The organism is Nocardia anocheti (assembly GCF_029675105.1).
Classification (GTDB): domain Bacteria; phylum Actinomycetota; class Actinomycetes; order Mycobacteriales; family Mycobacteriaceae; genus Nocardia.
In genome coordinates, this window is the sequence record NZ_JAQQFV010000011.1 from 115344 (window position 1) to 173014 (window position 57671).

Genomic DNA, 57671 nt, shown 5'->3' on the forward strand with positions numbered 1-57671 from the left:
GGACGTCGTGCTGGTGCGTCCGGAGGACCTGGACGCGGGCGCCATGGAAACGGTGTTCCCGTGGAAGGAGAAGTGGCGCGGCGACGAGCACGAGACGCTGCAGTCGCTGCGTGGCATCCGCAACGCGGTCATGCTGATCCGTCTGCGCACCGCGGACGCGGAGAAGGCGATCAAGCGCAAGGGCCAGGAGAGCTTCAACTTCGGCGACTACTTCGCCTACTCGAAGATCTGCACCCACCTCGGTTGCCCCACCTCGCTGTTCGAGCAGCAGACCAACCGGATCCTGTGCCCGTGCCACCAGTCGCAGTTCTCGGCGACCGAGTGGGGTAAGCCGGTCTTCGGTCCCGCCGCTCGCGCGCTGCCTCAGCTGCCGATCACCGTCAACGCCGAGGGCTTCCTGGTCGCGAACGGCGACTTCATCGAGCCGCTCGGCCCGGCCTTCTGGGAGCGTCGTTCATGAGCACTCTGGTGGCGAACCAAGCCAACGAGATGGACGAGCGGTATCGTGCCGCCGCGTTCGTCAAGCGGTCGATCAACAAGGTCTTCCCGACCCACTGGTCGTTCCTGCTGGGCGAGATCGCGCTGTACGCGTTCATCATCCTGCTGCTGTCGGGTATCTACCTGACGCTGTACTTCGACCCGTCGATGGCGCACGTCACCTACGACGGTGCCTACCAGCCGCTGCGCGGTGTCGGCATGTCGCGGGCGTACGAGACCGCGCTGAACATCTCCTTCGAGGTGCGCGGCGGTCTGTTCGTCCGCCAGATCCACCACTGGGCGGCGCTGCTGTTCGCGGCGTCGATCATCATCCACCTGTTCCGCATCTTCTTCACCGGCGCGTTCCGCAAGCCGCGTGAGGCGAACTGGGTGATCGGCTCGCTGCTGCTCATCCTGGCGATGTTCGAGGGCTTCTTCGGGTACTCGCTGCCCGACGACCTGCTCTCCGGTACCGGTCTGCGCGCCGCGTTCTCCGGCATCGTGATCGGTGTCCCGGTGGCCGGTACCTGGATCCACTGGCTGATGTTCGGTGGCGACTTCCCGGGCGAGATCATCATCCCGCGCCTCTACATCGCGCACGTGCTGCTGCTGCCGGGTATCATCCTGGCGCTGATCGGCGCGCACGTCGCGCTGGTCTGGTACCAGAAGCACACCCAGTTCCCCGGCCCCGGCCGGACCGAGACCAACGTCGTCGGCGCGCGCATCGTGCCGGTGTTCGCCGCGGACCAGGGCGCGTTCTTCGCCTTCACCCTCGGCATCGTCGGCATCATGGGTGGTGTCCTGCAGATCAACCCGATCTGGAACCTGGGTCCGTACAACCCGTCGCAGGTCTCGGCGGGTTCCCAGCCCGACTTCTACATGATGTGGACCGACGGCATGGCGCGTCTGATGCCGCCATGGGAGCTCTACCTGGGTCGATACACGGTTCCGGCGGTGTTCTGGGTCGCGCTGGTCATGGGTCTGGTGTTCACGCTGCTGATCGCCTACCCGTGGATCGAGAAGCGGCTCACCGGCGACACCTCCGCGCACCACAACCTGCTGCAGCGTCCGCGCGACGTGCCGGTGCGTACCGCCATCGGTGCCATGGCCATCGCGTTCTACGTGGTGCTCACGCTCTCGTGTGTCAACGACATCATCGCGCTGAAGTTCGACATCTCGCTGAACGCGACCACCTGGATCGGTCGTATCGGCGTGCTGCTGCTGCCGCCGATCGCGTACTTCGTGACCTACCGGTTCTGCATCGGTCTGCAGCGCAGTGACCGGGCGGTGCTCGAGCACGGCATCGAGACCGGTGTGATCAAGCGACTGCCGCACGGTGAGTACATCGAGGTGCACCAGCCGCTGGGCCCGGTCGACGACCACGGCCACGCGATCCCGCTGGAGTACCAGGGCGCCTCGGTGCCCAAGAAGATGAACAAGCTGGGTTCGGCGGGCAAGCCGGGTCTGGGCAGCTTCCTGCGCCCCGACCCCAAGGCCGAGTCCGACGCCTACTTCGCGAACGAGCACGCCGACGAGCATCGGATGCTCACCGCGCTCGCCGAGGAGCAGGCGCGCGAGCACGGCGGCGACTCGAACGGTCACTGACCGGTCGGTTCCGCGCTGACGAGAGGCCCCGGATCGCTACGGCGATCCGGGGCCTTCGTCGTTCGCGGCTCAGAGACGCGGGGTGCGGCGGTAGGACTCGATGGCGTCGAACTTGGCCAGGTTGTGGCGGGCGTCGGCCAGCGCGTCGTGGGCGTCACCGGGGATGGGCGGCAGGTCCGGGCTGCCGTGCGCGACCCAGTGCTGGCGCAGTTCGTTGGTGTAGCGGGGCATCTCCTTGGGCAAGGCGGTCATGTCGCCCCAGAGCTGGCACAGCGCCACATGGTCGTAGGCGGCCACCCAGGCCCACAGCTCCGGCTGCACGCTCGCGCGCGGCAGGAAGAACTTGTGCAGGTCGTCGCGGATCTGCTCCCTGGTCCGATACAGCGGCGATCCCGCGGGCGGCAACTTCGGCAGCACATGCTTGCGCACCCACGGTCCGGCCCGGCTCGCGTCGAATTCGGTGGACACCGCGTAGTACTCGCGTCCGTCCTCACAGACGACGCCGATCGAGATCAGATCGATCGTCGAACCGTCCTCGATGAATTCCGAATCGTAGAAATATCGCAGGGAGATCGCCTCTTCATGCCGGTGGGAGGCTCGCGACGGTGCGGAGCCCGACCCGGGGTGGGTCGGGAAAACCCTATGTCGCCGCGTTGTCCGCGTTGTACACGGGTAGAGCGCGCAGGCGACATCGATGAACGTATTCTGATCTGGTGACCTGGACCGTCGACGTACCCATTGACCGCCTGCCGGAACTGCCGCCGCTGCCCGCGGAGTTGCGCGCACGGCTCGACGCCGCCCTGGCTCGGCCCGCGCTGCAGCAGCCGTCCTGGGACGCCGACGAGGCCGCCACCATGCGTACGGTGCTGGAGAGCGTGCCGCCGATCTGCCTGCCCGCCGAGGTCGAGGAGCTCAAGACCCAGCTCGCCGCCGTGGCCCGGGGCGAGGCGTTCCTCATGCAGGGCGGTGACTGCGCGGAGACCTTCGCCGACAACACCGAACCGCACATCCGCGGCAATATCCGCACCCTGCTGCAGATGGCCGTGGTACTCACCTACGGCGCCAGTCTGCCGGTGGTGAAGGTGGCCCGCATCGCGGGGCAGTACGCCAAGCCGCGCTCCTCCGACACCGACGCGCTAGGTCTCACCTCCTACCGCGGCGACATGGTCAACTCCCTGGTCGCCGATCAGGCGCTGCGCCGCCACGACCCGTCGCGGCTGGTGCGCGCCTACGCCAACGCCAGCGCCGCGATGAACCTGGTCCGCGCGCTGACCAGTGCGGGCATGGCAGACCTGCACAAGGTGCACGACTGGAACCGCGATTTCGTCGCCCAGTCGCCCGCGGGCGCGCGCTACGAGGCGCTGGCCGAGGAGATCGACCGCGGTCTGCGGTTCATGACCGCCTGTCAGGTCAACGATCCGAGCCTGAAGTCGGCCCGCATCTACGCCTCGCACGAGGCGCTGGTGCTCGACTACGAGCGGGCCATGCTGCGCCTGAGCGAGTCCGAGACCGGCGAGCCGCTGCTCTACGACCTCTCGGCGCACTTCCTGTGGATCGGCGAGCGCACCCGTCAGCTCGACGGCGCCCACATCGCGCTGGCCGAGCTGCTCGCCAACCCGATCGGCCTCAAGATCGGCCCGACCACCACCCCCGACCAGGCGGTGGAGTACGTCGAGCGGCTCGACCCCAACAACGAGCCCGGTCGGCTCACGCTGGTCGCCCGGATGGGCAACGGCAAGGTACGCGACGTGCTGCCCCCGATCATCGAGAAGGTGCAGGCCACCGGCCACCAGGTGATCTGGCAGTGCGACCCCATGCACGGCAACACCCACGAGTCGTCCACCGGCTTCAAGACCCGCCACTTCGACCGCATCGTCGACGAGGTGCAGGGCTTCTTCGAGGTGCACCGCGCCCTGGGCACCCACCCCGGCGGCCTGCACATCGAGCTGACCGGCGAGAACGTCACCGAATGCCTCGGCGGCGCCCAGGACATCTCCGACCTCGACCTCGAGGACCGCTACGAAACGGCCTGCGACCCCCGCCTCAACACCCAGCAGTCCCTGGAACTGTCGTTCCTGGTCGCCGAGATGTTGAGGTGACGGGGGCCCGGTAGGTCAGTGGGCGAGGAGGTCGTCGATCTGGTTGATGGCGCCGGTGGCGCCTTCGACCACGCCCATGTCGAGGACCTGTTGCAGGCCCTCGGCGGTGTCGTAGACGCTGACGTAGATGGCGGTGGTGCGGCCGCCGTCCTCGGCGAAGGTGTAGGTGCTCGTCGAGACGGGCATCGTGGTGACGGGCTCGAGGTTCGCGTCGGCGAAGCCGTCCTCGAAGCTGAAGCCGTGGGGCTCGTCGACCGAGATGACCTTCCAGTACCCGCCGAACTTCTCGCCTTCGGGGGAGGTCATGTAGTAGGTCACCCGGCCGCCGGGGGTGAGCGAGTGCTCGACCACGGTCGCCGGGTAGGTGGGCGGGCCCCAGATCTTCTCCAGCTGACGCGGGTCGGCGTAGATCTGCCAGATCCGGTCGCGCGGAGCCGCGAATTCGGCGGTGATGGTGAGGGTGCGGGTGTCGAGATCGTGGCTGACGTCGGTGACGGGCATGATTCATTCCTCCTGTTGAGGATCGAGGGCGATGAGGTCGTCGATCCGGCCGATACGGCCGCGCCAGATCTGTTCCAGGTCGGTGAGCATGTCGGCGACCGCGCGGACCGCGGCGACGTCACCACTGGCCAGTTGTTCCCGGCCCTGACGTCGCTTGGTCAGCAGTCCGGCACGTTCCAACACGGCCACGTGCTTCTGGACGGCGGCGAAACTCATGTCGTAGTTCTCCGCCAGTGCCGACACCGAATGCTCACCGGCCAGCACACGGCGCACGATATCGCGCCGGGTGCGGTCGGCGAGCGCGTGGAACATGGCGTCTGCCGCGTCCTCGTCGGTGTCGTTCACCCCTCCAATGTACAACCGATTGGTTGTAGGTTGTCAAGGCTTCACGTCAGGGCAGGGCGGTCAGCGTCACCGTGCTGCCCGCCTCGACATTCGAGTTGAAGCCGGGGACCTGGCCGATCACCAGGGAACTGTCGGAATCGGTGAGGGACTTGACCTCCACCTGCAAGCCGAGTTGCTGCAGCTTGGAGCGGGCGCTGCCGACCGACTGACCCATCACATTGGGCACCTTCACCGCGCTGGAGACGATGAGGGTGACGCTGTCGCCGGACTGCAGGGTGGTGCCGACGGCGGGGTCGGTGCCGATCGCCTTGTCGCCCTCCACGCTCTTGTCGTACTGCACCCTGGTCTCGCGCACGGTCAGGCCCGCGGCCGCCAGGGCCTTGGCGGCGTCCTCGGTGGACTTGCCGCGCACATCGGGCACATTGACCGGCTGCGAGCCCTTGCTGCGGTAGACCTTCACCTGCGCGCCCATCGGCAGGATGGTGCCGGGGGCGGGATCGACCTTGGCCAGGGTGCCCTTGGGGGCGGTGCTGGCGGCCTCGCCCGCGTCGATCGGCTGCAACCCGGCGTCGCGGATGGCCTGGTTGATGGTGCTGATCTGGTCGCCGGGGTTGATGTCGGGCACCCGGGGCTTGCCGTTGGAGATGAGCACCGCGACGGTGGAGCTCTTGGTGACCCGTGAGCCCGCCGACGGATCGGTGCCGACGACCCCGCCGACCGGCACGGTGTCGGAGGCCTTCTGTCGCAGCACAGTCTCGAAACCGGCTTCCTGCAGCACCGCGACGGCGCGGTCGGAATCCATGCCCGCGATCGGCGGCACCGCGGTGTAGCGGCCCACGCCGACCCACCAGCCGCCGATGCCGACGAGCAGGGTGAGCGCGGTGACGATGCCGACCCACATCAGCCCGGTGCGCCGCGCGTGGGTCTCGTTCGGCACCAGCGGATGGTGCTGGGCGGGCTGGGCGTACTCGTCGGGGCGCGGCCGCTGCGCGGTGACCACCCGGGTGTGCTGCGGCTGCGCGGCGGGCGCCGGAACCGGGTGCGCGGCAACGGGAGCGGGGGTGAGCGGCGCGTCACCGGGATGGTGCGCGGCGCCGGTGCGGTAGTTCTCGGACAGGTGCTCGGCCGAATCCCGAGGGGCGGGCACCCGATACGGTGGCAGGCTCAGCAGCATGGCGATCGACTGCAGTTGCGCGGCCATCTCGTGGGCGTCGGCGAAGCGCTGGTCGGGATCGCGCGAGGTGGCCTTGGCGACGAGCGCGTCGAACTCCGGCGGCACCCCGCCGATGAACTGGCTCGGCGCGGGCACGTCGTTCTCCACCCGCTGATAGGCCACCGACAGCGAGTTGTCGCCGGTGAAGGGCACCCGGCCGGTGAGCAGTTCGAAGATCAGGATGCCGAAGGAGTACACGTCGCTGCGCGCGTCGGCGGTGCCAGTGGTGACCTGCTCGGGGGACAGGTAGGCGGCGGTGCCCAGGATCACGCTGGCGGAGGTGGTGTTGGCGGCGGCGACGGCGCGGACCAGGCCGAAGTCGGCGATCTTCACCTCGCCCGCGTCGGAGATCAGCACGTTCTCCGGCTTGATGTCGCGGTGCACCAGGCCCGCGTCGTGCGCGGTGCCGATCGCGCGCAGCACCGGCTCGGCCACGGCGCGCACCGCGTGCGGGGGCATCGGGCCGCGTTCGCGCAGCAGCTCGCGTAAGGTGCCGCCCTCGACCAGTTCCATGATCAGGAAGGGGTATTCGCCGTCGATGCCCTGGTCGTAGACGGCCACCAGCGAGGCGTGCTTGAGCTTGGCCACCGCGCGCGCCTCGAACTCGAAGCGGGTGAGGAACTGCGGGTCACCGGCGAACTTCGGGTCCATCACCTTGATCGCCACCGGGCGATCGAGCCGGGTGTCGGTTCCCCGGAACACCATCGACATTCCGCCGCGCGCGATCGGCGCATCGATGCGGTAGCGCCCTTCCAGCATCTGGCCGATCAAGTGATGTCCTCCGGCTTTCCCGGCCGCCCGGTGCGGCCACCACGATCGTAGCCGGGCGGGGGTGGCATGCCAGCGGATGCACGCCAGCCCTCGTTGACTACTGTTGTGCGGGTGAGTGCCTTCCCCTGCAGCGACGATGTGCTGCCCGACACCGAAACCCTCGTCTCGCTCCCCGAGGCCGCCGAGATACTCGGCATCCCGGTGACCGCCGTGCACCAGCTGCTGCGCGACCACCAGGTCCTCGCGGTCCGCCGCGACGGTGTGGCAGGCATTCCGTCCCGCTTCTTCGACGACAACGACGAGATCGTCCGCATGCTCCCCGGCCTGATCACGGTGATGCGCGACGGCAAGTACTCCGACGAGGACATCCTGCGCTGGATCTACACCGAGGACGACTCGCTGCCCGGCCGCCCCGTCGACGCCCTGCACGGCCCGCTGGCCCGCGAGGTCGTCCGCCGCGCCGCCGCCGAACCCTTCTGATCGCCGCGGGGCACTGCCGCGCGGGCCTCGCCCGAGCTACCGGCGGCCGACCGCGGCGGTGAACCCCTTGGCCGCGACCAGGATTCGGCGGCGCGTGGGAACCGTGGCGCGGGCGGCGAAGACCTGGTGGTCGGCGGCTTCGATGCGGTCGAGGATCTCGCCGTAGAGGATGGCCGCGGTCTCGATGGCCGGGCGCACGCGCGGGTCGAGCAGGGCGATGCCCGGGGTCGCGCGGCGGTAGAGGTCGCGGTTGATCGCGATCAGGTGGGCCAGGGCGCGGCGCAGCGGCGGGTCGGTGTGTCCGGTGGCCCGGCAGGCGCGCAGGTGGGCTTCGTCGACGCCGAAGGCGGCCAGTTCGTCGGCGGGCAGGTAGACGCGGTCGCGGTCCAGGTCTTCACCGAGGTCGCGCAGGAAATTGGTGAGCTGGAACGCCTCGCCCAGGGTCGCCGCCGCCGGTTCGGCCCGGTCGAGCGGGACCACCGTGCCCAGGACCGGCAGCAGTTGCAGGCCGATGGCGGCGGCGGACCCGCGCATGTATTCGCGCAGTTCGCTCATGGTGGCGTAGCGGGTGCGGTGGGTGGGGCTGCCGGGGACGTCCATGCGCATGGCGTCGAGGAAGGTCCAGAGGTGGGTGGGCGCGATGGCGTAGCGGCGGATCGTGTCGCCGGTGGCGGTCAGGATCTGGCGCCGCAGGGGGTCGGTGGTGTCGATCGCGGTGCCGTCGATGGCCAGGCGCAGTTGCTTCTCGACCACGTCGAGGTCCTCGGCCGTGGCGACCGGCGGACGCTGGGCGCGGGCGCGTGGATCGAGCACATGGGCGGGGTTCTCGGCGTGGTCGACGATGTCGTCCACCATCCGGGCGAAGGCGTAGAGCGCGTGTACCGCCCGGCGCTGCGGGGGCGTGAGCAGGGCGGTCGCCAGATAGTAGGTGCGGCCGTGGGCGGCGGCGATGCGGCGGCAGCTGGCGTAGGCGGCGTCGAGGTGCCCGGTGGACGGCGCGCGATCCGGTCCGTCCGGTCGCCGGGGACTCATCCGGGGACGGAGGTCGCGGGCTTGCGGCCCGCGGCCCGCGCGCTGGCGGACCGCAGATGCAGCGGATCGACGGTGCGCAGCGACACCGCGGCGACGATGGAGGCGGCGGTGGCCAGGGCCACGTGCCAGAAGTTGTAGAGCCCGTTCGCGCCGTCGGGCTGGAACACCAGCATCAGCCAGGTGCAGATCCCGACCAGCCACATGAGCGTGCGCGTGGACAGGGCGAACGCGGCGGCCAGCGCCAGCGGCCACGAGTAGTACCAGGGCAGCGCGGCGGGGGAGAGCAGCACGATCCCGACGAAGACGATGATGATGCCCATCACGGCCTCACGCTCGCTGTGCCGGAACCGCCACCAGGTGGCGATGAGGATCAGCACCAGGGCGACCTGGCACAGCTTGCGGGTCCACCAGAGCGTGGAATCGAAGTCCAGCGGGGTGATCCAGGTGATGATCTCGGCGAGCAGCGTCGGCAGCGAGAGCCACTGGATGATCTTGTTCGAGCCCTGCAGCGCGGTGACCCAGCCGAAGCCGACTCCGGCGATGGCCGAGGCGGCGGCGAACACCGCCGCGAAGACGGCGAAGCCGATTCCGGCGATCTTGGCGAACACCAGCAGCGGATGGGGCATGTCGGCCGAGGGCCGGGCCGCGTCCGGGTGTTTCTGGTCCTCGGACGGTCCGGTGTCGGCGTCCATGACCGCGCGCCGCTGGGCGGCCCGGCGTTCCTTCTCGTGCAGAATCCAGATCCACACCAGGAACGGCAGCGCGACGGCCGCGGTGGCCTTGATCGCGACGCCGATGGCGACCACGACGATGCCCGCCACGTGATGACGTTCCAGCACCAGCGCGATGCCCGCGCACATCAGGCCGACCATGAGCAGTTCGTTGTGCACGCCGCCGATGAGATGGATCAGCACCAGCGGGTTGAGCACCGCCAGCCACAGCGCCACGGTGGGCTTGCCACCCAGGTGCTTGGTCAGGTGCGGCACCGCCCACATCATCAGGGCCAGGCCGGGCAGCATCACCAGGCGCAGGGCGATGGTGCCCGCGATGATGTTGTCGCCGGTGATCATGGTGATCGCGCGGCCGATGAGGAGGAACACCGGCCCGTAGGGGGCGGTGGTGGTGGTCCAGACCAGGCTCACGTTGTCGAGCAGGATGCCGGGGTTGGCGACCGGGCCCACCTGGTAGGGGTCGAACCCGTCGCGCAGCAGCGCGCCCTGGGCCAGGTAGGAGTAGACATCGCGGCTGAACATCGGCGCCGCGAACAGCAGCGGGGTGGTCCAGATCCCGACGATGGCGCGCAGTTCGTTCAGCGTGACCGTGGTGGCGTCGCCGCGGAGGGTGTTGCGGCCGAGCCGGACCCAGGCGGCGATCATCATCAGCACACCGGCCCAGACCAGGATCGTCGACAGCGCGAAGCCGTGGCCGAAGCGCAGCCAGGACAGGTGCAGGGCCTCGAGCAGCGGATCGCGCTTGCGGACCGCGCCCGCCCCGAAGCCGCCGAAGGTGATCATCACCGCGCCGAAGAAGCCGAGCAGGGCCGCGTGGCCCTCGGGGCTGCGAGCGAAGTCGCCTGCGGTGCGCAGCCATGTCCGGAGACCGGGGTCGGTCCCGGGAGGAAGGTGGCGCTGCGGCTCGAGAGTGCGCATGGTGTCCATGGGGCCTACGGTCGTCTCGGAGGGCGGCATATTCGGTCGGTCCCCCCGGATGGTCGGCGGTCGCAACCGCGAGCTGATAAGTCGGCCGTCAGTTTACGGCTTCAACTCCGAACACTAACCCGGTGGTCGGTACCGGTGCGCGTCCGGCTACCGGTGATTCGCGCCGCGGCCAATTTGCCCGACAGCAGCGTCGTGGGCACGCCGACCCCCGGAGTGGTGCCGCAACCTGCGAGAACGACGTTGTCCACGCCCCTTGGCAGGTTGCGTGGACGGAACGGGCCGGTCTGCCGGAACAGGTGCGCCACGGAGAACGGCGTGCCCGCGATCATGCCCGCGGCGGCCCACGTCGCCGGTGTGTCGAGATGATCGACGGTGAAGTACTCGCTGATTCCGGTGTACCCGCGCTGTTCCAGGGTGTCGAGCAGCTCGCGCAGGTAGGCCGGGCCGACCCGGTCCCAGTCCAGCCGGGCGGCCGTCAGGTTGGGGCAGGGCGCGAGCACCGAGAGCGGTTCGTGCCTGCCGTCGGCGCGCTCGACGAACTGGGTCGCGTCGGTGAGCGCGGGCCGGGTGAGCAGCAGCGAGGGGTCGCTCATGAGTTGCCCGCGGCCCCGCCGGGCCGAGATCTCGGCGAAGGTCCGGGCCCAGGCGGCCCCGAAATCGATGGTGTGATGCGCCTGCACGGGCCAGCGCGCGGCCACCTCGGCGGGCACGGTGCCGTGCGCGACCACGGCCGAGGGCGAGGCGCGCAGCCCGCGCCGGTGCCGCAGGCCGAAGCGGCGCAGCGAGCCCAGGTCGGCGGTGACCACCACGGCGTCGCAGGCGAAGCGGCGCCCGTCGGTGGCGCGCACCGCCTCGGCGTGGCGGTGACCGGGCGTGCCGTCGCGGCGGTCGCCGGTCGCGTAGTCGATCCCGGCGACCTCGGTGCCGAGTTCGAGCCGTCCACCCGCCGCGGTGAGCGCCTCGGCCAGCGCGGCGGTGATGGCGCGCATGCCGCCCTCGGGGAAGTACACGCCCAGGCAGGTGTCCATGTGCGGGATGGCGCCGTAGAGGGCCAGCGCCTTGTCCGGGACCGTGCCCGCGTAGAGCGCCTGGAAGGTGAACAGCCTGGTCAGCCGCTCGTCACGCAGGTACGACCGGACCTTCGGCCCGAGCTTGCCCAGCCCGCCGAGGCGGACCAGGGTGGCCAGCGACGCGCGCGAACGGCGACCGCGCACCAGATCCAGCGGGGAATCGAAGTTCGCGTCCATGAAGTCGTCGTACTCGGCGGCGTAGACGCGGCCCAGCCACTCGCGCAGGCGCCGGTAGCCGCGCGCCTCGGCCGGTCCGCAGGCCCGGGTGACCTCGGCGGCCATGGTCTCGGCGTCGTCGTAGACGCGGATGTCGGTGCCGTCGGCGAAGCGCGCGTGATAGGCCGGGGTCAGCCGGTGGATGCGCAGCCCGACGCTGTCGCGGGTCTGCCCGACCGCGGCCAGTGCCTCGTCGATGAGTTCGGGCACCGTGAGCACCGTGGCTCCGGAGTCGATCTCGTAGTCGGCGAAGCGGTAGCGCCCCACCCGTCCGCCGGGGTGATCGGCCCGTTCCAGCACGGTCACCTCGTGACCGGCACCGCGCAGATGCAGCGCGGCGGCCAGCCCGGCCAGTCCGGCGCCGACCACGACCACATGATTCGCGTGTCCCACAGCGCTTTCCTCTCCGGCTCAGGCGGCGCGGCGGGTGGCGGCCAGTGCCATGTCGTGCAGCAGCCGCTTGGCGGGCCCCGTGGCGGTGCTGGCGGCGACGGCGGCCAGGCCGGTGTCGGTGAGCTCGGTGATGCGGCGTTCCACGTCGTCGACGGCGCCCAACTCGGTGAGCAGCGTGCGCAGCCGGTCGACGGCGGTGTCGTCGAGATCGGTGCCGAGGCCGGTGCGGATCAGGTCGGCGGCGTCGTCGTCGGCGCGGCGCAGGGCCTCGGCGATGAGCACGGTGCGCTTGCCCTCGCGCAGGTCGTCGCCCGAGGGCTTGCCGGTCACCGCGGGGTCGCCGAACACGCCGAGCAGGTCGTCGCGCAGCTGGAAGGCGATGCCCACGTCGGTGCCGTAGGTGCGCAGGGCCGCGATGAGCGCGTCGTCGGCTCCGGCCAGGGCCGCGCCCAGGTGCAGCGGGCGTTCGATGGTGTAGGCGGCGGTCTTGTACCGGTTGATCCGCAGCGCGGCGTCCACCGATTCGTCGCAGCCCGCCTCCCCGTTGATGTCGAGCAGCTGGCCACCGAGCACCTCGGTGCGCATGCTCGCCCACACCGGGGCGAACCGGGCCAGCGCGGCGGGCGCGAGTCCGGCCTGGTGCACCAGGTCGTCGGCCCAGGCCAGGGCCAGATCGCCGATCAGGATGGCGACCGCGCGGCCGTACTCGGCGCCGTCGCCGGGCCAGCCCGCCGCGTGATGACGGTCCTCGAAGGCGACGTGCACCGTCGGGAAGCCGCGACGGGTCCGGGAGGAGTCGATGATGTCGTCGTGCACCAGCGCGCACGCCTGCACCAGTTCCAGCGCCGAGCAGGCGGTGAGTACCGCGGCCGCCTCGGGTCCGGCGGGGTCGCCGCCCGCGCCCAGCCACCCGGTCCACGCGAACCCGGGCCGCGAGCGCTTGCCGCCGCGCAGGACGAACTGCTCGAGCGCGTCGGCGGCGTCGGTGAACACCGGCCCCAGCGGGGCGACGATGTCGCGGCGGGTGGCGAAGAACCCGCTCAGCACCCGCTCGACGGCGGCGACGAACGCGGGCGTGCCCGGTGTGAGCGCGGCGAGGTCGGCCGGGGTGGGCGCGTCGGTGACGAGCCGGGAGAGCGGGGTACCGATTCCGGCGGACAGGATGACCTCCAGGGGCGAGCAGAGCGGGGGACGGACCGGCGATCGCGCGTGTCGGTCGTTGCGTCGAACGATACGCGGGCCGGACGGTCGCGCCCACGGCGCACACGGCGGGGTGCGACCGGTTCCACACCCGCCCCCGCCACTACACTGGACCGGTGACTTTCGACGACGGACGGGGACGTTCGACCCCGGATCGACCCGCCCAGCAGCCGTCGGTCGCCTCGAACACCCCCTCGGTGGCGCAGAGCCTGCGGACCCACGCGGGTCGCGGTGTGCCGTTCTCCGTCGAGTTCAATCCGCCCCGCGACGCGGCCGGTGAGGCGCGGCTGTGGCGGGCGGTGCGCGAGTTCGAGCGCATGCATCCCGCCTTCGTCTCGATGACCTACGGCGCGGGCGGCTCCACCCGCGACCGCACCGTGCGCATCACCGGCGCCCTCGCCGAGGAGACCACGCTGCTGCCGGTCGCGCACCTGACCGCCGTGGGCCACAGCATCGCCGAGCTGCGCTCGCTGGTCGGCTCCTACGCCGACTCCGGCATCCGCAATGTCCTGGTCCTGCGCGGCGACCCGCCCGGTGATCCGCTGGGCGAGTGGAGCAAGCATCCCGAGGGCGTCGAGTACGCCGAGGAACTGGTGCGCATCGTGCGCGACCTCGGTGACTTCCACGTCGGCGTGGCCTCGTTCCCGCAGGGCCACCACCGCTCACCGGATCTCGACCACGACACCCGTCACCTGGCCGCGAAACTGCGTGCGGGCGCGGAGTATTCGATCACCCAGATGTTCTTCGACGTGGAGCACTACCTGCGGTTGCGGGATCGGGTGGTGGCCATGGACCCGATCGAGGGCGCCAAGCCGATCATCCCCGAGCTCATGCCGATCACCTCGCTGCGCACCCTCCAGCGCGCCGAGGAGCTCAGCGGTCGCCCGGTGCCCGCCGACGTCGTCGCCCGGCTGACCCGCGCGGCGGGCACCGGTCCGGAGGAGGACCGCGCCGCCGTGCGCGCCGAGGGCATCCGCGTCGCCACCGAGATGGCCCAGCGCCTGATCGACGAGGGCGCCCCCTGCCTGCACTTCATCACCCTGAACTTCGCCAAGGCCACCAGCGAGGTCCTCACCGCTCTCGGCTACGGCGTCACGGCCGCCCCGATCAGCGCCTGAGCGCGAGTTCGCGCCAGGTCCGCTCCCACTGCCGGGTCATGGCCGGGTAGACGATCAGGTAGCGGAACGGCTTGATCAGGGCCATATAGGCCCGGCCGAGCCCGCCGTTGGGTTTCACCAGCACGGCCATCCGCAGGTGGTAGCCGGTCTCGTCGGGGACCCAGCCCAAGTGCGCGACGCCGTGCATGGTGCTGTTGGCGATCTCGGCGGCGTATTCGTCGTCGAGGCGATAGAGCGGGGTCAGTGGCCCGTCCTCGGCGGTCACCGGGGTGTCGCGCAGATCGGCGGGCAGGCGTGTGCGCAGGGAGGTGACGCGGCCGCCGGTGCCCGCGTCCTCGCGGTCCCAGCCCAGCAGCGCGCCCAGCTTCCAGCGGATGCGGAACAGCACGGCGGTGAGGCCGCGGCCGTCGGTGGTCCGGGCCAGGCTCAGGGCGTCCACCAGCGCGGGGAAGTCCTCGGCGCGGGCGCCGGGGGTGTCGAAGCGCCAGAGGTCCTCGACGGGGAAGTCGGGGGCGATCTCGTGGATGCGCCAGGGGCGTTCGGTGTGGGCCGAGGTGGGGAGTCGCACGGGAACCTCCATCTATACGGTGACGTATAAGACCAGGCTACGCGTGGTTGTACGTCACCGTATAGATCTCGGCGGAGTGAGAAACGACCGATTGACAGGCCTCAGGCGGCGCGCACGGTGCTGTGCGCCCATGCCTCGGCCAGCAGCCGGTGCGATTCCAGGCGGTCGGCGTGGTCGTGGGTGATGGTGGTGACCAGCAGTTCGTCGGCCCCGGTGACCCGTTGCAGGGCCGCGAGACGCTCCACGGCGGTGGCGGGGGAGCCGACGATCTGGGCGGCCAGCCGGTCCTCCACCAGGCGGACCTGGTCGGCGGTCAGGGGCGCGGCGGTGGCGGGATCGAGGTATTCGGCCGCACCGGTGCCGCTGCGCACGCTGTGCACCCAGTGGCCGTAGGTGCTCGCGCGGTGGCGGGCGGTGTCGTCGTCGGGGGCGACGACCACGTCGGCGGAGACGATCACGTGCGGCTGGGCCAGCCGTGCGGAGGGCCGGAAGGCCGCCCGGTACGCCTCGACCGCGTCCAGCGCCGTCCCCGGCGAGACGTGATAGGCCGCCGCGAACGGCAGACCCAGCTCGCCCGCCAGCTTCGCGCTCTCCCCGGCCGAACTGCCGAACAGCCACACCTCGGCGTCGATGCCCTCGCCCGGCACCGCGTGCAGTTCGACACCGTTGGAGGCGACATAGGTCCCGTCCAGCAGGGCCCGGATCTCGGCCACCTGGTCGGCGAACTCCAGCGACTCGGCCCCGGGCTGCTGTAGTGCCTCGCCCGCGGCGACGAACCGCGAACGGTCGGTGATCCGGCGCGGATCGAACGGCGGCGGGACCACCACGCCGTCGCGGATCTCGGTGCGCCCGGTCACCGTGTCCAGCACGGGATGGCCGCCCTTGGCGGTGCTCGCCTCGGCACCGAACTGGGCGCGCCGGTGCCCCGAGCGGCCGAGCCCGATGTCGACCCGGCCGGGCTGGACCGCGTCGACGATGCCGAAGGACTCCACGATCGAGGCCGAGGTGTGCTGACCCACCTGCACCGCGCCGGTGCCCACCCGGATTCGTGAGGTGGCCGCGGCGACCAGCGCGAGCAGGGTCAGCGAGGCGGAACTGGCCACCGAGACGAAGTGGTGCTCGGCCAGCCAGTACCGCCGGTAGCCCCACTCCTCGGCGTGGCGGGCCAGGTCGACCGAATTGCGCACGGCCTGCGCGGCATTCGATCCCGCGCTGATCGGGGACAGGTCCAGGACGGAGAGAGGAACGCTCACTGCTTCGGATCCTTCTCGCCCGCTTCGATCGCCACCCGCAGCCGGTTCTCCGGCGGCGCCACCGGGCAGGTCGCGAAATCGGTGAAGGCGCAGGGCAGATTCACCGCCCGGTTGAAGTCGAGGGTGACCGTGCCGTCGCCCTCGACCGCGCCCAGGGCCAGCGAGCGCGCGGCCGGGTAGGTGGTGACGCCGCTGGTGGCGTCGGTGAACAGCACCCGCAGATCGGTGGGCGTGCCGAAGGCGACCAGCGTCTCGGTGACCGTGCCGATCCGGAACTCGACGGTGCCCGCGGCGGCGTGGTGGTGCTCGAGCCCGTCCACGACGGCCCCGGTGGTGACGACACGCTCGTCGTCGAAGGCGGTGAACCGTCCGGTGACCACCCAGCGCGGGTCCACCGGATAGGCGGCCACACCGGTGAACGCGGCCAGCGACCGCGAAGCGGGATCGTGCACGCGCACCGCGTACTGCCCCGAGCGGCGGATCACCTCGTAGACCTTCTCCTCGTTGAGCACGCTGACGCCCGGCGCGCCCTCGGTCGGGACCACGATCCGCACCCCGGCGATCCGCTCGCCGTCCACGTCGAGCCGGTCGGCGGGCTGGGCGGTGATGAACACCTTGTCGTCGGTGACCCACCAGGTGCCCGGCAGGCCGTCGAGACGTTCGGGCCGGTCGGTGAGCCAGTGCAGGGCGGTGAAACTGAGCCAGCCCAGGGGGTCGCGCAGGGCGTCCTCGCGGGCGTCGTGCCAGCGGTGCCAGTCGTCGGTGAAGGTGGTGGTGGCGGTGTTGTCGACGGTGATGGTCATGACGCGCGTGCTCCTTCGGCGACGGGATGGTGGGGATGACGCAGACCCAGGTGGTCGCGCAGGGTGGTTCCGGAGTAGGCGGTGCGGAAACTGCCACGGTCCTGCAGTTCGGGCACCACCGTGTCGACGAATTCGTCGAGGCCGGTGGGGGTCAGGTGGGGGACGAGGATGAACCCGTCGGCGGCGTCGGACTGCACGTAGCGGTCGATCTGCGCCGCGACCTGGGCGGCGGTGCCGATGAACTGCTGACGCGCGGTGACCTCGATGATGAGCTCGCGGATGCTGAGCTTGTCGGCCTCGGCCTGCTCCCGCCACGCCTTCGCCACGGCGAGCGGATCTTTGGCGTGCCGGACCCGGCCCCGGGTGATCTCGGTCGCGGTGTCGGGCTCGATCTCGGGCAGCGGGCCGTCGGGGTCGTAGCCGGACAGGTCACGGCCCCAGACCTGTTCGAGGAAGGCGATCGCGGTCTGCGGGCTCACCTGCTGGTAGCGGATGGCGCGGGCGCGTTCGTGTGCGTCGGCCTCGGAGTCACCGAGCACGAAGGTGGCGGCGGGGAAGACCAGCAGTTCGTCGTGCGCGCGACCGTATTTCGCGAGCCTGCCCTTGATGTCGGCGTAGAACTTCTGGCCCGCCTCGAGGGTGCCGTGCACGGTGAAGATGGCGTCGGCGGTGCGGGCGCCGAACTCGCGGCCCTCATCGGAATCGCCCGCCTGCAACAGCACCGGGTGTCCCTGCGGGCTCGGCGGCACCACGAACGGCGCCTCGATGTCGAAATGCGTGGTGTGCACGGCGGTGGTGGGGATCTCGCGCGCGAACACGCCCCGCTCCCGGTCGACCACCAGCGAATCGGCGGGCCAGCTGTCCCACAGCGCCCGCGTCGCCGCGACCACCTCGCCCGCGCGCCGGTAGCGCTCACCGTGCTCGAGATAGCCGCCGCGCCGGAAGTTCTCGCCGGTGAACGCGTCGGAGGAGGTGACCACGTTCCAGGCCGCGCGGCCGCCGGAGAGGTGGTCGAGCGCGGCGAACTGCTTGGCCAGCTCGAACGGCTCGTTGTAGGTGCTGTTGATGGTGCCCGCCAGCCCGAGCCGTTCGGTCACCGCGGCGACCGCGTTGAGCACGGTCAGCGTGTCCGGCCTGCCGACCACGTCCAGATCGTGGATACGACCGCGGTGCTCGCGCAGCCGCAGGCCCTCGGCGAGGAAGAAGAAGTCGAACAGCCCGCGCTCGGCGGTGCGCGCCAGATGCTCGAAGGAGGCGAAGTCGACCTGCGACTGCGACGCCGGGTCGGCCCAGACGGTGGTGTTGTTGACGCCGGGGAAATGCGCGGCCAGGTGAACTTGCTTGCGGGGTCGGGCGGTCACAGGGCTGCTCCCGTCGGGGTGGCGTAGCGGTTGGCGGGTCGGGGGAGACCGAGGCGCTCGCGGAACGTGGGCGGTGCGGTGCCCGCGTCCACCGGTGTCGCGGGAGATCCCGCGCCCTCCGATGCGGGCAGCGGGGCGCTGGTGGACGGCGTCGCGGGTGTGGGCTCGTCGGCCGGTGCACGGTCCGCGACGGCCGGGGCGGACAGTGCGGTGAGGGTGGCTGGCACGGCCAGTGGACGCAGGACGACACCGTCCACCACGTCGGCCAACTCGGCGAGCAGCGCGAAGAGGTCAGCGACCGTGCCGACCAGTCGCAGCGCGCCGTCACCCGACCCGGACCCGCCGGTGCGGGCAGCCACGGTCGTGCTCGGCGCCTCGGCAGCGGATGTGGTCTCGATACCGCCTGTCGGAGCGTCGGCCAGGTGCTGGTCGTCGTGGTCGCTCGGCCGGTTGTCGAGTTCGGTCGACGCGTCGGTCGCGGTGGGGAGGTGGAGGTCGAGCCAGGTGTCGAGTTCGGCGACCTCGGCGGCGGCGGTCTCGGTCGAATCGGCCAGGTGGACCGGCAGATCGAGCAGTACGCGCACCGCGTCCGGGTCACGGCCCGCCTCGGTGAGGGCGGTGCGTAGGGCGAGGCGGTGGGCGGCGGCGGTGGAGGTGTCGGGGGCGCTGATCCGGATCAGGTCGGCGCGGTGGACGGCCAGTTCGGTCGAGGGCGCGTCCTCGGCGCGGACCGTGACGATCGACTGGCCCTGCGGGGAGCGCGGGGTGATGGCCGGGCCCTTCACGGCGAAGTTGTCGCCGGTGAAATCGATGTAGTGCAGGCGGTCGCGGTCGATGAAGCGGCCGGTGGACACGTCGCGGATCTCGGCGTCGTCCTCCCAGCTGTCCCACAGCCGCGCCACCACCTCGACCGCCTCGTCGGCCTCGTGCCACAGCGACGCCGTGTCCTGGACGTCCTTGCGGCCGAACGCCTTCGCCTCGATGGGATCGGGGGAGACGGTCACCTCCCAGCCCGCGCGGCCCGCGCTCGCGAAGTCCAGGGCCGCGATCGCCTTGGACACGTGGAACGGTTCGGTGTGGGTCACCGGGACCTGCGGGATCAGACCGATGCGCCGGGTGAGCGGGGCGGTGCGCGCGGCGATGGCGACGGCGTCGAGCCGCCCTCGGGTCACCCCGGCGCCGCCCTCCTGCACGGCGAAGGAGTCCGGCAGGAAGACCGCGTCGACGCCGAGCCGTTCGGCCTCGGTCACCAGCGTGGTCCAGTAGTTCGCGGTGAACAGGTCCTCGGCCCGGGAGTCGGCGCGTCGCCAGGACGCGGGATGCGTGCCGGTGCCCGCGAGTTCGAGACCGAGGAACCAGGTGGGCCCGCTCATCGGAGGTCGTCCTTTCCGTCGACGCCGATCCGGATGCCCGGATCGGGGATCGCCGCGAGCAGCTCGCGGGTGTAGGGATGCTGTGGATCGGTGAACAGGTCGGCGGTGGGTCCGGTCTCGACGATCCGGCCGTGCCGCATGACCGCCACCCGGTCGCTGATCTGGCGCACCACCGCCAGGTCGTGCGAGATGAACAGGTAGCCCAGCGACAGTTCGGTCTGCAGCGCGTCGAGCAGGTCCAGGATCTGGGCCTGCACCGAGGCGTCGAGCGCCGAGACCGGCTCGTCGAGCACCAGCAGATCGGGTCGCAGCGCCAGCGCGCGGGCGATGGCGACCCGCTGACGCTGCCCGCCGGACAGTTCCGCGGGCCTGCGCTCGGCGAAATCGGCGGGCAGCGCGACCTGTTCGAGCAGTTCGCGCACCCGCGCGGGCCGGTCGGCGACGCCGTAGGCGCGCAGCGGTTCGGCGACGATCTCCCCGACCCGCCAGCGCGGGTCCAGCGAGGAGTACGGGTTCTGGTACACCACCTGGAATCGTCGGCGCAGCGCCCGCAGCCTGCCCCGGCGCGCACCGGTGAGGTCGTGGCCGTCGAAGGTCACCGTGCCGCGATCGGGTTCGGTGAGCCGCACCGCGATCCGCGCCGTGGTCGACTTGCCCGACCCGGATTCGCCCACCAGGGCCAGGGTCTCGCCCCGGTCGAGGGAGAACGCGACATCGTCGACGGCGGTGATCCCCCCGGCGTGGAAGCGCTTGCGCAGGTCCCGGACCGACAGCAACGGCGTCTGCGCGCGCGGACGCGGCGGCCGGAAACCGGTGGGGGCCAGCGCGGGCGAGGCGGCCAGCAGCCGCTGGGTGTAGGGGTGCGCGGGCCGCGCGAGCACCTGCGCGGTGGGGCCGGACTCCACCACCTCGCCCTGTTCGAGCACCACGATCCGGTCCGCGCGTTCGGCGGCGACGGCCAGATCGTGGGTGATCAGCAGCACGGCGGTCCCGCGCGCGGCGATCCGCTCGGCCAGCCGGTCGAGCACCTGCCGGGCCACCGTCGCGTCGAGCGCGCTGGTGGGTTCGTCGGCGACGATCAGCTCCGGCCCGCAGGCCAAGGCGATGGCGATGAGCACGCGCTGTCGCTGCCCGCCGGACAGCTCGTGCGGATACTGTTTCGCCCGCACCGAGGGCCGGTCCAGCCCCACTTCCTCGAGCAGCGCGAGCGCGCGCACGGCCGCGCCGCGACGGTCGGCCAGCCGGTGCACCCGCAGCGCCTCGGCCACCTGATCGCCGATCCGCCGGACCGGATTGAGCGACAGGCCCGGGTCCTGCGGGACGAAACCCACCCGGGCGCCGCGCAACCGGCGCAGCGACTTCTCGTCGGCCGGGTCGACCTGCTCGCCCCCGAGTTCGATCCGCCCGTCGGCGATCCGCGCCGCCTCGCCGAGCAGACCGATCACCGCCTGCGCCAACGTCGACTTGCCCGAACCGGACTCACCGACCAGCGCGACGACCTCTCCGCGCGCCACCTCGATCGAGGCCCCGCGCAACGCGGGCACCACCCGGGCACCCGAGCGGTAGTCCACGCGCAGATCCGTCACCCGCAGCACGGGCCGATCCGGCGCCGGGGCCCGCGGCGAGGCCGCCGCGGCCACTGCCGTGTCGCTCATCGGTTCCCGTTCCTTCCCGCGGCGCGGCCCAAGCGCTGGGCCGAGAGCACGACGGCGATGATCACCAGACCGGGCAGCGTGGTGAGCCACCACGCCGAGGCCAGGAAGTTGCGGCCCTCCGAGATCAGCGAACCCCATTCGGGCGTGGGCGGTTTGGTGCCGTAACCCAGGAAGCTGAGCGAGGAGACCGCCAGCACCGCCATGCCGAACTCGACCGCGGCCAGCGCGAGCACCGGCTGGACCGAGTTGGGCAGTACGTGCCGCGTCAGCACGGCGTACCAGCGCACCCCCGAGGCGTGCGCGGCCTCCACATAGGGCGCGTGCCGCACCCGCAGCACCTCCGAACGCAGGACCCGGGCGAAGTTGGCGATCAGCGCGACACCGACGGCGATGGCCACATTGCGGGTGCCGAAGCCGAGCGCGGTCACCAGGGCCAGCGACAGCAGCAGCGCGGGAATCGACAGCAGCACGTCGACCACCCGCATGATCACGGTGTCGACGATCCCGCCCGCCGCGCCCGCCAGCAGCCCCAGCAGCGAGCCCGCCACCAGCGCGATCGCCACGGCCGAGAGGGTGGCGGTGAGGGAGAGCCCGGCGCCGTGCACCATCCGGGTGTAGAGGTCGCGACCGAGGTTGTCGGTGCCGAACCAGTGCGCCGCGCTGGGCGCCTGGAACTTCTCGGCGGGCACGCCGGTCAGCGGATCGCCGGAGGCGAACACCGAGGGTGCCAGCGCCCAGCCGACCGCGACGGCGAGCACCGCGAGCGAGGCGAGCAGTCCCAGTCGCGCGCGGACCCAGCGGGCGGCCTCGGCCACGCGGTGGGTGTCGACGGTGGTCGCGGTGGTGGTGCGGTCGGCCACCGGGGACCGGCGGATCAGGAGGTCAACCATGGTGGCTCCCTTCGGAATCGGCGGGGGACGGGGAGTCAGACACCGTGCACCACCCGCGGGGTCTCGGCGTCGTCCTCGGTGGTGGCTTTCGCCGCGCGGGTGCCGGTGGTGCCGGTGATGCGGGGATCGAGCAGCGGGTAGAGCAGGTCGACCAGCAGGTTCACCGCCACGAAGATCAGCGCGGAGAACAGCACCACGCCCTGCACCACCGGGATGTCCTGGTTGAGCACCGAGGTCTGGGTCAGTCGACCGATGCCGGGCCGGGCGAACACCGACTCCACCACCACCGAACCGGCCAGCATGGTGCCCACCAGCACCCCCGCGATGGTGAACGCGGGCACACTCGCCAGCCGGGCGACGTGCCGCCACTGCACCCACCACCGCGAGGCGCCCTTGGCCAAGGCCACCTCGGTGAACGGCTGACGCCAGGTCTGCGCCAACCCGGCCGCGAGCACCTGCGCGATCACCGCCCCGACCGGCAGTGCCAGGGTGAGCGCGGGCAGCAGCGTGCCGCGCACTCCTGTGCCGCCGAAGGCGGGGAACCAGTGCAGCCGGAAGGAGAACAGCTGCAACAGGATCAGCCCGGTCCAGAAGGTCGGCACCGCCACACCCAGTGGCGGCAGCGCGGCCAGGGTGTTGCGCAGCCACGGGCGGCGCGTGTAGGTGGCCGCGAAGGCCAGCGCCGTGCCACCGACGACGGCGAACAGCAGCGCCAGCGTCGACAGCGCCAACGTCGAGGGCAGCGCGTCGGCCAGCGCCTCGGTCACCGGCTGCCCGGAGGCGATGGAGCGCCCCAGATCACCGGTGACGGCATGCCCCAGCGCCGTGCGGTACTGGTCCCACAGCGGCTGGTCCAGGCCGTAGCGGGCCTGCATCTCCGCGACCGCGGCCTGGTCGACCGGCGTGCCGCTGCTGATGTCGGCCGCCATCGACACCGGGTCCGAGGGCAGCAGGTACAGCACCACGAACGAGACCGTGAACGCCGCCCACAGCACCCAGAGCGCCTGCAACACCCGCGAACCGACGTATCTCGGCAGACCCGAGTGCCGCAGCGCCGCGACCACCCCGCTCATCTCAGTGCCCGCTCAGCCAGGTGTCGAAGAACTGCAGCCGCGCCGAGGCCTCGAAGGTGAGGTCCTGGGTGTGCCCGGCCGCGCCGATCGCCTGGGACAGTTCGACGGTGGGCAGGATGAGCCCGTTGTCGAGCACCTCGCGCTGGGCCTGCTGGATCAGCGCGGCGCGCGCGGCGGTGTCGGTGGTGGCCAGCTGCTGGTCGAGCACCTGGTCCAGGGCCGGAATCGGGCCGCGCGCGTTCAGATTGCGGCCGACCAGGGCGTAGGAGGTGCGCAGGATGTCACCGTCGGCGCGGGTGGAGTTGCCGTAGACCGAGTCGTAGTCCTTGCCGTTCTGCCGCGCGATCGCCTCCGGCGTCGACACCAGATCCAGCTTCAGATCCACGCCCACCTGGCGCAGCTGCTGCTGCACCAGCTCGAGCACGGCCTGGTTGCCCGCGAACACCTGGCTGAAGGTGATCGCGAAGCTCAGCCGCTCACCGTTCTTGGCGCGGATACCGTCGGCGCCGGGCACCCAACCCGCCTGGTCGAGCAGCGATTTCGCCTTCGCGGGGTCGTAGGCCAGCCGCGCGGACTGGTCGAGGTAGGCCGGGGTCGCCGAGGCCAGCGACGAGGTGGCGGGCTTGAACTGTGGGCCCAGAACGGTGTCGACGAGCTGCTGGCGGTCGAGCGCGGGCAGTAGCGCCTGGCGCACCGCCGGGTCGCGCAGCGGACCGCGGGTCACGTTGAACTGCAGCCCGAACGGGGTGCCCGGGTTGGAGGTGGACAGAATCCGGCCGCCGGTCGCCTCGATCTGCGGGGCGTCCTGGGGCAGCGCGTCGCTGATGGCGTCGAGCTGGCCGGAGGACAGGCTGCCGGTGCGCACGCCCGACTCCGGCACCACGGTGAACTCGATGCGGTCCAGGTAGGCCTCGCCCTTGTGCCCGAACACCGCCGAGCCCCAGTTGTATCCGACGCGCTTGGCCAGCGTCGCCGAGATGTCCTGCTTGTATTCGGCGTAGGTGAACGGACCGCTGCCGATGTTGTCGCCCGCGCACCGCGCGTCGGCGGACTTGGCATTGGTGGAGGCGGCAAGGATGCCCAGCTGCGGCGTGGAGGACGCCTGCAGGAACTGCGCGTTGGGCTGGCTGAACTCGACCCGGGCGGTGAGCTTGTCCACGGCGGTGGTGCCCACGTAGTTGGCCAGGTAGCTCACGCCCAGCGGCGCCTCGACGCCGCCGAGCCGGATGATCGCGTCGAAGGTGTCGCGCACCGAGTCGGCGGTCAGCGCAGTGCCGTCGCTGAAGGTGACACCGTCGACCAGGTGGAAGGTGAACACCTTGGCATCGGGGCTGACTTCCCAGCGCTGCGCCAGCCACGGGGTGATCTCCCCGGTGGCGGGGTTCTGGTCGGTCAGCGAGTCGACCACCTGACGGGCCACGTAGATGGTCTGGTTGGTGCCCGACTGGGCGGGATCCGAGCAGGTCGGCGCGCCGGACAGGCCGTAGCGCAGCGTGCCGCCGGGGCGCGGCGGGCCCGCGTCACCGCCGGACCCCGCGGTGTTCTCGCCGCACGCCACCAGGGTGGTGACGGCGGCGAGCGCTCCGGCGAGAGCGGCGATGCGATGGCGAGGACGGATCACAGGTGACTCCAGGGAATGCGTGGCATGAGCTAGACCTCCATCGGACCGGGCAGAAGCACCCACCCGTCGAACGGGTTGGTTGCTGCGACGTCGTCGAGCCAGGTCTCTCGGTCGCTCTGGATGGTTGCGCTCCGACGGCGCGGAGCTGAACCAGCATGTGGCACAGACCGGATGGTTCACAACGGTAGAAATCACCGTGAGCCCAGCGATTGGGCGCGCGGTCCGGGGCAGGCATACTGACGCGGCATCAGGGGGAGGGGAGGGTCGTGTCCCTGGGCCGGATCAGCGCGTTCCCGGAGTAGCGTCGGATCTCCGAGTGCCGACGATGAGGAGTTGCGCCGTGACCGTGCCACGTCGTACCACCGCACTGACCTCGCTGACGGCCTGCGCCGCCCTGCTGCTGGCCGCCCCGACCGCCACCGCGCGACCGGCCACCCCGGCCGTCACCCGCGACGCCCCCGCCACCACCACCGCGGGCCCGGCCGACCTGCTCGGCGCCTACCAGACCGTCGTCGAGACACTGAAAGCCCTCGGCGTGCAACCGTTCCTGTATCCCACGGTCGCGGCGAACTGCGCGGGCGACGGGCTCGGCCTGGTCCCCGCCGTCGCGGGCGCGGTCCCCGGCCCGTGGCCCACCAACGCCGTCCCCGTGCCCGGCCTGGACCTGTCCGCCGTGAAGTCCGGCCAGACCCTGTTCACCTTCCTGCCCTACGGTATGGCCCCCGACACCCCCGCCACCGAGACCGCCGGAATGCAGGTGGCCTGGCTCAATATCAGCACCGGTCGCGGCGGCCTGGCCTCGATGGGCTCCATCGCCGAGATCGTGCGCGCCATGGTGCCCCCGGAGGTCCCCGTCGAACTGCGCCCGCTCGCCGAGAACGCCATCCGCGACTTCTTCTTCGCCGCCATCCCCCTCGGCGGCGTCCGCGCGGTCCCCGTCGACACCGGCCACGGCACCGTCCTCGCCGCCGTCTTCGGCACCACCGACAACGCGGGCAAGTCCTGCTTCTTCTTCCCGACCATCGGCATCACCGAAGTCCCCTGAGCTCCCCTTCGGCACCGCCGGGCGACCACGCGGCGCGCCAGCGCCGGGTAGCGATCGCGCGGTGCCGCCAGGGCAGCGCGACCGCTGGACGGAACCGCTAGGCGCGCAGGGAGATCGACGTGTCCGGGGTGACCAGTGGGCGTTGTTTCCAGCGCAGGTCGCCGGTGCGGTGGCGTCGGTGCGAACGGACCCACAGCGTCAGGTAGCGGCCGACGGCGAAGGGATGGGCCGCGGCGGAGAGGATGTCGGCGCGGGCGGGTCTGCGGCGGGTTTCGGTGCCGCGCGCGAGGATTCGGCCCGCGACGGCCGCCAGGTAGCCCAGTAGACCGAGGCGGCGCGTGCGGCCTCGGCCGAGGAGGGCGGCCAGCGGCGGCACCCAGTAGGCCAGGGCGAGCAGCAGTCCCACGGCGGCACCGGTGTCGACGCGTCCGCCGTAGGCCGACCACAGCCAGCGGGTGTAGCCGTTGGTGAGATCCTCGGTGCCGGAGTACATGCGCGTGCGCGCGGCATGGCTCGCGGTGACCAGCGCGGTGCCGTGTCCGGCCCGGCGCAGGGCCCTGGCCAGGTCGAGATCCTCGGTGGCGCTGGCGGCCACGGCGGCGTGCCCGCCCCCGGCGCGATACGCCTCGGCGTCGACCGCGAGGAACTGCCCGCACGCCACCGCGGTGGACGGACGCAGACTGTGATTGGCCGGACCCACCGGCAGGGTCGAGGCCCACGACCAGGCCAGCAGCGGCTGGAGCAGATGCTCGGTGCGCGAGCCCGATTCCTGCACCGGCCACGCCGACACCAGACCGGCCCCGCGCCCGCGCAATTCGGTGACCGCCGCCGCGATCGCCTGCGGAGCCAGCCGCACATCGGCGTCGACGAAGACCAGCGCGGCCGCGTCGGCGCGGGCCGCCAGTCGCGCGCAGGCGGCGGCCTTGCCGGTCCAGCCGGGGGCGGGGTGGGCGGCCGAGCGCAGCACGGTGAACCGTTCGTCGCCGCCGATCGCGGTGAGCGCGGCCTCGTGGGTGCCGTCGGTGGAGGCGTCGTCGAGGATGAGCACCCGCAGGCGCGGGACACCGGTCTGCGCGCGCAGATCCGCGATCAGCTCGGGCAGGCGGTCGGCCTCGTCGCGCGCGGGGACACACACGGTGACCGGCTCGATCACGCCCGACACCCGCCGCGGCAGGGTGCGCAGGGTGGCCAGGTTGTAGGCGGCGGTGCTCGCGCCCAGCACGGCCAGGCCGGTGCCCAGCCAGGTCAGCGAGCGGCCCGCCGCGCCCATGTCAGCGGCCCAGCCTGCGGGCGGCGATGTCACGCCACATCTCGCTCGGCGAGAACCCGCCGCGCGGGGCGTTGGGCGGGCCGGGGTTGCGGTCGCGGAAGGCCATGCCCGCGATCAGCGCCGCCACGGCCAGGGTGATGCCGCCGACGATGCCCGCCCAGCCCGCGAACGAGCGGGTGTTCGGATCGGCGTACTTCACCTCGGCGCGCAGCGTGGAGACCTCACCGGCGGGCAGTTTCCAGGACACGGTGTTGTCGCCCTCGCGGGTGCCGTTGGTCTTGGCCACGCGGGAGGGGAAGGCGATGGAGAACTGCACGTCGGAACCGTGCGGTGGCACCGATTCCAGGTCGACGCGCCCGTTGAGGCTCACCAGGTCGCCCGAGCGCTGGAACTCCAGGGTGAACATGCCCTGGGTCTGGTCGGAGAGCCCACCCAGCTGGCCGACCTCGCCGAAGGTCAGGTCGTCGAAGAACACCTGGGTGCCGACGTAACCGTCCTGGTTGTAGTTCTCCACCCGCACCTTCGCCGCGACCTGATCCGGCGCCTTCAGCTGCGGCCCCTTGTCGTCGGGCCCGGTCGGCACGACCGCGGCCACGATCCGCCCCGAGACCCGGTCGTTGGACGACACGCCCATCGACACCTGCACGCGCAGGCACCCGGCCAACGCGGGCACCAGCAGGGCCAGCAGGACGGCGACGGCCGCGACGCGCCGGGCGGGCACGCGGGAAGGCGGCGAAGTGGGGGTCAGGTCGGCGACGGGACTCGGCTGCACGGTTGACATCGTGCCAGGCCCGGGCCCGAGAACCCACCCGACGGGGCCGGTGCGTTCCACCGACCCGTGCCGAACAGCGCTTTCGTCCCCGGATCGGCGGCCGATCGCCGGGTCAGGGCCGGTGTTCGCGCATCCGGCGCAGGCCGAGCAGCAGCAGCGGGACGCCCAGCGGCGCCAACCCCACCAAGCCCCACACCGCCGACGCCGGGAGCCCCAGGAACACCGCGTGCGCGAGGGCCGAACCGAGCCAGGTCCAACAGAACACCGCCACCGGCACCGCCACCGAGACCGGCCCGCGTCGCCGGTCCAGCACGCTGAGCAGCACCGCCATGAGCGTCGCGACCAGCGCCCACCCCAGATAGTTGGTGTAGGGGATTTCCGGCAGTCCGGGCAGTCCGGCGTCGGTGACCGCCCAGGTCCACTGCCCGTCGGCCACCATCTGCGGGTCCAGGAACAGATCCCACCCCACCGCCCCGACCACCAACAGCACCGCGCGCCCCACCGTCGACCCGGTGACCAGCCCCGCGACGATCCAGACCGGATACAACCCGCCGGTCCAGGCCAGCGGCACCACCAGCGGCACCTCGGCGATGGCGGGCCCGAGCCGGTCGACGGCATACGAATAGGCCCCGAACGGGAACCCGGTCGCGGTCCCGACGATCTCGGCGGCCAAACCCAGCCCCGACACGATGACGAAGAACCCCAGCGCCCAGCGCACACCGCGTGTGGTCACCGCGTGCAGCAACGCCGTCCCGGCCGAGAGCACCACGACCGCCACGGTGATCCGATCCCGCGTCATCCCCGCGCTGAGCGGATAGGTGATCTGCGTCAGCACCAGCAGCACCGCCGAAACCGCGGGAATCGCACGTCGCGGATCGGCCCGCACCCACTCGCGCACCCCGTCGACGACCCACCCACCCGAGTCGGCGACCCGGTCACGCAGTCGGCCCACTATCGCACCCACCTCGGCCGGGCGTTCATCGTCGGCGGGGCATCGGGAATCGGCGGCGGTCGGCCAGGACGAGGCGAGCCGCGCTGCGTCCGCTCGCGCCGGAGACGCCGCCGCCGGGGTGGGTGGAGGCGCCGGTGAGGTAGAGGCCGGGGGCGTCGGGTACCCGCTGGTTCGACAGTTCCGGCAGCGGCCGCCACAGCATCATCTGGTCCAGCGACATCTCCACGTGCATCACATTGCCGCCGCGCAAGCCCATCTCGCGTTCCAGGTCGACCGGGGTCTGCACGAACCGCTGCCGCACCGAGTTGCCGAAACCCGGTGCGTACCGGTCGACCTCGGCGACGATGCGGTCCGCCTCACGGTCGGCGTGCCGCGCCCAGCTGCTGCCGTCGGCGAGAGCGTAGGGATGCCACTGCGCCCACAGCGAGAGCTGATGCTGGCCCGGCGGCGCGATGGTCGGGTCGACGGCGCTGAAACTCATGGCCAACACCACCGGCCGCGGCGGCAGCGCCCCGCCGAGCGCGGCACCGTGGGCCCGACGCAGCTGATGGCGATCCGAGACCAGGAACTGCAGCCCGCGCGCGGAATCCGATGGGAAGGCGCCCGGATAGTGGGGGAGCCGGTCGGTGGCCAGGCGCACCACCATGCCGATACCGGGGCCGACGCGGATGCGGCGCTGCCAGTCGTCGAGGGTCGCGCCGTCGAACCCGCCCGCGCGCAACAGCTCGAGGGTGGACAGGATGTGCGAGCCCGCGACCACGGTGTCCGCCGTCAGGGTGCGCTCGGCGGTGCTCACCTGCCACCGATCCCCGGCCCGGCGCAGGGCCGTGACGGCCTCGCCGGTGTGCAACTCGCCACCGTCGGAACGCAGCCGCTCGATCAGCGCCGCGCTCAACGCCCCACTTCCCCCCACGGCCCGTCCCGGCGGCAGGGTGTGCATGAGCGCGGCGAAACCGACCATCGGCGCGGTGCCCGGTTCCGACATCGGCGGCCCGGACTGCGCGCCGAACCAGGCCAGTGAGGCCTTGAGGCGTTCATCGTCGAACCAGTAGTCCAGCAGCGCGTCACCGGACTGCAGGAATTCCCGCGACAGCGCGCTACCGCCGTCGCGCGCGTCCAGCCCCCAGAACGAGCGCATCAGCCGCCCAGGCGTGGGCGGCGCGCCGAACGCGCGCATCACCCTGGCACTGCGCTCACCCCACACGCCGACGAAACGTCGGTAGGCGTCGGCGTCGCGCGCACCGCACGCCGCCGCGATCGAGGCGCGGGTCTGGTCGAGATCGCGATGGAACACGATCGGCGCGCGCACCCCGTCCGAGGGCGTGAACCCCCACGGATCGCAGTCGAGATAGCGCAGCCCGAACCGGTCGAGCTCGAGCTCCTCGATGATCCCGGTGTGCCGGATCATGATGTGCGCCGAGGAACCCCGGTCCACCCGATGACCCGGGAACCGCTCGACCGTCGACACGGCACCACCGGGTACCTCGTCGCGTTCGAGCACCACCACGCGCTGTCCCGCCCGCGCCAGATAACAGGCCGCGACCAGCGCGTTGTGCCCCGAACCGACGACGACGGTGGTCTCCGGCGCGCTCATTCCCGGCTACCGGCGGCGGGCAGCGGCAGCCGCCTGCCGAGAATCGCGAACGGCCTGGTGTCGCCCGCGAAGACGAAATTGCGGATCACATCGGTGAATCCGGCCCGCCGGTACAGCCGCCAGGCCCGGTTGGCCTCCTCGGGCACCTCCGGCGTGGAGAGCAGCACCGCCGCCTCGGGCCGGTCGGCCAGCAGCCGTTCCAGCAGCGTGGACCCGATCCCGCGACCCTGCGCGGAGGGGTGCACGTGCAGTTCGGTGAGCTCGAAGTAGTCGGCGAGCAGATCGCGCGCGGCGGCCTCGGGCCAGCCGCAGCGGCGCATCCCGGTGTGCACCTGCTGATGCCACCACTGGCGCGGGGCGCCGCTGTAGCCGTAGGCGATGGCCAGGATCGGTGAGGTGCGCAGGTCGACCGCGCCCGCGTCGTCGGGCAGCAGCGCGGCCACCGCGCGCCACCCGGCGCGGGTGGTGTGCTCGGTCCACATCGGGGCGCGGTGGTGCTCGGTACCACGCGGATAGTCCATGGCGGCGACGTACACCGACAGGGCGTCGTGCAGGCGCGCGCGGAGCGCGGCGACACTGAGGTCGACGACGACGGGTGCGGGGGTGTGATTGGGCTTGACGGCTGTCATGGCTCTCGTCGGTGGCGCGCGGACGCGGAAGTTGTCGGTGGGTGTCCCTATATTCAATCTCAATTCAAACGTTCGAATGCTTGTTCGATCTGTGCGAGGGGTGAAAGGGGCAGCAGATGGCTGGTCGCAAGGATGGTCGGGAGCACGCGGCGCACGACGGTCGCGCGGGTGGACTGCTACGCCAGGCCGACGCCCTGCTCACCGATTCGGCCTGGGAACACGACCCGGGGGAGCGGCTACGCACCGCCTACCTGGCCGCGCTGCGCGGCGCGGGCGCCATGATCGCGCTCACCGGCGCCGACCGGGCCCCACGGGCGCGCTCGCGCAGCGCGTGGGTGTTGCTGAGACGCGCCTCACCGGAGTTCGCGATGTGGGCCGACTACTTCGAGGCGCACTCGCAACTGCGGGCCGCGCTGGAGGCCGGACTGGACCGCGCGATCACCGACACCCAGGCCGACGAGTTCTGCTCACGGGTGGGCGCATTCCTCTACGACGTCGACGATGCGCTGGTCGCCGCGGTCAAGACCCGGTCGCAGCCGAGTCGCGACCGGGACATGACTGCTTAGTTATCACCGAGTAGGTGGTACGGCTTCGATCGAACTCGTATCATGGGGAGCAGATAGCCGCCAAGGTCGGCTACCCGTCGCCTACCCGGAGGCGACCAGCCACGCCTAGTGCCGGGGGAGGTACCGTGCCACTCTCCGAGCACGAGCAGCGTATGCTCGAACAGATCGAGAGCGCTCTCTATGCTGAGGATCCGAAGTTCGCCTCGTCCGTCCGCGGCGGACGACTTCGTTCCACGTCGAGCCGACGGAGGCTCCAGGCCGCGGCGTTGTTCGCCATCGGCCTGGTACTTCTCGTCGCCGGCCTCGCCCTTCCGTTCAAGCCGGGCGGATTCCCGATCATCAGTCTCGTCGGATTCATCGCCATGTTCGGCGCCGGTGTGCTGCTGATGCTCGGCAACTCGCACCGGTCCGCGCATCCCGACCAGTCCGAGGGGCCCGCCAAGAGCGCGGGCGCCAGCGGTGGGTCGTCCGGTCGCGGCGGCCGCCAGCGCAAGTCCGGCGGTTTCTCCGAGCGGATGGAAGACCGCTTCCGTCGAAGGTTCGAGCAGGAGTAGCTCGCCCCCTCGCCGGAGCACAACAGCATCGAAGGCGGCGCCGCACCCGATCGGGTGCGGCGCCGCCTTCGCCTGTTCGTGCCCGGAACCTCGCGACCAGGGCCGCGCCCCCACCTTCCCCACCCCTCCCCACCGCGCCCCGCCGAATTCCCCCACCCCGCCGTATTACCCGCCGGTACCTGCGAAGTTTGCTGGACGTTGTCGGAACCGGGGGTAGCCGACCCGCGCGGGTTCTCCGAACACGCGATAACCCCGAATCTCGGTGATAGCTGGGGTGACCTGCGGAATTGTGTTGGCGGGGAGCGAGATCACCCAGGGTTTCGATTGAAAGTGGGGGAAAGTGGGGTAATGTGGGTCGCGCACTACAGGACATGCCGTATGGCGAGGTGATCCAGTAGGGAGGTGGCCGGGATGTTTCTCGGTACCTACACCCCCCGCCTGGACGACAAAGGGCGACTCACGTTGCCCGCGAAGTTTCGAGACGAACTGGCGGGAGGGTTGATGGTCACGAAGGGTCAAGACCACAGCCTGGCCGTGTATCCGAAAGACGAGTTCACCGCGCTCGCGCGGCGAGCCGCGGCGGCGTCTCGAAGCAACCCGCAGGCAAGGGCTTTCGTTCGAGCGCTGGCCGCGGGTACCGACGAACAACGTCCGGACGCACAGGGCCGGATCACGCTGTCGCCGGACCATCGGCGCTACGCGAATCTCACACGGGAGTGCGTGGTGATCGGTTCGGTCGACTTCCTCGAGATATGGGACAAGCAGGCGTGGGAGTCCTACCTCGACGAGCACGAGGAGGACTACGCGCAAGCCAGAGACGAGTCGCTGGGCGGAATCTTCTAGCCCGGAGCACGCGAGTGCTGCGAGGCCTCTGCCCGGGCGTGGACCCTGACGTACTTCCCCGACGCCAGGTGCCGCGCCTCGGTCAGAGACCTCGACGCATTCGCGAACACCATTCTCATTCGAAAAGCACTGTGTGGCATGGCGACTCGTCTGCGACGCGAGGTCCTATCCCGGGAGGTCGAGGTGAACCATGACACCGAGAACCCCCGTCATGTGCCCGTTCTGCTCGACCGCGCCGACGAGCTGCTCGGCCCCGCGCTGAGCGAGCCGGGCGCGGTCTACCTCGACGCGACCCTCGGCCTCGGTGGGCACGCCGAACATTTCCTGCGCGCCTATCCGTCGGCGCGGCTGGTCGGTCTCGACCGCGACACCACCGCCCTGAAACTGGCCGGGGAGCGCCTGGCGCCCTACGCCGACCGGATCACCCTGGTGCACACCCGCTACGACGGGATCGCCGCGGCGCTGGCCGAGGCGGAGTTACCCGAAATCGGTTCCGTCTCCGCGATTCTCATGGATCTCGGGGTGTCGTCGATGCAGCTGGACGAGGCCGACCGCGGCTTCGCCTACTCGGTGGACGCCCCCCTGGACATGCGGATGGACCCCACCACCGGACCCACCGCGGCCGACGTGCTCAACACCTACAGCCACGGTGATCTCGCCCGGGTGCTCAAGACCTACGGCGACGAACGGTTCGCGGGCAAGATCGCCTCGGAGGTGTTGCGCCGCCGGGCCGTTCGCCCGTTCACCACCAGCGCGGAGCTGGTCGAGCTGCTCTACGACACCATCCCGGCCGCGGCGCGGCGCACCGGCGGGCATCCCGCCAAGCGCACGTTCCAGGCGCTGCGGGTGGAGGTCAACGGCGAGCTCGACTCGCTGCGCGCGGCGCTGCCCGCCGCTCTCGACGCGTTGCGCGTCGGCGGTCGGATCTGCGTCATGTCGTACCAGTCGCTCGAGGATCGGCTGGTCAAGCAGGAGTTCGCACCCCGGATCGTATCCAGGTCCCCGATGGATCTGCCGGTCGAATTGCCCGGCATGGGACCGGAATTCCGGATGCTCACCCGGGGCGCGGAGAAGGCGACGGAGTCCGAGATCGAGGTCAACCCGCGATCGGCGCCGGTGCGGATGCGCGCGGCGGAACGGATCGTGGAGAGATCAGGGAGGACACAGGAGGGGACACGATGAGTGTGCGGACGAGCACCGTCGCCGTGCCGGGGCGTACGGCCCGTCGCGTCGAGGCGGCCGACCGAGTCAAGTCCGGTGCCGCCCAGCGGGCCTACGCCCGCAAGCGCACCAGGGCCCAACTGCTCGACGGGATCGAGCTGCCCGAGCGGGCGTCCACCATGGCCGGGCGGATTCCGTTCGTCGCGGCCATCATCGGACTGCTCGGCTGCGGCCTGGCCCTGACCCTGTTGTTGACCACCCGCGCCGCCGAGGACAGCTACCAGCTCGGTGACGCGCGTGCGGTCAACCGCAAACTCGCCGACGAGCGGGCCGCCCTGGAGCGCGAGGTGGCCGCCGCCGACTCGGCGCCCGTCCTGGCCGCGCGCGCCCGCGAACAGGGCATGATCCCCGCCAAGGACCCGGCGCGGCTGGTGCTGGGCCCGGACGGGGAGATCACCGTCATCGGCACGCCCTCGCCCGCGCAGGGCGCGCCCGCCCCGCCGCTCAACGGTCCGCCGACCACCACCCCGAACCCGGCCGCGCCGAATCCGGCGCAGCCGCAGGGGGAGCGGGTGGTGCCGGTGCAGCCCGGCTCGCTCACCGCGACTCCCGCCGCGCCCGGTAGCGTTCCGGCGCCGGTCCTCGTGGCACCCACCGCCACGCCCGCGGCGCCGGTGACCACCCCCCAGCCGCCCGCCCCGGTCGCCGAAGTGCCCGCCCCCGCCGGGGTTCCGGCCCAAGTGCCCGCGCCCGCCGAGGTGCCCGCCCCGGCGCCCGCCGCGGGTGACACCCCGCTCGAGCCCACGCTGGTGCCCGACCGGGTCGAGGTCGCCGTCGTGCCCGGCGAGCAGGGCGCGCCCTTCGCTCCCGCCGACACCGCGCCGCCCGCACCGGGTGTTGTGGCCGAGGCGCCCGTCGCACCGAGTGAGGCACCCCGGCAGATCGAAACGGAGGGCGGCCCCCGATGAGGCGCAGCGGATCCGCGTCGCAGCCGCGACGCGGGCCGGTCTCGTCGCGTGCCCGTCGCTCCGGCCCGCTCTCGCCCGACCGGCCCGTCCGGTTGCGGCTGGGCATCGGGCGGGTCACCCTGCTGGCCACCCTCGCCGTGGTCGCCCTGCAACTGCTCTACATCCAGAGCCTGGCCGCGCCCGCGCTCTCGGCGCAGGCCGCCTCGCAGCGCACACACAAGGAGACCGAGGCCGCCGTGCGCGGCCCGATCACCGACCGGCACGGCAACCGGCTCGCCTTCACCATCACCGCCAATGCCCTGACCTTCCAGCCGGTTCGGGTGCGCGAGCAGCTCGCCGACGCCAAGAAGACCAAGCCGAGCGCGCCCGACCCGGACCAGCGCCTGAAGGACATCGCGAAGTTCATCCACGACAAGCTCGGTGACGGCGGACCCAAGGAAGCCGAGCTGCTCGACAAACTGCGCAGCGACAAGCCCTTCCACTACCTGGCCCGCAATGTCGACCCGCGTGTCGCCACCGAGATCAAGACCAAGTACCCCGAGGTCGGCACCGAACGCCAGGACCTGCGCGAATACCCCGGTGGCGCACTGGCCGCCAATGTCGTCGGCGCGACCGGCTGGGATGGGCACGGGCAGATCGGCCTGGAGTCGGCGCTGGACTCGGTGCTCGCGGGCACCGACGGATCGCGCACCTACGACAAGGGTTCCGACGGCGCGGTGATCCCGGGCAGCTATCGCGATCAGCAGCCCGCGGTCAACGGCTACGGCGTGGAACTCACCCTCGACGAGGACCTGCAGTACTACGTGCAGCAGCAGGTGCAGCAGGCCAAACAGCTCTCCGGCGCGGCCTCGGCCTCGGCGGTGGTGCTCGACGCCAAGACCGGCCAGGTGCTGGCCATGGCCAACGACAACACCTTCAATCCCGCACTGGGACCACAGCACTGGGCCTCGGCGAACATGAGCAACCCCTCGGTCGCCGAACCGTTCGAGCCCGGGTCGGTGAACAAGATCGTCACCGCCGCCGCGGCCATCGAGTACGGGGTCACCGACCCCGCCGAGGTGCTGCAGGTGCCCGGCTCGATCCGGATGTCCGGGGTCACCGTCAACGACGCCTGGCAGCACGACGTGGCGCCCTACACCACCACCGGCGTGTTCGGGAAGTCCTCCAATGTGGGCACTCTCATGCTCGCCCAGCGCGTGGGCGAGGACCGCTTCGCCGACATGCTCGGGCGCTTCGGCCTCGGCCAGCGCACCGGCATCGGCCTGCCCGGCGAGAGCCCCGGCCTGCTGCCCGCCCGCGACCAGTGGTCCGGCGGCACCTTCGCCAATCTGCCCATCGGACAGGGTCTGTCGATGACCACCCTGCAGATGACCGGCATGTACCAGGCCATCGCCAACGACGGTCTGCGCATCCCGCCGCGCATCGTCAAGGCCAGAATCGCGCCCGACGAAACCCGCACCGAAGAACTGCAGCCCGAAGGCGTGCGGGTGGTGAGCCCGCAGACCGCGCAGACCCTGCGCGAGATGTTCCAGGCGACCGTGCAGAAGGACCCGATGGGCGTGCAGATGGGCACCGGTGGCCAGGCCGCGATCGAGGGCTACCAGGTGGCGGGCAAGACCGGCACCGCGCAGAAGGTGGACCCGGCCTGCCGCTGCTATTCGACCTCGTCGTACTACATCACCTTCGCCGGGATGGCGCCCGCCGACAACCCGCGCTACGTGATCGGCATGATGCTCGACGCGCCGGTGCGCAGCTCCGACGGCAGCGGCGGCGGATCGGCCGCGCCGCTGTTCCACAGCATCGCCTCCTGGGCGCTGCAGCGCGACCGGGTGCCACCGTCGCCGGAGCCGAAACGCCTCGTCCTGGAGGCCGGGCTCTGACCGCTCGGCTCATGCGCAACCCGCGTTGTCCGTCCGACTCCGCGCGTCGGTAACCTGACTGCTCGTCTCGCCCACGCGCTCGATCACTCTCAGAGAGGAGCCTTGTGCCCGCGCAGTCCAGCCCGCACGCGCTCCGGCCCACCACGCCGCCGTCGACGTCGCTGCAGGCCTTGCTGGACCTCACCGGCGCCACGGTCACCACCCCGGTGGCCGCGGTGACCGTCACCGGTATCGAGCAGCGGTCCAACGCGGTCCGTCCCGGCGACCTGTTCGCCGCGCTACCCGGTGCCAACGCGCACGGTGCCCGCTTCGCCGCCGACGCCGTCGCGCGCGGCGCGGTCGCGGTGTTCACCGATGCCGCTGGCGCCGAACAACTCGGCGAGCTCGCCGTCCCGATCCTGGTGCGCGAACAGCCGCGCGCCGTGCTCGGCGAACTCTCGGCCGAGATCTACGGCCATCCCAGCGATCGCCTGCGCATCATCGGCATCACCGGCACCTCCGGCAAGACCACCACCTCGTACCTGGTCGAGGCGGGTCTGGTCGCGGCCGGGCTGAGGACCGGGCTGATCGGCACCATCGAGACCCGCATCGGCGGGCAGCACGTGCCCAGCGCGCTCACCACCCCCGAGGCACCCCAGCTGCACGCGATGTTCGCCGCGATGGTCGAGCAGGGCGTGCAGGCGGTCGTGATGGAGGTGTCCAGTCACGCGCTGGCGCTGGGCCGGGTCGACGGCGTGCGTTTCGCCGTCGGCGCCTTCACCAACCTGTCCCAGGACCACCTCGACTTCCACGCCGACTTCGAGGACTACTTCGGCGCCAAGCGCAAACTCTTCGCCGCCGACTCCCCGGTCGCCGCGCGCACCTCGGTGATCTGCGTGGACGACCAGTGGGGTCGCAGGCTGGCCGACGAGCTGGCCGCGCCGATCACGGTCTCCACGCGCGGGGCGGCCGACTGGCAGCTGACCGGTGACATCGCGACCAGCGCCGGGGCCCAGGAGTTCACCGCCACCGGACCGACGGGTGAGCTGGCCGTGCGGCTGCGCCTGCCCGGCCGCTACAACGTCGCCAACGCCCTGCTGGCCATCGCGACCTGCGCGGCCGCCGGGGTCGACCCGGCCGTGGCCGCGCCCGCGCTGGCCGAGGTGGACGTGCCGGGCCGGATGCAGCGGGTCGATCGCGGCCAGGACTTCCTGGTCGTCGTCGACTACGCGCACAAGCCCGCCGCCGTCGAATCCGTGGTCACCACCCTGCGCGGGCATCTGGCCGAGGCCGGGCACGGCAGGCTGGCCGTGATCGTCGGCGCCGGTGGCGACCGCGATGTGGCCAAGCGCCCGCTGATGGGCGCCGCCGCCGCGCGGGCCGATCTGGTGATCGTCACCGACGACAACCCGCGCTCGGAGGACCCTGCGCTCATCCGCGCCGCCGTGATCGCGGGCGCCGACGATGTTCCGGCCGCCGCGCGCGGCGAGATCCGCGAGATCGGTGACCGGGCCGCGGCCATCACCGCCGCCGTCACCTGGGCCCGTCCCGGTGACGTGGTCCTCATCGCGGGCAAGGGCCACGAGTCGGGGCAGGAGATCCAGGGCGTCAAGCACGTCTTCGACGACCGGGTCGTGGTCGCCGAGGCACTGGACGCCCGGCACGGTTCGCACACCGACTCGGAGGACTCGAGGGTTTCATGATCGAGATGACACTGCGCGAGATCGCGGACGTGGTCGGCGGCGAACTGCACGACGTCCCCGACCCCGAGGCCACGGTGACCGGTTCGGTGGAATTCGATTCGCGCCGTATCGGTCCCGGCGATCTGTTCCTCGCGCTGCCGGGCGCCAACTCCGACGGACACGACTACGCGGCCGGTGCGGTCGCCGCGGGCGCGGTCGCCGTGCTGGCGGCGCGCCCGGTCGGGGTGCCCGCGATCGTCGTCGCGCCCGAACGCGGCTCGGTGCCCGCGACCTCGGTCGCGCTGAGCCACGACGGTGACGGTTCCGGCGCAGCGGTGCTCGCCGCGCTGGCCGAGTTGGCCCGGGTGAGCACCGAACGACTGGCCGAGCGCACCGGGCTCACCGTCGTCGGCGTCACCGGGTCCTCCGGCAAGACCTCCACCAAGGACCTGCTGGCCGCCGTGCTGGCCCCGCTGGGCCCGGTCGTGGCGCCGCCCGGCTCGTTCAACAACGAACTCGGCCACCCCTGGACCACCCTGCGCGCCGGGCTCGACACCAAGTTCCTGGCACTCGAGCTGTCCGCGCGCGGGCGCGGCCACATCGCGGAGCTGGCGCGCATCGCGCCCCCGCGCATCGGCGTGGTGCTCAATGTCGGCACCGCCCACCTCGGCGAATTCGGCAGCCGCGAGGCCATCGCCGTCGCCAAGGGGGAGCTGGTCGAGGCGCTGCCCGCCGAAGGCTTGGCCGTGCTCAACGCCGACGACCCGCACGTCTCGGCTATGGACTCCCGCACCAAGGCGCGCGTGGTCAAGGTCGGCCTGTCCGGTGACGCCGACGTCCGCGCCACCGACGTGCGCACCGACGACCAGGCCAGGGCCAGCTTCGTGCTGCACGCCGGGGGCGATTCGGTGCCGGTGACCCTGGCCGTGCACGGCGAACACCAGGTCGGCAACGCGCTGGCCGCGGCCGCCGTCGCGCTGGAATGCGGCGCCGACCTCGCGACCGTCGCCCAGGCGCTGAGCGGGGCCACCGCGGCCTCGGCGCGTCGGATGGACGTGCGCACCACCCCCGAGGGCGTCACGGTCGTCAACGACTCCTACAACGCCAATCCCGACTCGGTCCGGGCCGCGCTCAAGGCGCTGGTCACCCTGGCCAAGGCGGGGGACGAGCCGCGGCGCAGCTGGGCGGTGCTCGGTGAGATGGGCGAACTCGGCGACGACTCGGTGATCGAACACGACGCGATCGGACGACTGGCCGTGCGCCTGGACGTCGACCGGTTGATCGTGGTCGGCACCGGACGACCCTCCCGGGGCATGCACCAGGGTGCGGTGATGGAAGGCTCATGGGGCGAGGAGTCGGTCCTCGTTCCCGATATCGACGCGGCGATCGCGCTGCTCGACGACGAGATCGCCGCTGGCGATGTGGTACTGGTCAAGGCATCCAAGGCAGTCGGTCTCTGGGCCGTCGCCGAGCACCTGACCAGGGCAGGGGAAGGTAGTACGCAGGCATGAAAACAGCGGCCATCGGCAGCACGCCGACGCCCGGCGTCAGTGAGGCGCGGGCGTGAGGCAGATTCTCTTCGCGGCGGGGATCGCCCTGGCGGTGTCGATCCTGTTGACGCCGTTGCTGATCCGGGTGTTCGCCAGGCAGGGCTTCGGTCAGGAGATCCGGGTCGACGGCCCGGCCAGCCACCAGGCCAAGCGCGGTACCCCGACCATGGGTGGTGTCGCCATCCTGATCGGCATGTGGGCCGGTTACCTCGGTTCGCACCTCATCGGCATCGGTTACGACGCCGAGGGCCCGACTGCCTCGGGTCTGCTCGTGCTCGGTCTGACCACCGCGCTGGGCGTGGTCGGCTTCCTCGACGACTTCATCAAGCTGCGCAAACAGCGCAACCTCGGCCTCACCGCCGCGGGCAAGTACATCGGCCAGACGGCCGCCGCGGTCATCTTCGCGGTGCTGGCCCTGCAGTTCCGCAACGACGACGGCCTGGCCCCGGCCAGCAAGCACCTGTCCTACGTGCGCGACTGGAGCACGGTGTCGATGGGCGCGCTGATCTTCGTGGTCTGGGTGCTGTTCCTGGTGATCGCCTGGTCCAACGCGGTCAACCTCACCGACGGACTCGACGGCCTGGCCGCCGGTTCGATGAGCCTGCTGCTGGGCGCCTACGTGATCATCACGTTCTGGCAGTACCGCAACGCCTGCTCCACCAACCCCGGTCCCGGCTGCTACGACGTGCGCGACCCGCTGGACCTGGCGCTGGTGTGCGCCGCCGCGGCCGCCGCCTGCATCGGCTTCCTGTGGTGGAACGCGGCCCCGGCCAAGATCTTCATGGGTGACACCGGTTCGCTGGCCCTGGGCGGCCTGATCGCCGGTCTGTCGATCACCACCCGCACCGAACTGCTGATGGCCGTGATCGGCGCGCTGTTCGTCGCCGAGGCCGCCTCGGTGATGCTGCAGGTCGCGGTGTTCCGCACCACCCGCAACCGGTTGTTCAAGATGGCGCCGTTCCACCACCACTTCGAATTGAGCAAGTGGGCCGAGACGACGGTGATCATCCGGTTCTGGATCCTGGCTGGCATCTCCGCCGCCGTGGGTCTGGGGCTGTTCTACAGCGAATATCTGTCACAGGTCGGGTGAGCGCGGACATGGTCGAACACACTCCCCGTGCGCTGCGGTCGCCGGGCCCGATGCTGGAATTCCTGCGTGGCCGTGACGTCCTCGTCGCGGGCTGGGGCGTCTCCGGGCGCTCGCTGATCGAACCGCTGCGCGATATCGGCGCGCACCCCGTGGTCACCGACAACGGCGCCAAGGCCCTGGCCGAAGCCGCCGAACTCGGGCTCGAGGTCGCCACCGGCGTCGAACTGGAGAACGCGGATCTGAGCCGGTTCGCGCTGGTCATCACCAGCCCCGGCTGGCGGCCGGACTCGCCGGTGCTGGTCTCGGCGGTCACCGAGGGCATCCCGGTCTGGGGTGACGTCGAATTCGCCTGGTGGGTCGACCAGGCCCGGATCTACGGTCCGGTCCGCAAGTGGCTGGTGATCACCGGCACCAACGGCAAGACCACCACCACCAACATGACCCACTCGATCCTGCGCGCCGCGGGCATCGCGAGTGTGGCCTGCGGCAATATCGGCCTGCCGATCCTGGACGCGCTGCGCCGCAACCCCGGCCCGCAGGTGCTGGCGGTCGAGCTGTCCTCGTTCCAGCTGCACTGGGCGCCCTCGGTGCGCCCGGAAGCGGGCGTGGTGCTCAATGTCGCCGAGGACCACCTGGACTGGCACGGCGGCCTGGACGCCTACGCCGCCGCCAAAGCGCGCGCGCTGACCGGCCGCGTCGGCGTGGTCGGCCTCGACGACCCGGTCGCGGGCTCGCTGGCCCGCAAGGCCAAGGCCCGGCGCACGGTCGGCTTCCGCATCGGCGTACCCGCCGACGGCGAACTGGGCGTGGTCGACGGCAAACTGCTCGACCGCGCCTTCACCAAGGCCGCCATCCTGGCCGAGACCTCCGACATCAGCCCGCAGGGCCCCGCCGGGATCGCCGACGCGCTGGCCGCCTCCGCGCTGACCAGGGCCATCGACGTGGCCCCGCAGTTCGTCAAGGAGGGGCTGGCCGAGCACAAGGTGGGCCCGCACCGCACCGCGTTCGTGCGCGAACTCGGCGGCGTGGAGTTCATCGACGACTCCAAGGCCACCAACCCGCACGCCGCGCGCGCCTCGATCCTGGCGCACCCGCAGGTGGTGTGGGTGGCCGGTGGTCTGCTCAAGGGCGCGACCGTCGACGACCTCATCGAAGAGGTCGGTGAGCGGCTCGTCGGCGCGGTCCTGTTCGGGGCCGACGCGCCGCTGATCGCCGCCGCGTTGGCGCGACACGCGCCCGAAGTCCCGGTCATCGCCCTGGACGCGGGAGACGATGCAGACATGGAGTCGTCGAGATCGCAGCGCGCCGAGGCGGTCATGGGCCGCGCGGTCCGCGCCGCGGCGGGACTGGCCAGCGCGGGCGACACCGTCCTGCTCGCACCGGCGGCGGCCTCCTTGGACATGTACGACGACTACACCCACCGCGGACGCTGCTTCGTGGACGCGGTGACGGCTTTGGAAGACGGTGACATCGGGCGGGCGCTGTGACACCGACGCCCCGGCTCGACCGTCAGCGCCACGAGGAGGCAGCGTGCGCAACCAGGTAGGACGCCGGGGCGGCTCGGCCGCAGCGCGGCCGGGATGGGCGGGAGAACGCTTCGGCGCGTGGCTGGCCCGCCCGCTCGCCTCCTTCCACCTGGTGGTCACCATCGCCACCCTGCTGACCGTGCTGGGTCTGGTGATGGTGCTGTCGGCGTCGAGCGTGGAAGCCTACGCCGGGGGCGGCTCGGCCTATTCGCTGTTCATCCAGCAGGCCATGTTCGCCGGACTCGGGGCCGTGGCCTTCTACATCGCCCTGCGGTTGCCGCTGCGGCTGGTGCGGCAGTGGTCGTTCCCGATCTTCAGCGTCTCGGTGCTGGCGCTGGTGCTGGTGCTCATTCCCGGCATCGGCTCGATCCACGGCGGCGCGCGACGCTGGTTCGACATCGGACCGCTGTCGATCCAGCCGTCGGAGGTCGTCAAGGTGACGCTGGTGGTGTGGGGCGCGCATCTGCTCGCCTCGCGGCGCGGCGGCCAGCTCAAGGACATCCTGGTGCCGCTGGTGCCCGCCGGTCTGCTGGTCTGCCTGCTGGTGGTGCTGGAACCCAACCTGTCGACCACCATCGCGCTGGGCATCGTGCTGATGGCGCTGCTGTGGTTCGGTGGGCTGCCGGTGCGGCTGTTCGTCGGGATCATGGTCACCGGCCTGGTCGCGGCCTCGATCCTGGCGCTGTCGGCGGGCTACCGCTCCGACCGCGTGCGCGCCTTCTTCAACCCCGGTGACGACCCGCAGGGCGTGAACTACCAGGCCCGCCAGGCCAAGTACTCCCTCGCCGACGGCGGCATCTGGGGCCGCGGTCTCGGGCAGAGCCGGGCCAAGTGGAGCTATCTGCCCAACTCGCACAACGACTTCATCTTCGCCATCATCGGCGAGGAACTCGGTTTCCTGGGCTGCATGCTGGTGCTGGCGCTGTTCGCGCTGTTCGTCTACGCGGGCATCCGCATCGCGCTGCGCTCGGTGGACCCTTTCCTGCGGCTGCTCACCGCCACCGCGACCACCTGGATCACCGTGCAGGCGCTGATCAACATCGGCTACGTCGTCGGGCTGCTGCCGGTGACCGGGCTGCAGCTGCCGCTGGTCTCGGCCGGTGGTTCCTCGCTGGCGATCACGCTGTTCATGTTCGGCATCATCGCCAGCGCCGCCCGGCACGAACCGGAGGCGGTCTCGGCGCTGCAGAACGGCCAGGACGGGCGTGTGAGCAGGCTGCTGCGGCTGCCGATTCCGGAGGTGTACGCCCCGGCCAGGGCCGACGCGCCACGCAAGGCCGCCAAGCCCAGGGCCGAACGCCCACGTCAGACCCCGCGCCGCCCGGCGCCCACCGAACGACGGCGACGTGCGCCCGAGAGTCGCGGCACGAGTTCGCTACGGTCGACCAGAGCGTGGGAACCGACCTATCCGATGCCGCACCGCCCGGTGAAGCGGCGGACCGGCGGCGGCGGAGGGTGATCACGCGGTCTCGCCTGCCGGGCGAGTCGATACAGGAAGAACGAGGGAGATCCAGGTGAGTGACCCGCGATCCGGGTTGTCGGTGATCGTCGCAGGCGGAGGCACCGCAGGCCACATCGAACCCGCGCTGGCCGTGGCCGACGCGCTGCGCAGGCTCGACGAGGGGATCCGGGTGACCGCGCTGGGCACCGAGCGTGGCCTCGAGACCAAGCTCGTCCCCGACCGGGGCTACCCCCTGGAACTGATCCCGCCGGTGCCGTTGCCGCGCAAACCCTCCGTCGACCTGCTGCGCCTGCCCGGCCGCGTCCTGGCCTCGGTGCGCGCGACCAGGGCCGTCATCGACGACGTGCAGGCCGATGTGATCATCGGTTTCGGCGGCTACGTCTCGCTGCCCGCCTACCTGGCCGCGTGCGGTGGGCTGTTCGGGCGCAAGCGCAAGGTGCCCGTCATCGTGCACGAGGCCAACGCCAAGGCGGGCCTGGCCAACAAGGTCGGTGCCCGGTTCGCCACCAAGGTCCTGGCCGCCGTCCCCGATTCGGGACTGGCGAAGGCCGAAGTGGTCGGCATCCCGGTGCGCGCCGCCATCACCGACCTCGACCGCGCCGCCCTGCGCGCGCGGGCCCGCGAGAGCTTCGGTCTGCCCGCCGAAGGCCCGGTGCTGCTGGTGTTCGGTGGCTCCCAGGGCGCGCGCAGCCTCAACGACGCCGTCTCCGGCGCCGCGCCGCAGCTGGCCGCCGCCGGGATCTCGGTGCTGCACGCGCACGGGCCCAAGAACAGCCTCGAACTGAACACCGGAGACTCCGCCGCGCCCTATGTCGCGGTGCCGTACCTGTCCCGGATGGACCTGGCCTACGCCGCCGCCGACGCGGTGGTGTGCCGCTCGGGCGCGATGACGGTGGCCGAGGTGTCGGCGGTCGGCCTGCCCGCCTTCTACGTGCCGCTGCCGCACGGCAACGGCGAACAGGAGTTCAACGCCAGACCGGTGGTGGCCCAGGGTGGTGGCAGAATCGTTCCCGACGCCGAGCTGACCCCGAAATACGTGATCGATGAGGTGATTCCGCTGCTGCTCGACCCCGCCCGACTCGACGCGATGAGCCGCGCCGCCGCAGGCGCGGGCCATCGCGACGCCGCCGACACGGTGGCCAGGATCGTCACCGAGGTCGCCCGATGAGCGGCCCGGCCGAGATCGGCGAATCCACCGGCACGGCACTGCCCGCCGAGCTCGAACGCGTGCACATGGTCGGCATCGGCGGTGCCGGGATGTCGGGCATCGCGCGCATCCTGCTCGCGCGCGGCGGCGCGGTCTCCGGCAGCGACGCCAAGGAGAGCCGGGGCGTGCTGTCGCTGCGGGCCCGCGGCGCCCAGGTGCGCATCGGCCACGACGCCGACGCCCTGGACCTGCTGCCCGGCGGCCCGACCGTCGTGGTCACCACCTACGCCGCCATCCCCAAGACCAATCCCGAACTGGTCGAGGCCAACCGGCGCAAGATCCCGGTGCTGCTGCGCCCGACCGTGCTCGCCGCGCTGATGCGCGGACACAAGACCCTGCTGGTCTCGGGCACCCACGGCAAGACCTCCACCACCTCGATGCTCATCGTCTCGCTGCAGCACTGCGGCGCCGACCCGTCCTTCGCGGTCGGTGGCGAGCTCAACGAGGCGGGCACCAACGCCCACCACGGCAGCGGTGACGTCTTCGTGGCCGAGGCCGACGAGTCCGACGGCTCACTGCTGCAATATGACCCGGACGTCGCCGTGGTCACCAATATCGAATCCGACCACCTGGACTTCTTCGGCACCGACGAGGCCTACATCCAGGTCTTCGACGACTTCGCCGACCGGCTCGCCCCCGGCGGCCTGCTGGTCGTCTGCCTCGACGATCCCGGTTCACTGGCCCTGGCCCACCGGGTCGCCCCCCGCCTGCGCGAACGCGGCGTGGAGGTACTCGGCTACGGCTCGGGCGATCTCGGTGACGCACCCGTGCCCGTCGGCGCGCGCCTGCTGGACTGGCAGCCGCGCGATGTCGGCGGCATCGTGGAATTCGAGCTGGCGGGCGAGCACACCCCGCGCACCGTGCGCCTGGCGGTGCCGGGCAGGCACATGGCCCTCAACGCGCTGGCCGCGCTGCTGGCCGCCAAGGCCACCGGCGCCGACATCGACGAGATCGTGCAGGGCCTGGAGGGATTCGGCGGCGTGCACCGCCGGTTCCAGTTCACCGGCCGCGAGAACGGCGTGCGCGTCTTCGACGACTACGCCCACCACCCCACCGAGGTCCGGGCCGTGCTCGAGGCGGCCGCCCAGTTGGTCGCCCAGGAGGCCCGCGACGGCGCCCGCACCCGGCGCGGTCGGGTGATCGTGGTGTTCCAGCCGCATCTCTACAGCCGCACCGCCACTTTCGCCGCCGAGTTCGGCACCGCGCTGAGCCTGGCCGACGAGGTGGTCGTGCTCGACGTCTACGGCGCCAGGGAGGAACCGCTGCCCGGCGTCAACGGGGCGCTGGTGGCCCAGTCGGTGACCGCACCCGTGCACTACCAGCCGGATATGTCCAAGGTGGGCAAGCAGGTGGCCGGATTGGCCCAGCCCGGTGACGTCGTGATCACCATGGGCGCGGGCGATGTCACTATGCTCGGCGTGCAGATCCTCGACGCCCTGCGGGCCCGGCCGCAGCAGGGCGGCCGGTGAGATTGCCGATGCCCGCCGCGCGCGGGTGGCGCGGCTACCGGCTCTGGACGGCGGTCGGGCTGGTCGCGGTCACGGTGCTGGCGCTGCTCGCGTGGTTCACTCCGGCACTGTCGGTACGAACCGTGCGAATCGACGGTTTGTCCGTGGTAACCCAGGACGAGGTCCGTTCCCGTCTCGAAATACCCGACGGGCGTTCGATGTTGCGCATCGATACCAACTCGATCGCCCAGCGGGTGGCCGCCATCCCGAAGGTGCGCTCGGTGCGGGTGCAGCGCAAGTTCCCGTCCACCGTGCTGGTCACGGTGGTCGAGCGCACCCCGGTGGTTTATGTGGAATCTCCCGACGGCGCGCACCTGATCGACGCCGAGAGCGTCGAATTCGCGATCGAACCGGTGACCCCGATCGGGGTGCCCAAGCTGCTCACCGAGGGCTCCTTCACCGGTCCCGCGGCGACCAGGGCGGCGGTGGATGTGCTGGTCACGCTGCCGCCCGCGCTGTCGGTGCAGGTGGGTGAGGTTGTCGCACGGTCGATTTCGGATGTCTCGCTGAACCTGCGCGACGGGAGGAAGGTAGTGTGGGGCGGCACGGGCGACGGCGAGCGCAAAGCTGCCGTCGTGATGCCGCTGCTGACCCGTGAGGGGACCGTGTTCGACGTGTCGAGTCCGAATCTGGTCACGGTAAAGTGAGCGAAACGTCGGCGCGCCTGCGCCGGGATCGCAGTTGCTGCGAATAGCGTTCCGCAGCAGTCGGATACTTGACATAACGCCAACCCTATGGTTGAGGTTGAGGGTTTTAAGATCGAAGGAAGGCGAGAGCCCATGACGCCCCCGCACAACTACCTTGCCGTGATCAAGGTCGTCGGTATCGGCGGCGGCGGCGTGAACGCCGTCAACCGAATGATCGAACAGGGACTCAAGGGAGTCGAGTTCATCGCGGTCAACACCGACGCCCAAGCCCTGCTCATGAGTGATGCCGACGTCAAACTCGATGTCGGCCGCGAGCTCACCCGCGGTCTCGGCGCAGGCGCCGATCCCGAGGTGGGCCGCAAGGCCGCCGAAGACCACAAGGACGAGATCGAAGAGGTGCTCAAGGGCGCCGACATGGTCTTCGTGACCGCGGGCGAGGGCGGTGGCACCGGTACCGGTGGCGCTCCCGTCGTCGCCAGCATCGCCCGGAAGCTGGGCGCGCTGACCATCGGTGTGGTCACCCGGCCGTTCTCCTTCGAGGGCAAGCGCCGAGGCAACCAGGCCGAGGTCGGCATCAACCTGCTGCGCGAGTCCTGCGACACTCTCATCGTCATCCCCAACGACCGGCTGCTGCAGCTCGGCGACGCGGCGGTGAGCCTGATGGACGCGTTCCGTTCGGCGGATGAGGTGCTGCTCAACGGTGTTCAGGGCATCACCGACCTGATCACCACCCCGGGCCTGATCAACGTCGACTTCGCCGACGTGAAATCCGTGATGTCGGGCGCCGGTTCGGCGCTCATGGGCATCGGCTCGGCGCGCGGTGAGGGCCGCTCGGTCAAGGCCGCCGAGACGGCGATCAACTCGCCGCTGCTCGAGGCGTCGATGGACGGCGCGCACGGCGTGCTGCTGTCCATCGCGGGCGGTTCGGATCTGGGCCTGTTCGAGATCAACGAGGCCGCCTCGCTGGTGCAGGAGGCCGCGCACATCGAGGCCAACATCATCTTCGGAACCGTCATCGACGATTCGCTCGGCGACGAGGTGCGCGTCACCGTCATCGCCGCGGGCTTCGACGGCGGCGGACCGGCCCGGCGCAGCTTCGAGAACACCACGACGACCTCGCGCACCGGCGCCAACCCGATCGGCTCCGGCCGCGCGGGCGAGATCGGGCAGAGCCGTCCCACCGAGGCGCCGGTGCGGCCCACCGAGCCCGCGACCGCCGGGGTCTCCGGTGGCCGGGCGGCCGCGCCGAACTACCGCGACACCGAGCGTTACCGCGAGTCCGAGCGTCAGCGGGTCACCGAGGCCGCGATGAACCGGGTCAACAACCCCGATCAGCGCGACGACGGCGACGATGACGACGACATCGAGGTGCCGATCTTCATGCGCCGGTAGTCGTCCCCGGAACACCGGAAGGGCCCGAACTCCGTGGAGTTCGGGCCCTTCCGCGTGTGGGACCGGCTCAGGCGACCGGGCCCAGGCAGTAGGTGATCTTCGGCTCGTTGACCACGAGGAACTGATCGGCCTCCTCGGTGCACAGGTTCTCATCGACCTGGCCGTCGACGCGGGTGATCACCTTGAAGTCGGCGTCGGCGGCGGTGCACGCCACGTACTTGTAGCCGGTCATCATGCCCTCGTTGTAACAGCTGCCCTCCTTGAAGTTGGGGGCCAGGCACAGGAAGGCGAGGGTGCCGCCGCTGCCGTAGGTCTCCTCGTAGGAGGTGTAGTCCTCGTGGCATTCGACCTTCTGGTCGTGCACCTGGACCACCTGGTAGACCGCGTTCTCGGCCGAGCAGGCCACCGGCTCGGTCTCGGAGTCGACCACCGACGCCGAGATGACGTTGATGCAGTCACCGACCTTCGAGCGGGCGGTGTCGGACTTGCTCGCGTCCTTGGCCACCTCGGTGACCTTGTCCACCGCCGAGCAGCCAGCGACACCGAGTGCCGCGACCGCGAGCAGTGCGAGCGAGAACCGCGAAACCATTCCCTTGCCGGTGAACGTCATGCGAACCTTCTTTCTGGAAACCCTCACCCCCACCTCGGCGGCGATCGGCCCCGATCACCCAACCGCACCCTCCGCGAGCGAGCATCCGGGAAACCACGGGATTGCCAGACCTACGGTCCGGGTTACGCTCTGATCCGCCGGGACAGCGGCGCGGAAATCGGAGGGACCATGCTCGAGCGCGATTTCGTGGGCCGCACCCCCGAACTCGCCGCCCTCGCGACCACCTTCACCGGCACCGACGCCCCCTGGTTACTGCTGGTCGAGGGCCCCGCCGGAATCGGCAAGTCCCGCCTGCTCACCCACTTCACCCACACCACCCCCGGCCGCGTCATCCTGGTAACCGGCACCGAAGCCGCCCGAACCCACCCCCGCTCCCTGCTCGAAGACATCACCGACCAACTCACCACCCCCACCCGGATCGCCACCCCGGCCGAACCTGTACCGGTCCCAGTGGCGGACACTGCGCGGTCGACGGTGGTCGGTGCCGGTGCCGGTGCCGGTGCCGGTGCCGGTGCCGGTGGCGATGTCGGTGCTGGTGCCGCTGGCGGTGCCGGTGACTGTGCGAGTGGCGGTGGCAGTGGCGGCGGCGGCGAGGGCGGTGCCGACGCGGATGCCGGTGGCGATGGTGATGGCGGCTCCGGTGCCGAGGCAGGTGGAGGCATCGACGCGCGAGTTGGTGCCGGTGGCGAGGAGGCCGCCTTCGCTGGTGGGTGGACGGATGCCGAGACCGCACGGTGGTTGCGGCGGGGGCTGGGCGAGGTCGAGACGTTGCTCGTCGTCGATGACGTGCAGTGGGCGGATGCCGAGTCCCTGCGGGTGCTGGGTGCGCTGATCCGGAACCGGCCCGCGGGGTTGCGCGTGCTGCTCGCGTGTCGGACCGGGAGCTGCCCGGCGGTGATCTCCCGATTGTGGCGGGCGCCGCGCGTGCGGGCACTGCGTGTTCTGGTGCCGCCGTTCACGGAAGCCGATGTCGCGAGCCTGCTGCCGGAGCGGGACGCGCGCGGGCGGGAGCGGCTGCTGACGGCCTCGCGGGGGAATCCGCTGTACCTGTCGCTGCTGGCCGGGTTGCCCGAGCGGGAGCTGGAACGGGCGCTGAGCGGCCAGGACCCGGACCCGTCCTCGGACGACTACGCGGCGCTGGACCGGACGATCCGCGCCGAGCTGGCCGAACTGCCCGCCGTCGAACAGCTGGTCGCCCAGGCGGTCGCGGTCTGCGGTGTCCCGCCCGATCTCGAACTGGTGTGCGCGACCGCCGATCTGGGGACCGAGGTGGTGGTCGCGGGTCTCGACGGGCTGGTCACCCGGGGCGTGGCCGGGGTGCGCGAGGGCGCCGTGGTCTTCGCCCACCCGCTGATCCGCGCGGCCGCCTACCGGCTGGCCCCACCCGGCTGGCGGGCCATGGCCCATCGCCGCGCCGCCCTCACCCTGCGCACCCGAAACGCCCCGATGCCCGTGCGGGCCCGCCATCTCGAACACGCCCTGCTCGGTGCCGACGAGCACGCGGGCACCGAACTACGCCAGGCCGCCGACCAGGTGCTGGCCGACGCCCCCGAAGCCAGCGCCCGCTGGCTCGCCACGGCCCGACGCCTCGCACCCGCCGTCACCGATCCACCAGCCGACGCGCTGGCCCTGGGCCGCGCGCTGCTGCTGTCCGGCGCCGCCGCGCGGGCGGGGGAGGAGCTCGCGCCGGTCGCACACACGCCGGGCCCACACCAACTCGAGGCCCTACTGCTGTCCGCGCGGTGCGCACGCATGCTGGGCCGCGTCGAACAGGCCCGTACGCTGCTCGAAACCGCCGCCTGCCTACCCCGCCGCCCCGGCGACGGACCTGTCCAACTCGAACTAGCCATCCTCGAAATGCAGGACCACCAGCACACCGAGGCCAGAACCCGACTCGCCACCCTGTTCGCCGCTCCCACCATCGCGAAGCCGGACGCTGTCACCCCGCCAGCAACCGGAAATCCAGCCGTTGTCGCGTCGGTGGCGAGCGGGGATTCGACCGTTGTCGCCTCGACCGTGAGCTCTGACTCGGTCGACGGCCCCGCGACCTCGAGCGAGAGTTCAGCCGCTGCGCCTTCGGCCGTGAGCGCGGGTTCAGCAGCTGTGACCTCGGTCGTGCGCGGAGATTCGGCCGTTGTCGCCTCGGCCGTGGGCGCGGATTCGGCCGACGGCGCCGCGTTCCCGAGTGCGGATCGGGCCGTCGTTGCTGCGGCGACCGCACTGCGCTGTCTGAGCCTGCTCGCCGATGCCCGCTTCGCCGAGGCCGACATCCTCTACGGCGACTGTGCGGCGGCCTTCGCGACTCTCGACGACGTGGGGCTGCGCGAGATCGTCCACGCTGTGCCCGCCTTCGGCTGGTGCGCGTACTTCCTCGACCACGACCCGGACGGCCTGCGACTGCTCGACCGCGCCATCGCCGTGAGCCGCCGCTTCGGCCGCAGCTACGCCCTCGCCGAGCTGCACACCGTGCGCGCCTACTCGCTCACCAAACTCGGCCGCCTCACCGAATCGCTCGCGGCCGCCGACGACGCCACCGACTCCGCGACCACCTTCCACTACCCCGACCTGCTCGCCTTCGCGGGCGCCGTCAAACTCCGCACCCTCCAGTTCACGGCCCCCACCGACCTCGCCACCGCCCAGTGGCACACCGTCGCCGCCCTACCCCGCCCCGCCGTCCGCTGGTGGCGCCGCGTCGTCGACAACATCCTCGCCGAAACCGCCCGCACCCTCGCCATCCCCACGCCACCCCCAACCCCCGAAGACCACCCCGGCCCCCTCCGCCCCACCCTCCTCGCCCGCGCCGCCCACCTGGCCCTGTCCACCGGCGACCTCCCCACCGCCGAATCCCTCGTCACCCGCGCCGAACAAGCCGCAGCCCTCACCCCGCCACCCCACACCCACCGCCCCACCGAGCCCGACCGCCCCGCTGCCGATGCCGACCGGGCCGCCGTGCCGGACAGTCAGATCGGAGCGGCACTGCTCGCCCGCGCCGACTACGAAACTGCCGTCGGCGCGTGGGAATCGGCCGACGTGGCAGCGACCGCCGCCGCCACGGCCTTCCGCCGCGCGGGCATGGTCGTGAACGCCGCGCAGGCCGACCTCCTGGCCGGGATCATCGCCGGTCGCCGGGGTGATTTCGGCACCGCCACCAGCCGATTCGCCACCGCCCGTGGCGTCTTCGCCGAGGCGGGTGCCCAGCGTCTGCTCGCCGACACGATCGCCGCCCAGCGCCGCCTCGCCGGGAGCCGAAGCCCCGGCCCCGCCGCCACGCTCACCCGACGCGAGCGCGAGGTCGCCGAACTCGCCGCCCACGGCCACTCCAACAAGGACATCGCCGCCCACCTCTACCTGAGCCCCCGCACCATCGAGGACCACCTGGGCCGCGTCCTGCGCAAACTCGGCCTCACCGGCCGGGCGGGCATCGCCCGCAAACTCGACGAACTCGCCGCGCCGCCGCCCAGCACCTGACCCGCGGCTCCGGCCGCAGCTACGCGGCGCCGACTCTCACCACCTGAACCGCAGCCCTGGCCGCTGCGACGCGGCGCAGACTCTGCCCATCTGACTCCGCCCATCTGACTCCGCGACTCCGGCCGCCGCGACCCGGCACCGACTCCCACCTGACCCCGCGGTCCCGACTGCCCCGACCCAGCGCCGACGCCCAGCCCGCGCGACCTGCGACAACGTCCGGAGCGACCGACCTCACCGGGCACCCCCACGCCGACTCGCACTACCCTCGACCCCATGACTTCCGCGCCTCCCACCGTGACCGTGCGTCGGGTGACCACCACCCGCGCCGGTGGCTTCTCCGTCGCCCCGTACGACTCGTTCAACCTGGGCGATCACGTCAACGACGATCCGGAAGCCGTGCGCCGCAATCGGGTTCGCCTGGCCGAGGGGATCGGGCTCACCCCGGACCGGCTGGTGTGGATGGAACAGGTGCACGGGCGCGCCGTGGAGATCGTCGACGGGCCGCGCGCCGAGCCGGTGCCGGTCACCGACGCCCTGGTCACCACCGTCCCGAATCTCGCGCTGGTGGTGCTCAGCGCCGACTGCGTGCCGATCCTGCTCTCCGACGACGAGGCCGGGGTGATCGCCGCGGTGCACGCGGGCCGCGTCGGTGCCCGCATCGGCATCGTGCCCCGGGTGCTCGAGGCGATGGTCTCGGTCGGCGCCAGGGTCGACCGGATCGGCGCGTTCCTCGGCCCCGCCGCCTCCGGCCGCCAGTACGAGGTGCCCGCCGCCATGCGCGCCGATGTCGAAGCCCACCTGCCCGGCAGCGCCACCACCACCGTGCGCAAGACTCCTGGCCTCGACCTGCGCGCGGGTATCCGCCGCCAGCTCACCGAGGCGGGCGTGGCGGGTGTGGCCGTCGACCCGCGCTGCACCATCGAGGACAAGACCCTGTTCAGCCACCGCCGCGGCGCCCCGACCGGCCGCATCGCGGGCGTGATCTGGATGGATCCCACCGCATGAATGGTCAGCGACCGGAGGCGGAGCGCGACCACGGCGGACCCGGTACGAGCGGTGAGCACGACCCGGCCCGGGTCACCGAACTCTCGACCGCCCTCGACGGCCTGCTCGCCCGCATCGACACCGCCGTCGCCGCCGCGGGCCGACCGCCCGGTTCGGTCCGCCTGCTCCCGGTGACGAAGTTCTTCCCCGCCGCCGACGTCGACATCCTCTACCACCTCGGCCGCCGGGAATTCGGTGAATCGCGCGAGCAGGAGGCCTCGGCCAAGGTCGCCGAGCTGGCCTATCCGGACGCCGAATGGCACATGATCGGCCGTCTGCAACGCAACAAGGCGCGCGCGGTGGCCCGCTGGGCGCACACCGTGCACTCGGTCGACAGCGAACGTCTGGCTATCGCTCTAGACCGCGCCGCGCAGGACGCGCTCGACGCGGGCGAGCGCGCAGAACCCCTGCGTGTGCTGCTGCAGGTGAGCCTGGACGCCGACCCCGGACGCGGGGGTGTCGAACCCGCCGATCTGCCCGCCCTGGCCGACCTCGTCGCGAAGTCGCCGGGTCTACATCTGGCCGGTCTGATGGCGATTCCGCCCCTTGACGCCCCGACTCATGCGTCCTTTGCGAAGCTTGCGACTTTGCACACTTCGCTGCTGCGCCGACACGCCGACGCCACCGAGCTTTCTGCAGGTATGTCGGGTGATTTGGAGAATGCGGTCGAACACGGTTCGACGTGTGTGCGTGTCGGAACCGCCTTGATGGGCACTCGACCGATAACCTCGGCGTAGCAAAGAAACCTCATCAGTCACATTCGACACATACGATTGGGCCGAAGAGGCGCTGAGCAAGAACTTCAACACCCGGCCGCCACCGGGGCCGAAGGAAGGTCGACCAGATGAGCACGCTGCACAAGTTCAAGGCGTACTTCGGCATGGTTCCGCTCGACGAGTACGAAGACGATTACGTCGACGATCACGCCCCCCGCGGCGCCGAGGAGCGCGCCGGTCGCGTCCGGCCGCGCGGTTACGACCGATACGCCGAAGACCGCTACGGCCCCGACCGTTTCGAGGACGAGGCAGACGACTACCCGCAGCCGGCCTACAAGTCGGCCTACCAGGCGCGTCGCGACGACTACGTCGCCGACACCTACGCCGAGGATCGCTACGACACGCCACGGCGCCCGACCAGGATCGATGCGGCCCCGTCGTCGGGCCGGTCGTTCCGGGCGGGCGGTGTCGCACCCGGTATGCGCGGCTCCACTCGTGGTGCGCTCGCGGTCGATCCCGACGCCGAGGAGCGCAGGCTGGAGGAGCGCTTGCGCCCCGAGCCCGCGCCCGCGCGGCGGCCCGGGATCTTCGAGGACGGAGGTCCCTTGTCCAAGATCACCACGCTGCGCCCGCGCGATTACAGCGAGGCCAGGATCATCGGTGAGCGTTTCCGCGAGGGCAACCCGGTCATCATGGACCTGGTCGATCTGAGCAATGCCGACGCGAAACGCCTGGTCGATTTCGCCGCGGGCCTGGCCTTCGCGTTGCGCGGGTCCTTCGACAAGGTCGCGACGAAGGTGTTCCTGCTCTCACCGGCCGATGTCGACGTATCGGCGGAAGAACGCCGCCGGATCGCCGAAAACGGCTTCTACAACCAGAAATAGTGGCGGTCTCCGCCACCGGCTGATGGCCGCCCGCGCCCCGCGCGGCGCGGCCATTTTGCACACTGCCGATTTTGCGGCAGAGTGAAGACGTGGCCCTGTTCGCGGTTCTGTACCTCGTGCTTTTCGTCTTCTGGCTGTTGTTGATCGGCCGGGTGATCGTCGAGTTCATTCGCAGTTTCGCGCGCGACTGGCGCCCGACCGGTGTGGTGGTGATCATCCTGGAGGTCATCTTCACCATCACCGACCCACCGGTGAAACTCCTGAGGCGGTTGATACCTCCTGTGAATCTCGGGGGTATCCGGCTCGATCTGTCGATAATGGTCCTGCTCTTCGTGGTGTTCATCCTGATGTCCATCGTGGGTAGGCTCGGGCAGCCCGTGACCTCCGTGTGACATACTGAATCGAGAAGACCGCTTGCTAGTTCTCCAAAAGACGCGTGAAGGGATCCTTCGATGCCGCTGACTCCCGCCGATGTGCATAACGTCGCGTTCAGCAAACCGCCGATCGGTAAGCGCGGCTACAACGAGGACGAGGTCGATGCCTTCCTGGATCTCGTCGAGCAGGAGCTGTCGCGCCTGATCGAGGAGAACGCCGACCTGCGTCAGCGGGTCGCCGAACTCGACACCGAGCTGGCCGACGCCAAGAAGAACCGTGGCTCTGCCCCGGTCGCCGCCGTGAAGGCCCCGGTCCAACAGGCCCCGCCGCCAGCACCGGAACCGATTCCGGCACCGGCGCCCGCGCCGCCGCCCGCGCCCATGCCGGTCGCCGCGCCCGCCGCCGCGGGCCCCGACGCGAACATGCAGGCCGCGAAGGTGCTCACCCTGGCGCAGGAGATGGCCGACCGGCTCACCACCGACGCCAAGACCGAGGCCGAGGGACTGCTCTCGAACGCGCGGGCAAACTCCGAGCGACTGGTCGGCGACGCCCGTACCCGCTCCGAGGCGATGATCTCCGACGCGCGGCAGAAGTCCGACGCGATGCTGACCGACGCGCAGAACCGCTCCGACACCCAGATCCGGCAGGCCAAGGACAAGGCCGAGGCGCTCACCGCCGACGCCGAGCGTCAGCACGCCGAGATCATGGCGACCATCACCCAGCAGCGCACGGTGCTGGAGAGCCGCATCGAGCAGCTCAAGACCTTCGAGCGCGAGTACCGCGTGCGCCTGAAGTCCTACCTGGAGTCGCAGCTCGAGGAACTGGAGAACCGTGGTTCGGCCGTTCCGGTCGACGGTGGCGAATTCGCCGGGGAAACCAACGGTTCGGCCAACACCCTCGCTCCGGCCTCCTTCGCCAAGGGCGCCAAGTAAACTGGACCCGGGTCGCGCGGCAGCACACGCCGCGTGATCCGGGAACGCCCAGTTATCGTCGGGCTGCTCGGTTGCTTGGGAGTCAGCATGCTCGTCTTGACGCTTGTCCTCGCGGCGCTCGGTTTCGGACTGCTCGTCGCGGCGCTCGCCACCGGTTCGGTGCTGTGGGCGTGGGGGTGCATCCTGATCTGTCTGCTCGGCGCGGGCACCCTGTTGGTGAGCGCGCTGGCCACCCGAAAACCCGAGAGCGACGCCGTCCCACCCGGACGCCACGCCCGGCGTGACTGACCCGGGGCCGAAATATTCGCTCGACAGGCCCGGTTAGAATCGAACGACATACGGCAGTGATCCGGCCATCACCGGGGAGTCTTCGGAAGAACGGCGCGCGAGCGCTCAGTAGAACCGAACGGGCGAGCCCGTCACAGCTCACCACGAGAGGCGCGTTCCCCGTCGGGACGCGCAAGCGGGGTGGTACCGCGGTCTCGGCGCACCGGCGTCGGCATCGTCCCCGTGCCCAGGAACGCGCCGACGGCGCGACGGCACGAGGAGCACTTCCGCGATGGCGGACGAGACAACCACCGGTGGCGCGT

General features: G+C 71.2%; 52 protein-coding genes and 1 riboswitch (2 of these 53 cut by a window edge). Of the genes, 29 read left to right on the forward strand and 23 right to left on the reverse strand.

All coding sequences use genetic code 11. The features are described 5' to 3' along the window. A protein-coding gene (gene qcrA / locus QC180_RS26390; RefSeq protein WP_278265525.1) for a cytochrome bc1 complex Rieske iron-sulfur subunit crosses the window boundary here: on the forward strand, positions 1–460 show its final stretch. The gene continues 680 nt to the left of window position 1, outside the view; only the last 460 of its 1140 coding nucleotides appear in the window; its start codon lies off the left edge, out of view; it ends in the stop codon at positions 458–460. Further along, the gene (qcrB, locus tag QC180_RS26395; RefSeq protein WP_278265526.1) at positions 457–2082 is read left to right on the forward strand and encodes a cytochrome bc1 complex cytochrome b subunit; all 1626 of its coding nucleotides are present in this window, start codon (positions 457–459) and stop codon (positions 2080–2082) included. Before qcrA ends, qcrB begins: the two co-directional genes overlap by 4 nt. Positions 2083–2151: 69 nt before the next feature. Here the strand turns inward: qcrB and QC180_RS26400 are convergent, their stop codons facing one another. Next, positions 2152–2649: a polyadenylate-specific 3'-exoribonuclease AS gene (locus tag QC180_RS26400; RefSeq protein ID WP_278265613.1), complete on the reverse strand. Its 498-nt coding sequence runs from the start codon at positions 2647–2649 to the stop codon at positions 2152–2154. 146 nt (positions 2650–2795) lie between these two features. Here QC180_RS26400 and QC180_RS26405 point away from each other — a divergent pair, with 146 nt between their 5' ends. Further along, entirely contained in the window at positions 2796–4181 is a 1386-nt protein-coding gene (locus tag QC180_RS26405; protein ID WP_278265527.1) for a class II 3-deoxy-7-phosphoheptulonate synthase, read from the forward strand. Positions 4182–4196: 15 nt separating this feature from the next. Here QC180_RS26405 and QC180_RS26410 read toward each other — a convergent pair whose 3' ends face one another. The 3 genes from QC180_RS26410 to pknB are packed head-to-tail and all read right to left on the reverse strand — an operon-like array spanning position 4197 to position 6999. Beyond that, the gene (locus QC180_RS26410; protein WP_278265528.1) at positions 4197–4682 is read right to left on the reverse strand and encodes an SRPBCC family protein; all 486 of its coding nucleotides are present in this window, start codon (positions 4680–4682) and stop codon (positions 4197–4199) included. A gap of 3 nt (positions 4683–4685) precedes the next feature. Continuing rightward, the gene (locus QC180_RS26415; protein ID WP_278265529.1) at positions 4686–5027 is read right to left on the reverse strand and encodes an ArsR/SmtB family transcription factor; all 342 of its coding nucleotides are present in this window, start codon (positions 5025–5027) and stop codon (positions 4686–4688) included. A gap of 46 nt (positions 5028–5073) precedes the next feature. Beyond that, entirely contained in the window at positions 5074–6999 is a 1926-nt protein-coding gene (gene pknB / locus QC180_RS26420) for a Stk1 family PASTA domain-containing Ser/Thr kinase (RefSeq protein ID WP_278265614.1), read from the reverse strand. 123 nt (positions 7000–7122) lie between these two features. Here pknB and QC180_RS26425 point away from each other — a divergent pair, with 123 nt between their 5' ends. Beyond that, the gene (locus QC180_RS26425) at positions 7123–7491 is read left to right on the forward strand and encodes an Rv2175c family DNA-binding protein (protein ID WP_278265530.1); all 369 of its coding nucleotides are present in this window, start codon (positions 7123–7125) and stop codon (positions 7489–7491) included. A gap of 36 nt (positions 7492–7527) precedes the next feature. Here QC180_RS26425 and QC180_RS26430 read toward each other — a convergent pair whose 3' ends face one another. The 4 genes from QC180_RS26430 to QC180_RS26445 all read right to left on the reverse strand — a co-directional run bounded on the left by QC180_RS26430 (position 7528) and on the right by QC180_RS26445 (position 13033). Continuing rightward, positions 7528–8523 carry a phytoene/squalene synthase family protein gene (locus QC180_RS26430; RefSeq protein WP_278265531.1) on the reverse strand — a complete coding sequence of 332 codons (996 nt, stop codon included), beginning with the start codon at positions 8521–8523 and terminating at the stop codon, positions 7528–7530. Then, a complete protein-coding gene (locus tag QC180_RS26435) occupies positions 8520–10172 on the reverse strand; it encodes an alpha-(1->6)-mannopyranosyltransferase A (protein WP_278265615.1) in 1653 nt (550 codons plus the stop codon). Before QC180_RS26435 ends, QC180_RS26430 begins: the two co-directional genes overlap by 4 nt. Positions 10173–10282: 110 nt before the next feature. After that, positions 10283–11860, reverse strand: a complete 1578-nt coding sequence (crtI, locus tag QC180_RS26440; protein ID WP_278265532.1) for a phytoene desaturase family protein — start codon at positions 11858–11860, stop codon at positions 10283–10285. An 18-nt stretch (positions 11861–11878) separates the two neighbouring features. Further along, the gene (locus QC180_RS26445) at positions 11879–13033 is read right to left on the reverse strand and encodes a polyprenyl synthetase family protein (protein ID WP_474646547.1); all 1155 of its coding nucleotides are present in this window, start codon (positions 13031–13033) and stop codon (positions 11879–11881) included. 224 nt (positions 13034–13257) lie between these two features. On the opposite strand from QC180_RS26445, the gene QC180_RS26450 reads away from it, so the two are divergent. Next, positions 13258–14178 carry a methylenetetrahydrofolate reductase gene (locus tag QC180_RS26450; protein WP_278265616.1) on the forward strand — a complete coding sequence of 307 codons (921 nt, stop codon included), beginning with the start codon at positions 13258–13260 and terminating at the stop codon, positions 14176–14178. Here QC180_RS26450 and QC180_RS26455 read toward each other — a convergent pair. From QC180_RS26455 to QC180_RS26495, 9 genes are all read right to left on the reverse strand, one after another. After that, positions 14168–14746 (reverse strand): DUF2867 domain-containing protein, encoded by a 579-nt coding sequence (locus QC180_RS26455; RefSeq protein WP_474646542.1) that lies wholly within the window; start codon positions 14744–14746, stop codon positions 14168–14170. The genes QC180_RS26450 and QC180_RS26455 overlap by 11 nt on opposite strands. A 101-nt stretch (positions 14747–14847) precedes the next feature. After that, positions 14848–15999 (reverse strand): LLM class flavin-dependent oxidoreductase, encoded by a 1152-nt coding sequence (locus tag QC180_RS26460; RefSeq protein WP_278265535.1) that lies wholly within the window; start codon positions 15997–15999, stop codon positions 14848–14850. Beyond that, positions 15996–16802: a DUF1684 domain-containing protein gene (locus QC180_RS26465; protein WP_278265536.1), complete on the reverse strand. Its 807-nt coding sequence runs from the start codon at positions 16800–16802 to the stop codon at positions 15996–15998. The genes QC180_RS26460 and QC180_RS26465 overlap by 4 nt, the downstream gene beginning before the upstream one ends. Next, complete coding sequence (locus QC180_RS26470) at positions 16799–18163, reverse strand: NtaA/DmoA family FMN-dependent monooxygenase (RefSeq protein ID WP_278265537.1); 1365 nt, start codon at positions 18161–18163, stop codon at positions 16799–16801. Before QC180_RS26470 ends, QC180_RS26465 begins: the two co-directional genes overlap by 4 nt. Then, positions 18160–19536, reverse strand: coding sequence for an LLM class flavin-dependent oxidoreductase (locus tag QC180_RS26475; RefSeq protein ID WP_278265538.1), 1377 nt, complete (start codon positions 19534–19536; stop codon positions 18160–18162). Before QC180_RS26475 ends, QC180_RS26470 begins: the two co-directional genes overlap by 4 nt. Then, positions 19533–21191 carry a dipeptide ABC transporter ATP-binding protein gene (locus QC180_RS26480; protein ID WP_278265539.1) on the reverse strand — a complete coding sequence of 553 codons (1659 nt, stop codon included), beginning with the start codon at positions 21189–21191 and terminating at the stop codon, positions 19533–19535. The genes QC180_RS26475 and QC180_RS26480 overlap by 4 nt, the downstream gene beginning before the upstream one ends. Next, entirely contained in the window at positions 21188–22081 is an 894-nt protein-coding gene (locus tag QC180_RS26485) for an ABC transporter permease (RefSeq protein WP_278265540.1), read from the reverse strand. The genes QC180_RS26480 and QC180_RS26485 overlap by 4 nt, the downstream gene beginning before the upstream one ends. A gap of 35 nt (positions 22082–22116) precedes the next feature. Beyond that, positions 22117–23118, reverse strand: coding sequence for an ABC transporter permease (locus tag QC180_RS26490; protein WP_278265617.1), 1002 nt, complete (start codon positions 23116–23118; stop codon positions 22117–22119). Positions 23119–23155: 37 nt separating this feature from the next. Continuing rightward, positions 23156–24775 carry an ABC transporter substrate-binding protein gene (locus tag QC180_RS26495; RefSeq protein ID WP_278265541.1) on the reverse strand — a complete coding sequence of 540 codons (1620 nt, stop codon included), beginning with the start codon at positions 24773–24775 and terminating at the stop codon, positions 23156–23158. A gap of 34 nt (positions 24776–24809) precedes the next feature. Continuing rightward, positions 24810–24902, reverse strand: a riboswitch (SAM riboswitch). Positions 24903–25115: 213 nt separating this feature from the next. Here QC180_RS26495 and QC180_RS26500 point away from each other — a divergent pair. After that, a complete protein-coding gene (locus tag QC180_RS26500; protein ID WP_278265542.1) occupies positions 25116–25820 on the forward strand; it encodes a hypothetical protein in 705 nt (234 codons plus the stop codon). A 97-nt stretch (positions 25821–25917) separates the two neighbouring features. Here the strand turns inward: QC180_RS26500 and QC180_RS26505 are convergent, their stop codons facing one another. From QC180_RS26505 to QC180_RS26525, 5 genes are all read right to left on the reverse strand, one after another. Next, complete coding sequence (locus QC180_RS26505; RefSeq protein WP_278265618.1) at positions 25918–27090, reverse strand: glycosyltransferase; 1173 nt, start codon at positions 27088–27090, stop codon at positions 25918–25920. A gap of 1 nt (position 27091) precedes the next feature. Continuing rightward, complete coding sequence (locus tag QC180_RS26510; RefSeq protein ID WP_474646543.1) at positions 27092–27871, reverse strand: LppM family (lipo)protein; 780 nt, start codon at positions 27869–27871, stop codon at positions 27092–27094. 103 nt (positions 27872–27974) lie between these two features. Then, on the reverse strand, positions 27975–28748 hold the full coding sequence (locus tag QC180_RS26515) for a carotenoid biosynthesis protein (RefSeq protein WP_278265620.1): 774 nt from the start codon (positions 28746–28748) through the stop codon (positions 27975–27977). Between the two features lie 91 nt (positions 28749–28839). Further along, a complete protein-coding gene (locus QC180_RS26520) occupies positions 28840–30408 on the reverse strand; it encodes a phytoene desaturase family protein (RefSeq protein WP_278265543.1) in 1569 nt (522 codons plus the stop codon). Then, a complete protein-coding gene (locus QC180_RS26525) occupies positions 30405–31037 on the reverse strand; it encodes a GNAT family N-acetyltransferase (RefSeq protein ID WP_278265544.1) in 633 nt (210 codons plus the stop codon). The genes QC180_RS26520 and QC180_RS26525 overlap by 4 nt, the downstream gene beginning before the upstream one ends. Before the next feature lie 116 nt (positions 31038–31153). On the opposite strand from QC180_RS26525, the gene QC180_RS26530 reads away from it, so the two are divergent. From QC180_RS26530 to ftsZ, 15 genes are all read left to right on the forward strand, one after another. Then, entirely contained in the window at positions 31154–31603 is a 450-nt protein-coding gene (locus QC180_RS26530) for an SAV_6107 family HEPN domain-containing protein (protein ID WP_278265545.1), read from the forward strand. Positions 31604–31728: 125 nt separating this feature from the next. Then, the gene (locus QC180_RS26535) at positions 31729–32157 is read left to right on the forward strand and encodes a DUF3040 domain-containing protein (RefSeq protein ID WP_278265546.1); all 429 of its coding nucleotides are present in this window, start codon (positions 31729–31731) and stop codon (positions 32155–32157) included. A gap of 411 nt (positions 32158–32568) precedes the next feature. Beyond that, positions 32569–33000, forward strand: a complete 432-nt coding sequence (gene mraZ, locus QC180_RS26540) for a division/cell wall cluster transcriptional repressor MraZ (RefSeq protein ID WP_278265547.1) — start codon at positions 32569–32571, stop codon at positions 32998–33000. A 138-nt stretch (positions 33001–33138) separates the two neighbouring features. Then, positions 33139–34182, forward strand: a complete 1044-nt coding sequence (gene rsmH / locus QC180_RS26545) for a 16S rRNA (cytosine(1402)-N(4))-methyltransferase RsmH (protein ID WP_347567357.1) — start codon at positions 33139–33141, stop codon at positions 34180–34182. Next, positions 34179–35129, forward strand: coding sequence for a cell division protein FtsL (gene ftsL / locus QC180_RS26550; protein ID WP_278265549.1), 951 nt, complete (start codon positions 34179–34181; stop codon positions 35127–35129). Before rsmH ends, ftsL begins: the two co-directional genes overlap by 4 nt. Further along, entirely contained in the window at positions 35126–37009 is a 1884-nt protein-coding gene (locus QC180_RS26555) for a peptidoglycan D,D-transpeptidase FtsI family protein (protein ID WP_278265550.1), read from the forward strand. Before ftsL ends, QC180_RS26555 begins: the two co-directional genes overlap by 4 nt. A gap of 104 nt (positions 37010–37113) precedes the next feature. Then, complete coding sequence (locus QC180_RS26560) at positions 37114–38691, forward strand: UDP-N-acetylmuramoyl-L-alanyl-D-glutamate--2,6-diaminopimelate ligase (RefSeq protein WP_278265551.1); 1578 nt, start codon at positions 37114–37116, stop codon at positions 38689–38691. Continuing rightward, entirely contained in the window at positions 38688–40181 is a 1494-nt protein-coding gene (locus QC180_RS26565) for a UDP-N-acetylmuramoyl-tripeptide--D-alanyl-D-alanine ligase (protein ID WP_278265552.1), read from the forward strand. The genes QC180_RS26560 and QC180_RS26565 overlap by 4 nt, the downstream gene beginning before the upstream one ends. Before the next feature lie 52 nt (positions 40182–40233). Continuing rightward, positions 40234–41310 (forward strand): phospho-N-acetylmuramoyl-pentapeptide-transferase, encoded by a 1077-nt coding sequence (mraY, locus tag QC180_RS26570; protein WP_278265553.1) that lies wholly within the window; start codon positions 40234–40236, stop codon positions 41308–41310. 50 nt (positions 41311–41360) lie between these two features. Next, positions 41361–42797 carry a UDP-N-acetylmuramoyl-L-alanine--D-glutamate ligase gene (gene murD, locus QC180_RS26575; protein WP_278265621.1) on the forward strand — a complete coding sequence of 479 codons (1437 nt, stop codon included), beginning with the start codon at positions 41361–41363 and terminating at the stop codon, positions 42795–42797. A gap of 43 nt (positions 42798–42840) precedes the next feature. Beyond that, positions 42841–44295, forward strand: a complete 1455-nt coding sequence (ftsW, locus tag QC180_RS26580; protein WP_474646544.1) for a putative lipid II flippase FtsW — start codon at positions 42841–42843, stop codon at positions 44293–44295. A gap of 55 nt (positions 44296–44350) precedes the next feature. Next, the gene (murG, locus tag QC180_RS26585; RefSeq protein WP_278265554.1) at positions 44351–45466 is read left to right on the forward strand and encodes an undecaprenyldiphospho-muramoylpentapeptide beta-N-acetylglucosaminyltransferase; all 1116 of its coding nucleotides are present in this window, start codon (positions 44351–44353) and stop codon (positions 45464–45466) included. Continuing rightward, positions 45463–46974: a UDP-N-acetylmuramate--L-alanine ligase gene (gene murC / locus QC180_RS26590; protein ID WP_278265555.1), complete on the forward strand. Its 1512-nt coding sequence runs from the start codon at positions 45463–45465 to the stop codon at positions 46972–46974. The genes murG and murC overlap by 4 nt, the downstream gene beginning before the upstream one ends. An 8-nt stretch (positions 46975–46982) precedes the next feature. Continuing rightward, entirely contained in the window at positions 46983–47660 is a 678-nt protein-coding gene (locus QC180_RS26595; protein ID WP_278265556.1) for a cell division protein FtsQ/DivIB, read from the forward strand. Between the two features lie 132 nt (positions 47661–47792). Then, positions 47793–49052 carry a cell division protein FtsZ gene (gene ftsZ / locus QC180_RS26600; RefSeq protein ID WP_278265557.1) on the forward strand — a complete coding sequence of 420 codons (1260 nt, stop codon included), beginning with the start codon at positions 47793–47795 and terminating at the stop codon, positions 49050–49052. Positions 49053–49119: 67 nt separating this feature from the next. On the opposite strand, the gene QC180_RS26605 is transcribed toward ftsZ, so the two are convergent. Further along, a complete protein-coding gene (locus QC180_RS26605; RefSeq protein WP_278265558.1) occupies positions 49120–49662 on the reverse strand; it encodes an LppU/SCO3897 family protein in 543 nt (180 codons plus the stop codon). A 168-nt stretch (positions 49663–49830) separates the two neighbouring features. Between QC180_RS26605 and QC180_RS26610 the strand changes: the two genes are divergently transcribed. The 8 genes from QC180_RS26610 to ileS form a co-directional block, all read left to right on the forward strand. Beyond that, positions 49831–53130, forward strand: a complete 3300-nt coding sequence (locus QC180_RS26610; protein WP_278265559.1) for a helix-turn-helix transcriptional regulator — start codon at positions 49831–49833, stop codon at positions 53128–53130. A 273-nt stretch (positions 53131–53403) separates the two neighbouring features. Then, a complete protein-coding gene (gene pgeF, locus QC180_RS26615) occupies positions 53404–54135 on the forward strand; it encodes a peptidoglycan editing factor PgeF (RefSeq protein ID WP_278265560.1) in 732 nt (243 codons plus the stop codon). Beyond that, entirely contained in the window at positions 54132–54911 is a 780-nt protein-coding gene (locus QC180_RS26620) for a YggS family pyridoxal phosphate-dependent enzyme (RefSeq protein WP_278265561.1), read from the forward strand. Before pgeF ends, QC180_RS26620 begins: the two co-directional genes overlap by 4 nt. Before the next feature lie 107 nt (positions 54912–55018). Next, positions 55019–55774: a cell division protein SepF gene (locus QC180_RS26625; RefSeq protein WP_278265562.1), complete on the forward strand. Its 756-nt coding sequence runs from the start codon at positions 55019–55021 to the stop codon at positions 55772–55774. A gap of 89 nt (positions 55775–55863) precedes the next feature. Beyond that, positions 55864–56166 carry a YggT family protein gene (locus QC180_RS26630; protein ID WP_278265563.1) on the forward strand — a complete coding sequence of 101 codons (303 nt, stop codon included), beginning with the start codon at positions 55864–55866 and terminating at the stop codon, positions 56164–56166. Between the two features lie 60 nt (positions 56167–56226). After that, the gene (gene wag31, locus QC180_RS26635) at positions 56227–57081 is read left to right on the forward strand and encodes a DivIVA-like cell division protein Wag31 (protein WP_278265564.1); all 855 of its coding nucleotides are present in this window, start codon (positions 56227–56229) and stop codon (positions 57079–57081) included. Positions 57082–57168: 87 nt separating this feature from the next. Next, positions 57169–57369: a hypothetical protein gene (locus tag QC180_RS26640; RefSeq protein ID WP_278265565.1), complete on the forward strand. Its 201-nt coding sequence runs from the start codon at positions 57169–57171 to the stop codon at positions 57367–57369. Positions 57370–57640: 271 nt separating this feature from the next. After that, positions 57641–57671, forward strand: partial view of an isoleucine--tRNA ligase gene (gene ileS / locus QC180_RS26645; protein WP_278265566.1) — the beginning only. It continues 3104 nt past the right edge of the window; the window shows 31 of its 3135 coding nt (coding positions 1–31); it begins with the start codon at positions 57641–57643; its stop codon lies off the right edge, out of view.

Bases quoted from the DNA above. Each gene is read 5' to 3' on its own strand.
- QC180_RS26640 (WP_278265565.1), top strand. From the start codon at position 57,169: ATGCTCGTCTTGACGCTTGTCCTCGCGGCGCTCGGTTTCGGACTGCTC.
- QC180_RS26605 (WP_278265558.1), bottom strand. From the start codon at position 49,662: ATGACGTTCACCGGCAAGGGAATGGTTTCGCGGTTCTCGCTCGCACTG.
- QC180_RS26510 (WP_474646543.1), bottom strand. From the start codon at position 27,871: ATGTCAACCGTGCAGCCGAGTCCCGTCGCCGACCTGACCCCCACTTCG.
- QC180_RS26530 (WP_278265545.1), top strand. From the start codon at position 31,154: ATGGCTGGTCGCAAGGATGGTCGGGAGCACGCGGCGCACGACGGTCGC.
- QC180_RS26435 (WP_278265615.1), bottom strand. From the start codon at position 10,172: ATGCGCACTCTCGAGCCGCAGCGCCACCTTCCTCCCGGGACCGACCCC.
- QC180_RS26595 (WP_278265556.1), top strand. From the start codon at position 46,983: ATGCCCGCCGCGCGCGGGTGGCGCGGCTACCGGCTCTGGACGGCGGTC.
- QC180_RS26410 (WP_278265528.1), bottom strand. From the start codon at position 4,682: ATGCCCGTCACCGACGTCAGCCACGATCTCGACACCCGCACCCTCACC.
- murC (WP_278265555.1), top strand. From the start codon at position 45,463: ATGAGCGGCCCGGCCGAGATCGGCGAATCCACCGGCACGGCACTGCCC.
- QC180_RS26525 (WP_278265544.1), bottom strand. From the start codon at position 31,037: ATGACAGCCGTCAAGCCCAATCACACCCCCGCACCCGTCGTCGTCGAC.
- QC180_RS26625 (WP_278265562.1), top strand. From the start codon at position 55,019: ATGAGCACGCTGCACAAGTTCAAGGCGTACTTCGGCATGGTTCCGCTC.
- mraZ (WP_278265547.1), top strand. From the start codon at position 32,569: ATGTTTCTCGGTACCTACACCCCCCGCCTGGACGACAAAGGGCGACTC.
- murD (WP_278265621.1), top strand. From the start codon at position 41,361: ATGCTGGAATTCCTGCGTGGCCGTGACGTCCTCGTCGCGGGCTGGGGC.
- wag31 (WP_278265564.1), top strand. From the start codon at position 56,227: ATGCCGCTGACTCCCGCCGATGTGCATAACGTCGCGTTCAGCAAACCG.
- ftsZ (WP_278265557.1), top strand. From the start codon at position 47,793: ATGACGCCCCCGCACAACTACCTTGCCGTGATCAAGGTCGTCGGTATC.
- ftsL (WP_278265549.1), top strand. From the start codon at position 34,179: ATGAGTGTGCGGACGAGCACCGTCGCCGTGCCGGGGCGTACGGCCCGT.
- QC180_RS26430 (WP_278265531.1), bottom strand. From the start codon at position 8,523: ATGAGTCCCCGGCGACCGGACGGACCGGATCGCGCGCCGTCCACCGGG.
- QC180_RS26465 (WP_278265536.1), bottom strand. From the start codon at position 16,802: ATGACCATCACCGTCGACAACACCGCCACCACCACCTTCACCGACGAC.
- QC180_RS26555 (WP_278265550.1), top strand. From the start codon at position 35,126: ATGAGGCGCAGCGGATCCGCGTCGCAGCCGCGACGCGGGCCGGTCTCG.
- QC180_RS26505 (WP_278265618.1), bottom strand. From the start codon at position 27,090: ATGGGCGCGGCGGGCCGCTCGCTGACCTGGCTGGGCACCGGCCTGGCC.
- QC180_RS26565 (WP_278265552.1), top strand. From the start codon at position 38,688: ATGATCGAGATGACACTGCGCGAGATCGCGGACGTGGTCGGCGGCGAA.
- QC180_RS26610 (WP_278265559.1), top strand. From the start codon at position 49,831: ATGCTCGAGCGCGATTTCGTGGGCCGCACCCCCGAACTCGCCGCCCTC.
- QC180_RS26480 (WP_278265539.1), bottom strand. From the start codon at position 21,191: ATGAGCGACACGGCAGTGGCCGCGGCGGCCTCGCCGCGGGCCCCGGCG.
- rsmH (WP_347567357.1), top strand. From the start codon at position 33,139: ATGGCGACTCGTCTGCGACGCGAGGTCCTATCCCGGGAGGTCGAGGTG.
- QC180_RS26475 (WP_278265538.1), bottom strand. From the start codon at position 19,536: ATGAGCGGGCCCACCTGGTTCCTCGGTCTCGAACTCGCGGGCACCGGC.
- qcrB (WP_278265526.1), top strand. From the start codon at position 457: ATGAGCACTCTGGTGGCGAACCAAGCCAACGAGATGGACGAGCGGTAT.
- QC180_RS26485 (WP_278265540.1), bottom strand. From the start codon at position 22,081: ATGGTTGACCTCCTGATCCGCCGGTCCCCGGTGGCCGACCGCACCACC.
- pgeF (WP_278265560.1), top strand. From the start codon at position 53,404: ATGACTTCCGCGCCTCCCACCGTGACCGTGCGTCGGGTGACCACCACC.
- QC180_RS26620 (WP_278265561.1), top strand. From the start codon at position 54,132: ATGAATGGTCAGCGACCGGAGGCGGAGCGCGACCACGGCGGACCCGGT.
- QC180_RS26520 (WP_278265543.1), bottom strand. From the start codon at position 30,408: ATGAGCGCGCCGGAGACCACCGTCGTCGTCGGTTCGGGGCACAACGCG.
- pknB (WP_278265614.1), bottom strand. From the start codon at position 6,999: ATGCTGGAAGGGCGCTACCGCATCGATGCGCCGATCGCGCGCGGCGGA.